The organism is Phormidesmis sp. 146-20 (assembly GCF_052939475.1).
In genome coordinates, this window is the sequence record NZ_JBJPHT010000009.1 from 1 (window position 1) to 57,671 (window position 57,671).

The following is a 57,671-nucleotide window of genomic DNA, read 5'->3' on the forward strand; positions in this document are numbered from 1 at the left end:
TTCTAAATCCTGGAATGAGGCTTGTCGGTTTCTATCCTAAGACGCTGAACTTGCCGTGTTATTGAGTGTTGATCGGCCCTAAACTTTAGCTACTGAAGACGAGGTGAGCTATCGCCATTACGGTAGAAAGGGGTGAAGATGCAAACGGTTCTTTGCGTCTAAGTCCATTTAGTTTTTGTTTCCAAGCGATCGTGACTGACATCCAAACTTTAATTCTTGCTGTTGATCAAGCCGATTCCTCAACTCGTCTGTTAGAGGCAGTGCAAAATCTGGCCAGTGCTGAAGCGATCGAAGCAATCCCAGTGTTGATCACGGCGCTTGGCTATAACAATCCTGGGGCAGCGGTTGCAGCGGTAGATGGGTTGATTCGACTTGGGGAAGCGTCTGTCGGTCCATTATTAGAACAGTTGGATGGCTACAATTATGGAGCGAGAGCCTGGGCGGTGCGTGCTTTAGCTGGTATCGGTGACCCTCGTGGTTTGGAGATCTTGCTTACTGCGGCCCAGAATGATTTTGCAATGAGTGTGCGACGGGCTGCCACGAGAGGATTGGGCACGATCAACTGGGAAAAGTTAGACTCCACTCACAGACAATCGGCACAACTTCAGGCTCTCCAGGCTCTGCTGAAGGTTTCTCACGATCATGAATGGGTCGTTCGATATGCAGCTATTTTGGCACTACAATTCTTAGCGATCGCCGTGGTCAAAACGTATCCTGATTGGTTTGCTCAAATTCAGGCTCATCTCCATCACCTTGCTCAAACAGATGAAAGTCTGGCGATTCGATCGCGCGTGCAGTTTGCCCAACAGCAGTTACAGAATGTTTAATTAGTGTTGGTTCGATGATGTCTTTCGCTTCGTTGTTGAGTGTTTCTGTCTCCTAATTCTGGAAGACTTTTGGACAAGCGTTGTCTGCAAGATTTATCGAGCTTACAGTTAATTAGGTCTTTTGACTGATTGACTTTTACAAACTACCGGAACTACGGTGAATTCTTTGTCCACTTGATGTTTAGATCGAGTATACACCCAGATATAGATTTTATCTAAACAGCCGAAATGCTTTAGCTACTAGAAAGACCTTTGGAGAAAGAGATGAGCGGGGTAAACGCAAAGATATACCTTGTTATTCTCCAATAGTTCTCACATGATTGAAATTGAAGGCTTCTAAAGGCAAAAAGTTCTAGTTACTAGAAATGCAGATTTGAGTGTCTACAGTCTAGTAGTTAGATGGGCTTATGGTTGTGCTTTTCATATCAATTTCTTCCATTAGCGATACAGGATTGGTAAAAATCAAAGACCAAAGACTAACAACCTGTATTCAAAGTCTAAAGTCTAAGGTCTAACGACTGAAGCTTGATCGCCTTCTCAACCAAAATTTCAGATTTATCATATTGGAGTTCAATGAACCATGCTTCAAGGGTGGTTTCAAATTGCATTGACGCTGCTCATTGTAGTAGCAATGACTCCCTTCTTGGGGGGGTATATGGCCCGCGTTTATCAAGAACAAAGAACCCTGCTCGACCCCATTCTGAATCCGATCGAGCGCTTACTTTACGCTTTGTCGGGTGTTCAAGCCAGAGAAAACATGACGGGTTGGCAATATGCACGAGCGATCATATACAGCAACTTTGTCATGGCTCTGCTGCTCTTTTTGATCATTCTCAGCCAAGGTTGGTTACCGTTTAATCCAACGGGAGTTGGTGCCCCAACTTGGGACACTGCGCTGCATACCACGATTTCGTTTATCACTAACACCAACCAGCAGCACTACTCTGGCGAAACCTACTTGAGCTATGGCACTCAGATGTTGGGATTGGGCTATCACATGTTTACTTCGGCAGCGACGGGGTTAGCCGTGGGGATTGCCTTTATTCGCGGATTGACGGGTCGGCCCTTGGGCAACTTTTATGTAGATTTGATTCGATCAATTACCCGCATTTTGTTGCCAATCAGCATTGTGGGGGCGGCTGTTCTCATTGCATCTGGTGTTCCCGAAACGTTCGCAGGGCCAGCAGTGGTGGCGACACTAGAAGATCCGGCTGTGAGTCAAGCGATCGCTCGCGGGCCGGTGGCGCACTACGAAATTATCAAGCAATTGGGAGAAAACGGCGGCGGTTTCTTTGCCATTAACTCAGCTCATCCGTTTGAGAATCCAAATCCATTTACCAATCTGATTCAAATTGTGGGAATGGTGTGTATTCCAACGTCCTTTATCTACACCTATGGCGTGTTTGCTAACAATCGAAAACAAGCCTGGTTAGTGTATGGGATGGTGTTCTCAATTTATGTTGGCTTCATCATCACCAACGCAATTGGAGAATACAACGGTAACCCCGCAGTCAATGCGCTGCTAGGAGGTCAGGCTCCTAATCTAGAAGGAAAAGAAGTCCGGTTTGGCTGGGCCCAGTCTGCCCTGTTTGCGACGACGACGACGGGGACGATGTGTGGTGCAGTCAACAGTTTGCACGATTCGTTTATGCCCAATGGTGGCTTTATCACTTTGTCGAATATGTTTCTGCAAATCATCTGGGGCGGACAGGGTACTGGGACGGCGTATCTATTCGCTTACTTGATCCTCGCAGTATTCGTCACAGGATTAATGGTCGGTAGAACTCCGGAGTTTTTGGGGCGCAAAATTGAGAAGCGAGAAGTGGTTTTAGCCAGCTTTCTGATTCTATTAGTTCACCCAATCGCAATTCTAATTCCCGGAGCGATCGCGCTGGCATTTCCTGATCAGTTAGCGGGTATTAGTAATCCTGGTTTTCATGGATTAGCTCAAGTGATGTATGAATATGCGTCAGCCGCTGCAAACAATGGTTCTGGATTTGAAGGATTGGGCGATTCTCAGCCGTCGCCGTTTGCGATAGCGGGAGGCGCAACCCCAACCGCAACCGCTCTCTGGTGGAATCTCAGCACTTGTTTTAGTTTGTTAATCGGACGCTTTGTTCCGATCACGGCCCTTCTGCTGCTGGCAGATAGCATGTCGCGCAAACAGCCTGTTCCGCTCACCACCGGAACGCTGCGTACTGACACGGGGTTATTTACCGGAGTGACGGCGGGCGTAATTTTGATTTTGGGTGCACTGACGTTCTTTCCAGTTTTGGCATTGGGGCCGATCGCCGAAGCTTTCCAAATTGCTAAAGGAATTGGGTAGCTAAATTCTCACCTTCAAAATTGAGCCTGATTGTTACTCCTCACTTCCGACAAATTCTGAACTTATGGACACTCCACAGGATACGACTCCGATCGCTTCTCAGCCAATCAACACTCGCGACGCTGGCAGACGCACGCCTAAAGTAAACATGAGTGGGCTTTATCAGAGAGCAATTCGGGAGTCATTTACCAAGCTCGATCCGCGCAATCAGGTCAAAAATCCTGTCATGTTTGTGGTCTGGATTGGCACGATCGTCACGCTGCTCGTTACCCTTGATCCCAATCTGTTTGGCACTGTCCAGGGCGATCCGGGTCAAGAACGGGTGCTCAACGGACTGATTACACTGATTTTGTTCTTCACCATTGTCTTTGCCAATTTTGCGGAAGCGGTTGCCGAAGGAAGAGGGAAGGCACAGGCGGATTCGCTGCGATCGACTCGATCTGATACGATCGCTCGCAAACTACTGCCAGACGGCTCCATTCAAGAAGTGAGTTCGACCGCACTGCGAAAAGGCGATCAGGTGAAAGTCGTCGCAGGCGATATGATTCCCTCTGATGGTGAAGTGATCAAGGGGGTCGCATCGGTTGATGAATCTGCAATCACAGGCGAATCGGCTCCCGTTCTCAAACAGCCCGGTACAGATATCATGAGTTCGGTAACGGGGGGAACACGCATTCTGTCTGATGAATTGATTCTTAGAGTCACGTCTGATCCTGGTCAAGGCTTTATCGATCGCATGATTTCGCTAGTCGAAGGGGCATCTCGCAGCAAAACGCCCAACGAAATCGCTTTGACAGTGTTGCTCTCGGTGCTGACGCTCGTCTTTTTGATTGTGGTAGCCACGGTATCACCACTTGCCAACTATGTGCAGTCACCGACCACGATCGCCATTCTGATCTCGCTGCTAGTTGCGCTAATTCCGACGACGATTGGGGGCTTGTTGAGTGCGATCGGTATTGCTGGAATGGATCGCGTCGCTCAGTTTAATGTCATCGCCACATCGGGTCGAGCCGTCGAAGCTTGTGGAGACATCAACACGCTGGTACTCGACAAAACAGGCACCATCACATTGGGCAATCGGTTGGCGGCTGAGTTCATCCCCGTCAATGGTCACAGTGTTGAAGAAGTGTCTCAAGTCGCCCTCGCCGCTAGTGTATTTGACGAAACGCCAGAAGGAAAATCGATCGTTCGGTTAGCCGAGCAAAATGGCGCGACTGTCAGCTTCGATACTGACAATGCCTCTGGGGTAGAATTCTCCGCCAGAACTCGAATGAGCGGCACTGACCTACCCAACGGGCGCGAAGTTCGTAAAGGGGCAGTCGATGCGATTCGGGGATTTGTGCGATCGCGCGGGGGTACTGTCCCTTCTCAACTAGACGAAGCCTATGAGCGCGTCTCTCGACTAGGAGGAACACCCCTCGCCGTCTGTCAAGATAGCGAAATCTACGGCGTGATCTACCTCAAAGACATTGTAAAACCAGGTCTGAGAGAACGCTTTGATCAACTCCGCCGCATGGGAGTCAAAACAATCATGCTCACGGGTGACAACCAAATTACCGCCTCGGTGATCGCTCAAGAAGCAGGCGTAGACGACTTTATCGCCGAAGCCACTCCCGAAGACAAAATCGATGTCATCCGTCGAGAACAATCTCAGGGCAAGCTGGTCGCCATGACGGGAGACGGCACCAATGATGCGCCTGCTCTCGCTCAAGCCAACGTCGGTGTGGCGATGAATTCGGGAACCCAGGCTGCCAAAGAAGCGGCCAACATGGTGGACTTAGATTCTGACCCGACTAAGCTGATTGATCTGGTGACGATCGGCAAGCAGCTTCTCATCACTCGTGGGGCCCTGACGACCTTCTCGATCGCCAACGACATTGCCAAGTATTTTGCGATCATCCCGACAATCTTTGCGGCGGCTGGCATTGGGGCATTGAATGTCATGCAGCTAAAAAGTCCCCAGTCTGCCATCATTTCAGCCTTAATTTACAATGCGTTGATTATTCCTGCTTTGATTCCGTTGGCGTTAAAGGGCGTGCAGTTTCGGCCATTGACGGCTGATCAATTGCTGCGTCGTAATATTTTGCTTTATGGCGTTGGCGGTGTCATTGCTCCTTTTATTGCCATCAAAATCATCGATGTGCTGATTCCTTTTTCTTAGAACCAATCATCGCTATGAAACCAACTCGTTCATCATTTTCTCAAACTTCTGTTCAGATTGTCGAAACTGCGATCGACCTCTTTGCTGAGTGGCGTAGACAAAAACTACCGCTCTACCTGTTTCTAGGACTGTGTTTCAATCTGGTCTTAGCGCCTGCGGTCTTTGCGGCTACGGGGGGCGATCTGTCTCGGAGCCAAACCTATTGGTTGTCAGCGCTCGGACTGGTTGTGGTCGCCCTGGGCATCTATTTATTCTTTGTCATGTTTGTACCGGAGAGATTCTAATGAGTTTTGCGCGTGAGGCAGGTAGAGCCGTCAGATCTACCCTGGTGCTTTGGGTGTTGACCGCAGTGATGTATCCCTTGGTCATGATTGCGTTTGGGCAGATTGTTTTTCCGTTTCAGGCCAATGGCAGTCTGATTAAAAATGCTCAAGGTCAAGACGTTGGATCGGCGCTGATTGGTCAGCCGTTTACCTCAGACAGATATTTCAACAGTCGCCCCAGCACCACCAGCTACAGTACTGCTGATCCCCAAAAGGACGAAGCGGGTGTTCTCAAAACGGGCGTATCAGGGGCGAGCAATCTAGCTCCTAGCAATCCCGCCTTGTTGGATCGAATCAGAGGTAAGAGTGATCCTGACCCAGCCAACGCGATCGAAGGTGACATTCCTCGTCTCCAAAAAGCAGGCGTAAAACCGACGGCTGATCTCGTTTATACCTCTGGTTCTAGCCTTGACCCGCACATTACGCCAGAGTCGGCCACTGCTCAAGTCGATCGCGTCTCCAAAGCCAGAGGAGTACAGCCCAATCAGGTCGAAATTCTGATCTCACAAAATACGGATGGTCGCTTTTTGGGCATTTTTGGCGAACCTGGCGTAAATGTCTTGAAGCTCAACCTTGCTTTAGATAAACTCAAGCCAGCCGCCTAGAGTTTCCAGGATGTAGTCAGATGTGAATTCGGTGAAATGCTTTGCTGCACGCGCTTCGAGATCCCGCTAGTGAGAGTCATTCAGAGGGAAGCGGAGGGCAAAAGCTTCAGGGAACAGCGCGAAAGAATTTCAGCGAATTCACATCACCCTAAACATCTCACCTTAAACATCTCACCTCAAGCACTTCACCTCTGAAACTTAATCGTTTGTTTGAATCCCCTTTAATTTTAAAGGAAGCGATCGTCTCACGAAAGATTAATCATTCAAATCCAGTGCAATCACAAGTATATTGGGCATTGCCTCAAAAATTGAGACAGTCAAAGCGATTTTGCACAAGTCACTTCAAATCTAGTTAATCGTCAAAGGAAAGGTTTAAAGGTGTGTTCCTTAGCTCCGAGGTTTAATTGCACTCATGAACGTCTGCCCCGTCGCGGTAAACACAAAATTTTTATTGGCATGGCTCCCGGTGTCGGCAAAACCTACAGAATGCTAGATGAAGCCCATCGTCTTAGACAAAGTGGGGTCGATGTGGTAATTGGTTTTTTGGACACCCACGATCGCCAGGAAACCACCGACAAATCGATTGGATTAGAAGTTATTCCGTCCAAAACCACCCTGAGAGAGGGACTCGTCTTGAGGGAACTCGATACGAATGCAGTGATTGAGCGCCATCCAAAATTAGTTTTAATTGACGAACTTGCTCACTCAAACTGCCACGATCGTTGTCAAGATATTGAAGCAATTTTGGCAGCGGGCATTGATATTTACTCCACCGTCAACATTCAACACATTAGCCATTTGAGTCGTCGGGTAGCACAAATCACAGGAACGATCGCAAGTAGCAGTCTTCCAGATTCTCTACTCGACAACGCTGAAGTAATTGTGGTCGATGCCACTCCAGAAACCTTGGAACAACGCTTGCTCAACGGAAAAATTTATCCGCCTGAGCAGATTGACGAGGCTTTGCAGGGCTTTTTTCAGCGTCGCAACCTGGTAGCTCTACGCGAACTAGCCCTTCGAGAAGTTGCTGATCAAATCGAAGGCACTCGCGCAGCCATTCAACGCCGCGAAGATGACTGCAATCTATCAACTAATTTTTGTCAGATTCACGAGCGTGTTTTAGTTTGTATTTCGACTGCTCCCAACTCTTTGCGATTGGTACAACGCGGCGCAAAACTTGCAGACTACATGAATGCTCCTCTTTATGTTTTGTTTGTTCAAAGAACTGAGCGATCGCCCACTAAATCTGAAGCCCGTTTTCTAGAAAGGTGTGAGCGAATTTGTCAAAAGTTTGATGCACAATTTATTCAAGCCACAGGAGAGCCTCTTGGGAAAGAAATCATTAAAGCTGCCCAATCTCATCGGATTACTCAAGTTGTTTTGGGCCAATCTGATCAGTCTTGCTGGCAAGTCTTTTGGCGCGAATCATTGATCAATCAGCTTGTCCGATCGCTCAAACAAACAGATGTTCACATCATCTCAAACAGCCAGTAAGTCTGAACGTTAGACCTTTACTCTACTCACTTGCTAAAAACTATCCTTACTCTCGTGCCTAGCTGAAACATTCTTCAAAGATTACTCAACTTAGGACAAGGTGTAGCTATGGAACAAGAAAGAATTCTCCTCTCAACAAGACCCGTCCAGCCAAGTTTGTTTGCAGTCAAAATTGAGTTCAATAGTAGCTATTGTGGAAGTCAGTTAGCCGATCTTCAGATTCCTGAGAAATGCTTAATTTTAGGGTGCTTGAGACAAGATCGAGTCATTCCCTTGAGCGAGAACCCTACTGTTCGTCTGGGAGATCACATTCTGGCAATGGCGTTTCATCCCATGATGGTTTCAGAGCTTGAGTTTGTTCTCAAAAAAACTTGTCCAGTTTATTATTCACTTCAGACTTGTTCTTTAGAATAAGTCTGAAGTGAATAAAAACATCTGACCGCAAATCCTCAAAAACTTTTATCGGTTACGCTGCTGTCCATATCATCATCTGTGCACGATGAAAAATTTGCCCAATCCCTCTCCTGATATCTCTTACATGCGGGCTGGTCGTCGTGGTAAGCACAAAGCCTTTATTGGCATGTCTCCCGGTGTGGGCAAAACTTACAAAATGCTGGAAGAAGGGCACCGTCTCAAAAAAGAAGGCACTGATGTGGTCATTGGTTTATTAGAAACCCACAATCGCCAGGAAACGATCGCCAAAGCCATCGGTTTAGAACTGGTGCCTCGACAACAGATTACCTGGTCAGGAGTGACGCTGACTGAGATGGATACCGATGCTATTTTGACTCGTCATCCTCAGTTAGTTTTAGTCGATGAGCTGGCTCACACCAACGTCCCTGGCTCTCAACGAGAAAAACGCTATCAGGATGTTGAGGTGATTTTGGCGGCTGGAATCGATGTGTTTTCCACGGTCAACATTCAGCATTTAGAAAGCCTCAATGATCTGGTTGCGCGCATTACAGGCGTGGTTGTGAGAGAACGGATTCCCGATCGCCTGCTCGATGAAGCGGATGAAGTCGTCGTCGTCGATGTCACGCCAGAAACGTTAGAAGAGCGCCTCAAAGACGGCAAAATCTACGCTCCCGAAAAGATCGATCAGTCTCTACAAAACTTCTTTCAACGACGCAATCTGATCGCCCTTCGAGAACTGGCCTTACGAGAACTGGCCGACAACGTAGAAGAAGACGCGATCGGAGTCGAAAACTCAACTCACAAAGCCCCTTATTGCAATGTCCGCGAACGAGTTTTGGTTTGTGTCTCAACTTATCCCAATGCTCTCCAACTGGTTCGACGTGGCTCCCGAATTGCTGGCTATATGCACGCGCCCTTCTATTGTTTGTTTGTTGATGATCCCGATCGCTTTCTCAACAAAGTAGAGAGCCTGCATATTGAAACTTGTGAGCGCCTCTGCCGAGAGTTTGAAGGAGAATTCATTCGGGTTGCAGGACACAACAAAGCAAAAGCGATCGCAGACATCGCTAGAGACTATCGAATCACCCAAATTGTCATTGGCGAAAGTCAGCGATCGTGGTGGAAAAATCTATTACATGGTTCATTAACTCAACAGCTTCTCAAATCTCTTAAAAACATAGACGTACATATCATTTCAGGTGAGAAAGATTGAAGGGATGAGGAATGAGGAAGAACTTGGTTCCGCTGCGTGAGGAGAAATGTCTAAAGTCTTGATCTGATAGTCCTTGATAAAAAATTTAAGCTGCTTCAATAATTCTAACGATTGAGATGAGCCGCCGCAGATGACTCCTAATTCTCACAGATAACGTCTTGGCGGTCGGCTCCATCGAATTGTGTACGCCGCGATCGCCAACGCTATGGCTCATCAGCGTCAAACGGAGGCAAATCCTGTGGATGAATGATTGTAATACTTGACGTACCTGCAAAATCGCTTGGATTCAAGGTCAAGAGATGTGTAATCCCATTTGCAAGCATGGCTGCAATGATACGAGCATCATGAGTGCGTTTACCCATCACTTTGTTAGTTGTGACTAAGTTCAGCCAATTTGGAAAAATCTGCGGAGATTCCTCCAAGAACGGAAAACGATCAAGAAGTTGATCTATTGTGCTTCTGGTTTGTTCTACAGTCCAGCCCAAGCCATTGGTTTGAGTTGGTCTTGTGGCAACAACCCAAAACTCAATAATTACTTGCGTCACAAGTAAACATTCATCTGATTGCACGAGCAGACGAGAGATTGCATTCGTTGCAAGCTCATGCTGCACATCGGAAGGATTGCAGAATCGCATAACAACATTAGTGTCAAGCAAATATCTCGTCATTATTCGTAAATACTGTCGCGGCTAAAGGCTTCGTCTCGTAGACTCGGACTACCTTGGGGAAGTTGTAAAACCCATTCACGAAATTCCCTAGCCCTATTTGAAGGTGTTGCTCTTTGCCAAGATGGAACAGACGATGCAACTTGTCTAGACTGAAACTCAATGAAGGCTATGAAATCAGCAATTTTTTTAAGTTGCTCATCATTTAGCTTGTCTAATTCTTTTTTAAGATCTTCTCGCAGCATAGGTCGATTTTGAGAGAATAAACATTCTCTATAGTAACCTATAGGCTCCTACCCGTCTGGTTCAGCTCCCTGCTGATACGCTACAATCCGCTCTAGGTAATTGCTCTGGTTACGTTAGACTCAAGTTGGGTTCTTAGAGAGTCCATTGGGCGACATCTAGTTTACCTTGATTGGCGATACATCTAGATTAGGAAGTTCTTCATGGGTGAAGCTTGGAACAAAGTGCAGAAGCGCAGGCAAGCAAAAATTAAACTGTCTGAGCTAATGAGCAAGTCTGATCAGGTAATCGTTATCCATTATTCTTGTGAAAGTTTTTATGATCGACCCGATGGCTCATCTCCAAGGATTACCTCTATTGCTGTCCGTAATCTGGATTCCGGTCAAACCACTTCTTTCTCAATCCATCAAATTGCAGAGAGGAAAGGGCACTCTGCAACCGCACTGGAACAGCATTACAATGAACTTGAAAAGCTCATGCTAGAAGAGTTTTACAATTTTGTGGGTCGCCATAGCTCGCATATTTGGTTGCATTGGAATATGAGAGACATCAACTATGGTTTCCCAGCAATAGCCCACCGCTTCAAAGTTCTTCAGGGCACACCTGAAGACGTAGGTGAGTCCAAATTAGTCGATTTGTCTCGCTTACTGATTGCCATTTACGGTATTGGTTATATCCAGCACCCTCGTCTACCAAGTTTAGTGGAAAAGAATCAGATAACACACAGAGATTTTTTAGCGGGAAAGGCTGAAGCAGATGCCTTCACCAACCAACAATATGTCAAACTTCACCAGTCAACTTTGAGGAAAGTAGATGTCCTTGCAAATATAGTTGAACGTGCTGCTGATGGTTCACTCAAAACGAATTCAACTTGGAAGGATATTTATGGAGGATACCCAGCAGCAGTCATTGAAATTATCAAAGAAAATCCCATCATCAGCGGATTGGTAGGTTTAATAGGCTTTGTAAGTGCCGTTGTAGGTATCATCGCTTTGTTTATCAAATAGCAAAATTGTTCTCAATTAAACAAGTGCTGCAAGAACCGTCCCTACCGAGAACTGAGCGGCATAACAATTGTGTTAGCTTTTCTCTTGTTTGAAGACTTTTGATTTGTCGGAAATTAAAGAATTCACGGTTGAGGCTCCTGTACGTTGATCGTAATTTGCCAAATTAGATAAGTTTGTTGATTGGCACCGAGGCTGAAAGATCGTGATCTGGGCTGTGCTGATTGGCGTGAGAACGATTCATACTGAGATTGAGCAATACCATAACTTTTTCATCCCTCATCCTTCATCCCTCATCCCTCCTTCATCCCTTTCCATGTCAAGATCAGAGATAGCCGCAGCCCTTCCTTAGAGTCCTATGTCAGATCTTCCTGGATCGATCGCTCAACACTACCACGAGCGCACAAAATACAATCCTGAGACGATTAAAGTCAAAAGTAAGCCCCTCGATTGGAGCCAGCAGCCCGTTCCTTTTAAGGATTACAAACTGGGCACCCCTCTAGACCTCAAGCCTTTTTTGAGCCAAGACCCCAATGCGTTTGCTCAAGATGCCGTCAAAACCTGGTGGCGCAGACTGTCACATCTGCTGTTTTGTAGCTATGGCATCACGGGCATGATTCCCACGGGGGGCGACCCTCACTATTTGCGATCGTCTCCTTCGGCTGGAGGACTCTACCCCGCAGAAATTTACCTCCTCTCTCGTGGGACTCCGCTGCTCCCGGCTGGGCTGTATCACTATCAGGCAAACACTCATTCTCTCCTGCGATTTTGGGAAAGTGATATTTGGACGACGCTTCAATCTGCCTGCTTTTGGAATCCGACCCTCGAAGGGACACAGTTGGCGATCGTGGTGACAGCCGTGTTTTTTCGATCGGCATGGCGCTATCAGGATCGGGCCTATCGTCGAATTTTCTTGGACTCTGGCCACCTTTTGGGCAATTTAGAACTCGCCAGCGCCCTAAATGATTTTCGCCCCCATTTGATTGGCGGATTTGCAGATGAGGCGGTCAATCAATTGCTGTATCTGGATGCGGATCAGGAAGGTGCGATCGCCGTCATGCCTTTAGCCGATTTGCGAGAAGTTAACCAAAATTTGCCCCTGACGCGGACTGCGCTTCCTGCGACAACTCAGCGAGACTATCCCAAAATTGCCGATGGTGAACTGCTGCACTATCTGCATCACGTCACCCAGATTCCTTCTGACCCTGCTGCCAAAGTTAACTGGAAGCTGCCCCCCACAGTTGGCGAACGATCGGATAAGTACAACTTCCCGTTTTGTCTAAAAGTCTCTACCGCGTCACCCGCGATCGCCTGGGGCAGCCAGCTAGAAAATTTAGAACAAGCAATCTTAAAGCGACGATCGACCCGTGGCTACAGTGGGCAATCCCTAACCTTAGAAGAGTTAAATGCGCTGCTTGACTTCACGTATCAACCCCAACACTACATTGACCAGGATTTAGATGGATCGCCCGACTACTTTGATCTAAGTTTGGTCGAAACCTTTATTGCAGTCTCTTCGGTCGATGGGCTAGAAGAAGGCTGTTATTACTACGCTCCGAGAGCGCAAGAGCTGCGTCAGATTCGATTTAAAAACTTTCGCCGAGAGCTACATTATCTCTGTCTGAGCCAGGATTTGGGACGCGATGCTGGGGCGGTTTTGTTTCACACAGCCGATTTGCAAAGGGCGATCGAACAATATGGCGATCGGGCTTACCGTTACCTGCATATGGATGCCGGACACCTGGGACAACGGCTCAATTTGGGTGCAATCCAACTCGGTTTGGGAGTCAGTGGCATTGCTGGCTTTTTTGATGACCAGGTAAATGAGGTATTGGGCATTCCTCCAGATGAAGCTGTTTTGTACATTACAACTTTGGGACGATCGCGCCTGCAATAAATGATGAAAATGAAGGATGAAGGCTCTACTCTTCTAAACCAATGACCATGAGTAATTGTTCTTGAGCCAGTGATATTCACTCACCATCATCAATTGAATCAACTCGTTTCTCGATCACAGATCATTCAAAATAATCATGCAAATATCTTTAGCCCCTTGAATAAGGAGATCTGTTAGAGTACGAATGGTTGTTGATACCAATTCTTCATGAAGCTGGCTGTCTTTTGATCCCTCCTAACCCCTCTTAAAAGCTGCCGTGTACACACAAGTCTATCGATCGGTCATTGCTGAGATCCTTTGCCCCCTAAATCCCCCAAAAATGGGGGACTTTGAGCCGTCATCATGGCTTTGAACTTTGGAAATCTTTCCTTGGTCAAAGTCCCCCAGCATGGGGGATTTAGGGGGCTGAAGCCGCTTGAAACGAAGCGACAAGGACTTGTGTGTACACAGCAGCCTTAAAAGAGGAGAAAATAAAAGTCTGGTTCCCTTTTTAACGGAGCTAGGGGAATCTGATCTGTGCAAAGTTCTCCAAAGAAGTTCTCTAAAGAGTTGCTGACGATCGAAGTCGGGTGTCACAATCCAGGTTCAAACTTTATTCAACAAATTCCTTTGTCTCTTCAATCTCTCAAAGTCGTGACGATCGGCGGCGGTGCGGCTGGTTTCTTTGGTGCAATCTGCGCGGCTCAAAAGCACCCTCACGCTCAAGTCACTCTACTCGAAGCGGGTCGTCAACCTCTGGCCAAAGTGCGGATTTCGGGGGGCGGACGCTGTAATGTGACTCATGCTTGTTTTGATCCGGCAATTCTAGTTCAGCATTATCCTAGAGGCGGCAAGGCTTTGCGGGGAGCGTTTAGCCAGTTTCAAGCCAAGGATACGGTGGAGTGGTTTACAGATCGCCAGGTCAAACTCAAAACCGAACCTGATGGACGCATGTTTCCAACGACGGACAATTCAGAAACGATCGCCAATTGTTTAATCGAGCAAGCTCACGATGCCGGGGTAAATCTCTGCGTCGGTGCAGGCGTGAAGTCGGTTGAGAAGAAAGACGACGGCTTTAAGATTGAACTGCGATCAGGGGAAGTGTTGACCGCCGATCGAGTGATTTTGGCAACAGGCAGCAGTCCTCAAGGCTACGAATTCGCGCGATCGCTGGGACATACTATTGAATCTCCCGTTCCCTCACTGTTTACGTTCAACGTTGAGGACGATCGACTACAAGAATTGCCCGGAATTGCGGTCGATCCGGTACGGTTGCGTTTACAAGTGGGTGACAGCAAGTTAGAACAGACGGGCGCATTGTTGGTGACGCACTGGGGCTTAAGTGGGCCCGCCGTTTTGAAGCTATCTGCCTGGGGTGCAAGAGCCTTACATGAAGATCACTATCAAGCGACGCTGACGATCAATTGGCTCCCCCAACAAAATCCTGAAGCACTTCGACAACAGCTATTAGCGGTAAAATCACAACTGCCCCAACGAGCGATCGCTTCTAGTTGTCCTGTCATTTTGCCGCGTCGTCTCTGGGAGCGTCTGACCAATTCTGTCGGCATCCAAAAGCAAACTCGCTGGGCAGAACTTTCTAACAAAACGCTAAATCTGTTGATCCAGGAACTCACTCAAGGACAGTATAAAGTCAACGGCAAAGGCGTTTTTAAGGAGGAATTCGTGACCTGTGGCGGCGTAAATCTCAAAGAAGTTAACTTCAAAACAATGGAAAGTCGCTGTTGCCCTGGTCTTTATTTGGCGGGTGAAATTCTAGACATTGACGGCGTGACGGGAGGCTTTAACTTTCAGAGCGCTTGGACGACGGCTTGGATTGCGGGACAAGCGATCGGTCAGGATGAATAGCACTGTAGATTCAACGTCAAGCTAGGTTTTGATCACAATGCAGTCTTGAGCATTCCAGGAGAGGGTTTGTCCAGATTGGTCGCCCCGCCCGTTACAGAGTTGAGTCACCGTGAGTGAACCGATCGCCGTTTCCATCTGAGATTGCAGCAGTTGACCGATATAAGTAACCGTCTGAATTTTGCCCGCTATCTGGTTGTCCGCTGTACCTAAATGATTGACTTGCAGCCGTTCTGGACGAATCATCAGCGTCACTTTATCCCCGATTTGAACGGGATTGTTGGGCGAAATCGCCTTGATTGTTACGCCATTCACACTCACACTGCAACCGTCATTCGTAACTTCGAGAACGCGACCTTGAAGAAAATTAGCCTTGCCGATAAACTGCGCGACGAATAGAGAATTGGGTCGATCGTAGATTTCTTTGGGTGTACCAAGTTGTTGAATTTGACCCTTGTGCATGACGGCAATGCGATCGGACAGTGCCAGCGCTTCTTCCTGATCGTGGGTGACGTAGATGAATGTGAGGTTAGTTTGACGCTGCAATTCTCGCAGTTCTTGGCGCACCTCTTCCCGAATTTTGGCATCCAGTGCAGACAATGGCTCATCGAGTAAAAGCACTTTTGGCTGACTGATCAGGGCACGCGCCAGCGCAACTCGCTGCTGTTGACCGCCCGAAAGTTGAGCAGGACGACGATCGCCCAATTCGTCAATCCGAAATCGTTTCAGCGATTCTTGAATCCGAGGCGCAATGTCACTTTTAGAAACGTTGGCGATCGTCAGTGGATATGCAATATTCTCAGCCACCGTCAGATGCGGAAAGAGCGCATAGCTTTGAAAAACCGTGTGAACATCCCGGCGATAGGGCGGCCGCGTCGTCACCTCTTCTCCCCCGACAAACACGCGCCCATATTCAGGAATATCGAATCCCCCAATCAAGCGCAGTGTCGTTGTTTTGCCCGATCCACTCGACCCCAACAGCGAAAAAAACTCCCCCGCCCGCACGTCGATCGTCACATCCTGAACCGCATACACCTCCCCCTTCGCCGTCGGATAAACCTTACTCACTGACTCCAAATAAACCACACTATCTTTCATGTTTCATCCCTCATCCTTCATCCCTCATCCTTCATCCCTCCCAGCCTCTGACTCATCAACACCAGCATTGTACTGGCCAGCAAAATCAGAGTGGCGATCGCTGCAATTTCTGGCGTGATATTCGTTCGCAGTCGTCCCCAAATTTCCATTGGCAACGTGTTTTCGCGTCCGGTCAGAAATATGGTAACGATCACTTCATCAAATGAGAGCGTGAACGCTAATAAAGCACCTGCGATCAAAGCGCTACGAATATAAGGAAGAATGACTCCAGTAAAGACCTGTGCTGGCTTTGCGCCTAAATCGTAAGCGGCTTCTTCGAGACTGCGGGGAAACTGACTCAGGCGGGTAAAAATCGAGCCAAGGGCGACAGGTAAACCAAACACCGCATGACCCAAAATCACCGTCCAGAGCGAAAGTTCAAATCCCAAATCAGAAAGATACGCCAGCATCGCTACCCCAGTCACCACTCCAGGCAGCAAGATCGGTAAATTAATCGCAATCCGAAAGGCATTTTTACCAAAAAATTGATAGCGATAAATTGCAAATGCAGCTAATAATCCTAACGTTGTGGCGATCGCCGTCGCCATTGTCGCCACTTTGAGAGAATTGATCAGCGCCAGTTGGAGAGCCGTGTCATGATAAGCGCGATCGTACCAGTCCAGCGTGAATCCTCGAAACGGCAGAGACAGAATTTTGGAGTCGTTGAAACTCATGAGAATCAGAACCGCGATCGGCAGATACAAAAAGGCAAAAACCAATATTGTCCAGATTCCTAAAAACCACGGTCTGCGATGAGTTCTCGGTGTTAGATTCAATTTTCTAGCGCTCCTTGTTTGAGAACGATCACCAATCCGCTAAACACAATCAACATCACCATCAAAGCAAACGCTGCACCCAAAGGAAAATTGTAAGCAACGCCAAACTGAGACGCAATAATGTTTCCTAACATGATGCCGCTAGAACTGCCAACTAAACTCGGTGTAATAAAGTCTCCCATCGTCAGAGAGAATACGTTGATAGAGCCTGCTAGAACCCCAGGCGCAACCAGCGGAAGAATCACTCGACGAAAAGTAGTGAACGGAGGTGCATTCAGATCGGCAGACGCTTCGAGTAGGTCGTTGGGTAACCGCTCAAATGCTGTGATGATTGGCAAAATCATAAAGGGTAACCAAACCTGCACAAACGTTAAAATCGTCGAAAACTGATTGTATAGAAAAAGTTGACTGGGTTCTTTGAGCAGTCCGATCGACAACAGCGCCGTATTGAGAATGCCGTTGTAGCCGAGGATAATTTTCCAGGCGAAGACTCGGACGAGATAGCTTGACCACAATGGTAGAATGACCAGGATCGTGAGCAGACTTCGATAGCGATCGCTATACTTCGCCACAAAGTAACCCAACGGCAGGGCGATTACAATATCGATCAGGGTGACACTCAAGGCAGTCCAGACGGTACGAATGATCACCGATCGATAAGAAGGATTGCTAAAAATCGCCTGAAAGTTTGCAAAACTGAATTCTTTCACCACATCATAAGCCTCCAATCTCCAAATGCTGTAAGAGATAAGGAGTGCGATCGGAATGAAATACAACAGTGACATCCAAAGTAACGGCGGAATTAACGTTGCATACAATCCTAACGATTGAGATTGACGACGCTTTTGTAATGGATTATTGATTGCTGTCATTTAGATGCTAAAAGAACAAAGTGCATCTTCGCACACTAACGAGGTGATTCTAACAGCTAGTCCACGGAGGTGGACTTCGGTCTGATAGCCGCGAATTGATTCGCCAGGTCTATTTGATTCACAATCCTTAGCTGCGAATTTCATTCCAGAGTTGTACCCAGCGATCGTAGTTGGGGACGTTTTGCCACATCTTAATTTGCTGGTGTAGAGACAAGTCATCCATAAACAATTCTTTGGCTCGTTTTGCGCCCACGGCTTTGACTCCTAATTCAGTTGCACCCGAATAGCCTGTGACATCCATTACGCCTTTTTGGCCGTCTTCGCTCAGGATAAAGTCAACCCACTGATAAGCTGCGTCTGAGTTGCGAGAATTTTTGGAAATCATCCACGAATCTGTCCATCCGGTGAGCTTGCCTTTGGGCGTGACAGAAGCGATCGGGAATCCTTCAGATTTGAGTTGTGTGTAGGTCAACGGCCAGGCATGAGCTAGGACAATTTCACCCGATTGAAATAGGTTTGCCAATTCGCCAGCCGTTGTCCAAAATTTGCGGACATTGGGCCGTAGTTCCAACAGTTTTGCTTTCACGTCTGCCAGATCTGCGTCGGTGAGATTGTAGGGATCGTCTTTGCCCAACCATAATGCAACGTCAGCGATCGTCATCGGGTTGTCGGGCAGTGAGATTTTTCCGGCATACTTGGGATCAAACAGCACATCCCAGGATTGAGGTGCAGACTTGACTTTCTCAGTGTTGTAAAGCAGAACATTCGGCCCCCAGGCAAAGGTTACACCATAAGGTTTTCCGTCAAAGGTATTCCACTTTCCACCTTGAAATGAGTCAAATACAGTGCTGTAGTTTTGCAATTTAGTAGGGTCAATCGCTTGCACCAAACCCGCTTTGTACAACCGTTGAGTAATGTCTCCCGAAGCCGAAATTAGATCATAGGTACGTCCTTTTCCAGCGCGAAATTTGGCAAACATTTCATCGCTCGACCCGGCATAGGTGGCTTTGATCGTGCAGCCTGTTTTTTCTGCAAATTCTTTAGTAAATGATGAATCGGTGTAGCCTTCCCAGACGATCGCAGACAACTCACAAGTCGCCGCCTGCGCAGGTTTCATCGGTAAAAGAATTGAGAATAAGCTCACTAAGCCAGCGAATAAGACAATGCTCAAACGGTGCCACATAGTTGTTTCCCCTTGATCCAGATAACAGTAATGATCAACGAAGTCGATCGCTCAGTCGATAAACTTGAAAAAATGTAATATCGATCGCGCTTCTGAGCCACGACCGCAACAACATTGTTTTGACACGATCGCTGATAATAGAAGTCAACATAGAAATCAACCCGTTGCCAGGAAACGTCTTATGAATCTGACAGCGCAACAACTAGAGGCTCTGATGCCTGACGCAACTCAACTGTTGAGCGATGAGCCAGAGATGGAAAGTTCTTTGCACTATACGCAGCTTGCTCTGTTGGTGGCTTGTCTAGAGTTTTTGTGGCGCGATCGTAGTGACTTTTTTATCGGTGCCAATCTCACGATTTATTTCAGTCGTCAGCAGTTGAGAAACCGGGACTTTCGCGGGCCAGACTTCTTTCTGGTCAAGCAAACTGCCAAAGTGCCGCGCAATTCCTGGGTCACCTGGGAAGAAGATGGCAAATATCCCAACTTGATTATCGAGTTGTTGTCTATTTCTACTGCTGATACCGATCGCAATCTCAAGAAGACGCTTTACCAAGATCGCTTTCGGACTCCAGAGTACTTTTGGTTTTCACCAGAGAGCTTGGAGTTTGCCGGATTTCGGTTAGTGGGACACCAGTATCAACCCATTGCACCCAGTCAGAATAATTGGCTTTGGAGCCAAGAGTTAGACCTCTTTTTAGGAATCGAGAACCGCCAACTTCGCTACTTTACCGCAGACGGAAATCTAGTGCCGACTCCCGATGAAGCTGCAATTCAAGAACGTCAACGAGCAGAACAACTGGCTGAACAAGTTGCTCAAGCGGATGACCGTTCAAATCGACTGACTGAATACTTACGATCGCTTGGCATTGACCCCGACACGATTAGCTAACTTCTGATTTGTCGCCTGTGAGTTCTCTTTGCTGTTGATATTGTTGTTTAAAGTGGCGTTGTTGTTGGTTGTGATCGACGATCGGCGCGGGATAGTTGCAGCGATTGCGATCGTATTCCGAAATCGTTCCAGAAATGAGATCTTTCGTATCCACACTGCGAAGTTCTGGTAACCATTTGCGAATGTATTCTGCATTGGGGTCAAATTTCTTGGCTTGACTCGCAGGGTTAAAAATCCGCAATGGTTTAGGGTCCATGCCGCTGGATGCACTCCATTGCCAGCCACCATTATTGGCAGACAGATCCCCATCGTAAAGCCTTTCCATAAAGTACTTTTCACCCAATCGAAAATCAACCAGCAAATCCTTCGTCAAAAAGCTGGCTACGATCATTCGGCAACGGTTGTGCATCCAAGCGGTTTCATTCAGTTGACGCATCGCAGCATCGACGATCGGATACCCCGTCATCCCCTCACACCACGCCTGAAAATAATCCTCATTGTTCTCCCAGGGAAAGGTCTTTAGCACCTTGCGATAGGCACCCTCCGCCAACTCTGGGAAGTGATACATGACATCCTGATAAAACTCTCTCCAAGCGATCTCTTGCCGCCAGGTTTGAATGCTGGCTTGCGTTTCATCACTGCGGCTTTGCTCCATTGCGTTGATCGTTGCCGCCCAGACCGATCGCACCCCAATTACCCCAAACTTCAATGCAGCACTCAGGATCGAAGTCCCTGGATTAGCCGGAAAGTTGCGCTGTTCTTGATATTCGTTAATCGCCGATCGCGTAAATTCTTCTAATCGATCTTTGGCGGACTGTTCTCCGGGTTGCAGCATGAGCGGATTGTCCCACACAAAACCGAGATCCTTGGCGCTTGGAAGGGCGATCGTTCCGGCTTGTTTTGCAACCTCGATTTCTGGCTCCGTCAGACCTTCTACGTTTGCGAGATCAGGGGCGGGGGCTGCTTTGGGTTTGCTGTTCCAGTTTCGCCAAAATGGACTGTAAACAGTATAAGGCTCTCCCGATCCCGATTTGATGTCTTCGGGCGAGTGGAGGAGTTGATCCCAAAATGTTTTGACTTCGATGCTGGTCTGATTGAGGGCCTGAATGACGGTGCGGTCGCGATCGCGGGCATAGGGTTCTACATCGTAGTTAAAGAAGACAGCTTTGGCGTTGAGCGTCGTCGCCAGTCGGGGCAAGCCTTTTCGAGGGTCATCCTGCAAGATCAGAAGTTGGCTGCCTGCTTCGGCATACCGTTGTTGAAGTGACTGCAAACTGCCGATCAGATAAGTGACTCGCGCAGGCGCAACATCGATCAACAGGCTGGGATCAAGACAAAAAACGCCTACCACTTTGGTACTCTGTTGACGCGCAGTAGCCAACCCAATATTGTCAGAAGTTCGCAGATCCCGACGGTGCCAAAACAAGATTAGATCAGACATAAAGGAGACTTTAGACGTTGGACTGGGGACGTTGGACGGCAGACGGGAAGATGGTGGAGGGAAAATGTTTAGACTTTAAATTTTAGACTTTTCGATGAAGTTGATTAATCCTCTCAAAGTCTTAGTTGTGGAATCGTGTAGTGCTGAAAGGGGTTGGACGTGACTGCTGCTCAGGTAGCCTATTCTCTCAGAGAAGCCAATGTAATAGCCAACTTCTGCGAGAGATCCGAGCGCAATGTATAGGAATTGCAGGTACTCCTTCGTATGCTGGCGGGCTGCCCCTTCTACAATGTTTGCGGGAACTGAGACAGCCGATCGCCTAATCTGAGAGGTCAAACCGTAGGCTTCCGCTTTTGGAAAGTCACTGGTCGCTTTATAGAGAGCGATCGCCAAATCATCCGCCAACTGCCAAGCCCTAATTTTCCGATAATCCCGCATCATCTAGATCAAAGTCACAAACTCCTATCCAGAATTCACAAATCCCCACCAAAATCCCCACTCCAACGTCTTCCGTCCAGCGTCTCTTCCGTCTTCCGTCCAACGTCTTCGCCTAAACCCCTTCTAGAAAAGGTCGGGCCAGCATCAAGCTACAGATCGATCTTGCGTCTGAGATTGTGCCTTCCTGGATTGCTTTTTCGACTTCTTGAAGTGTCATCAAAACGGTTTCAATGTCTTCGTCGTCGTCTTGGTTGGGTGGATTTTCTAGCAATTCTAAATCGGTTGCCAAAAATGCGTAGATCACTTCATCTGAGTAGCCAGGTGCGAGAAAAAATTCGCCTAGCTTCTTCCACTGGCTTGCTTTGTAGCCGATTTCTTCCTGGATTTCGCGCTCGATCGTCTCTAGCGGATCTTCTCCTGGCTCAACGGTTCCCGCTGGAAATTCTAACAAACGACCCTGTACAGTAAAGCGATACTGCCGGGTCAAAACTAGCTTACCGTCAGGCGTAATGGGCACTGCAAGCGCGCCTCCCGGATGACGAATACATTCCCAGTCACCCTCTGCACGATTGGGTAACCGGAGCCGATTCACTTCAAAATTGAACTTGCGACCCTTATAGGAAAGGCGCTGTTTCAGGAGTTGAGGAGGTTCTGAACCCAGGGGCATGTGGTAAGGGGGGTGAGGGGTTTAAGGAAGGGAGGAGGGAGGAGGGAGGAAAAAAGAATGGGTTAGGTGAGTTTTTTAAGGTCGGAGGGGTCTAACATTTGGGCGAGTTGGGCGATCGCTCTTCCAGACACAGGTTCGATCCAGTCGGGGGCAATTTCGGCTAAGGGAACCAGCACAAAGGCGCGATCGGACATTCTGGGATGCGGGATTTTTAGATGAGCCGTGTTCAGGATTACATCATTAAACAGGAGCAGGTCTAAGTCAAGTGTCCGAGGCCCCCATTGTTCTTGGCGGATGCGTCCAAATTGAGTTTCGATACTGAGCAGGGTTTGTAGCAGTTGATCGGGGGTGAGCGTAGTTTTCAGCAGGGCGCAGCCGTTGAGGTAGTCGGGCTGAGGGGGACTGTCTGGCAGAGTGACGGCTTTGGTCTGATACCAATGCGATCGCGTTTCGACTTTGATCCCCATGCTGCGATCGAGCCTTTCTAGCGCAGCGTCTAAAATCAGTTGAGAGTCGCCTAAATTACTACCAAGGGCGATCGCGCAATCTACAAATTCCATTAATTTTTCATTAGACAAGAGACCTTAGACGTTGGACGAGAGACAAAAGTTTAACGTCTAAGGCCCACGCTAGACTAGAAGACTGATTTAGGAGACGATCGTGACCAGTTCCCTGACTAAGAAGACTTGGGCAAAGGCAATTTTACACACGGCAACCGGATTTGAGCCGACTCCTTTGGCGATTTTGTCTGGGGCCATTCCATCGGGCTTACGAGGATCACTTTATCGCAATGGGCCGGGGCGGTTAGAGCGGGGCGGACAGCCTGTAGGACATTGGTTTGATGGCGATGGGGCGGTGTTGGGCGTTCATTTTAGGGCGGCGGGTGCGACGGGCGTTTATCGCTATGTGCAGAGTGTAGAATTTCAGGAAGAAGAACGGGCGGGACGGTTTATCTATGGTGGCTATGGCATGATGCCGCCGGGGGCGATTTGGGAGCGGTTTAAGGCTACTAAGAATGCTGGAAATACGTCTGTGTTGGCGCTGCCCGATCGCCTCCTCGCTCTCTGGGAAGGTGGACACCCCTACAGCTTGGATCTAGAGACTCTGGAAACTCGTGGCTTTGATGATCTGGGAGGTTTGCCCAAATCGCTGCCGTTTTCTGCCCATCCCAAACGCGACCCTCAAACAGGGGACATCTACAATTTTGGCGTGAGTTTTGGCAAAACAGCAACGCTAAATCTCTATCGCATCAGTGCAAACGGAACGCTAAAACAAAGAAGCAGTACCGCTCTAGAGGGATATCCTTTACTGCATGATTTTGTGATGGCTGGGAAGTATCTCATCTTTTTTGTGCCGCCAACTCGCCTAAATCCTCTGCCCGTATTGGCTCGATTAAAAAGCTTTAGTGATGCGTTTTCGTGGCAGCCAGAGCGGGGAACTCAGATCCTTGTGGTCGATCGCGACACGCTAAAAGTCGTCAGTCAAGGTGAAACAGCCCCGTGGTACCAATGGCACTTTGGCAACGGTTATTTGGATACAGATGGAAACGCTGTTGTGAGCGTGGTGAAGTATGCTGACTTTAATACAAATCAGTATCTAAAAGAGATTGCTACAGGTGAGATTCAAACAATCGCAAAACCAACACTCTGGCAAATCCGAATTGATCCACACTCTGCAACAGTGCTGGAGATCACTGAACTGCTCGATCGTCCCTGCGAATTCCCCATTGTCAAGCCTCAAGAAGTCGGTCAGCCTGCACGATACACCTACTTATCGATTCATCGGTTGGGGGCGGATTTGGGGCAAGAAGTGTTTGGAGCGATCGCTCGTTTCGAGCAATCCACGGGAGCGTTAGTCGAAGCCAATTTGGGAGACAATCACTATCCAACGGAGCCAATTTACGCCCCCGATTCTGAAGATCTCGATCGCGGCTGGATTCTCACCATTGTCTATGATGGAGATCGCGATCGCAGTGAGGTTTGGATCTTTGATAGCGATCGCCTGGATGATTCTCCCGTCTGTCGTTTAGCATTGCCAGAAGTGATTCCTCTCGGATTCCACGGCACCTGGAAACCTGCTGTTTGATTAGAGAGAACGCAATCAATTTAGAATGCCTGTTCTTTTTCTCCCTAGAAGAGGTTAGAGAAGTGGCAACTGAGAATTGTTGCAGAAGTCCGATAAACTGAAGATGATTCGTTCCGTAGCCTGTCGTTTGGGCTGCGTAGTCACCAGGCATCAGACGCTTAAAGGAAGGGACTGCTATGACCAATCCACCTATTGAACCTCCCGCAAATGCCAGTGTTGCCGAAGAGAGTCGGGGCAAGATTCTTCAGCGCGGGGGCGAAGAGTTGGTGATCGAAAAGGTGAACGATCGCTTTGCAGTCCAGGCCAAATCTCAGCAACAGGTCGAAGATTTAGCCAAAAACATTTCCGCTGAAATCGATCCCCAAGCCGGGCCGCCACAGTTGACGGAGTTTGTGGTCAATCCTACGCAAAAAGATCAGGTGTTAAAAGAGGTGCGCGGATCGGATGCGGTCGATTATGCCAGCAATATTTATCAAATTAAAGACAATCCCGGTTCGCGTATTTACCTGACGAATGAGATCACGATTCAATTTGCGCCCTCTGTGAAAGCGGAAACGATGGCAGCGATCGCGACCGAGTTAGGACTGCAACAAGGGAAAACGATCGCTGGAATTCCCAATACGTTTGTCTTTCAACTGACTGCAAATGCGACCGAAAATCCGGTCAAGATTGCCAATCGATTAATCGCCAAAACAGAAGTTCTCACCGCAGAGCCGAATGTGATTGTGCAAAGTCAGGCGCACTATCGTCCCAAAGATCCGCTCTACCCCAAACAATGGCATCTCAATCACACAGGCGGTCAGGATTTAGCCGCCAATTCTCATGTGTTTGCCGAACAAGCCTGGGAAACCACGCGGGGAAGCCGTTCGATCGTCGTTGCGATCATGGACGATGGCGTTGATCTAAACCATCCTGACTTTCAAGGAGTCGGCAAAATCGTCGCGCCCAGAAACTTTAAGGAAGACACCTTCCTCCCGCTCCCTGACGAAACAGATGAAAATCACGGGACTTCTTGTGCAGGGGTTGCGGTTGCCGAAGAAAACGGATTTGGCACAGTGGGGGCGGCTCCCGGTTGTGCGCTAATGCCCATCAAAACCACAGGCTTTTTGGATGATGAAACGATCGAGGCGCTGTTTGATTGGGCGGTCACCAAAGGCGCATCGGTAATTTCTTGTAGCTGGGGGCCGAGTGCCGTCTATTACCCGCTTTCACTGCGACAACGAGCCGCGATTACACGCGCTGCCACCGAAGGACGGAATGGGAAAGGGTGCGTGATCTTATTCGCTGCGGGGAATGCAAACCGACCAACCAGCGGAACGATCAATGAATCAGGTTGGCAAAACAATGCACTCACTGGAAATACAAAATGGTTAGGCGGATTTACCGTTCATCCTGATGTGATTACCGTGTCTGCTTCGACAAGTTTGGGCAAGAAAGCAGCCTACAGCAATTGGGGGCCAGATGTTTCTATCTGCGGGCCCAGCAACAATGCGCCGCCGGGAGTTGGCTTGCCTGATTTGGGCTATGTCTACACGCCACCAGAGATCAGAAGTTCGCTGCGAGGATTGGGAGTGTTTACGACCGATCGCACCAACGCAGACGGCTACGATCAAACCAATTTCACCTCTGATTTTGGCGGGACTTCGAGCGCTTGTCCGTTGGTAGCTGGAGTGGCAGCCCTGGTGCTGTCGGCAAATTCTGATCTGACGGCTCAAGAAGTGCGGCAGATCCTTCAGCAGACGGCGGATAAAATTGTCGATGCTGACCCCGATCCGCAGTTTGGGTTACGCAAAGGGACTTATGAGGCGGGAGGACGTTCTGATTGGTTTGGGTATGGCAAGGTGAATGCTGCAAAAGCGGTGCAGGCTGCGACTCAGAGACGATCGATGTTGACGGCTTCGACGCGATCGCTTCAGCTTCAAAATACAACCAGCGTCGTGATTCCTGATAACAATGCTCAAGGAATTGTGAGTGTGATTCAAGTCAGTGATACGGCAGCTTTACGAGAAATACAGGTTGCGGTAGACATTGATCACACGTATTTGGGAGATATTTCGGTCACTCTAATCTCACCTGTGGGAACGTCAGTCACACTACAAGGGAGAACGCTGGGACGCAGAACAAAACTACAAACGATCTACACAATGCAAACCACGTCAACGCTGAGAAAGTTTTTAGGACAACAGACTCAGGGACGCTGGCAGCTAAAGATTGTAGATGCAATTCCGAATGATGGCGGAACGCTGAACTGGTGGAAATTGACGATCGGCGTGTAAAAGCAGGGAGTTTGGAGGGATGAGAATCAATCCGACACATTCCTTGCAAGATTAGAGAGCGTGATGAAGATCACCTGAATGGGGTTAGTTCAATCACTAGCTCTTAGATTTTTGTAACTAAAAATAAACTGGTAAGATAGTTTCCGTAAGATTACTGAGTTGAACAATCCGTTCTTCCAATAACTCGTGTAGAATCCCTGAGCTTTTACATCAACTTCAATGGTGCTTTTACTAAGTGACGATTACCCATGAAACCGATATTACACAATCCAGGCGCAAAGACAGTCTCCGCTTCAGAACCAGCAAGGCTCAACGTAAACCCCTTCCCACGCTCTCAGTTTTCACCCTCTAGCTGCAATCTGCGGGTGTCAGACCAGTAAAGCAGAACTCAGAAAAAAGCGCTTACGTGTGTACGTCCAACGATGAGAGGGATATGTGCAATCTGGAACCTGGCGGAGACTACGCGGGCCAAAACTGGCAACAGTATGATTTTCGGGGTGCTGATTTGAGAGAAGTCAACTTAAGTCGAGCCAATTTAAGAGGAGCCAACCTATGTGAGGCAAATCTGAGTCGAGCCAACCTGAGAGAAGCAGACTTGACCGGAGCCGACTTAACGGGTGCAACGCTAGTTCAAGCTAGTTTGCGTCGTGCTGATCTGGAGGACGCTACCCTAGACCACGCAAATTTAGAAGGAGCGGACTTGGGGGGAGCTAAACTTTATCGGGCAACCCTGCGAGAAGCGAACCTCAGCAGCACTCAAATGAAAGGTGTCAACTTGTACCGTGCCAACCTGTTTGAAGCGAATCTCAAGGGAGCAAACTTTCAAGGAGCCAAACTCGAAGCAGCCATTCTGACGGGCGCTGACCTAAGTGGGGCCCAACTCACTCGCACCAATCTGATTGAGGCTCACTTAGAAAAGGTTAATTTGACTCATGCAACCATGAACAATGCGGTGATGAATGGGGCTTGCCTTGATCGCGCCAATTTTCAAGAAGCCCAAGCACGCTGCGTCAAACTGTCAGGAGCTAAGTTGCGTCAGGCCAACCTTCGGGGTGCAAGCCTGAGACGCACTAATCTGACTCAGGCGGATCTCGACGGAGCGATTTTAAGCGGGACTGACCTCTCGAATGCGTTCCTCAAAGATGCCAATCTCACAGGCGCACGTTTGGAACGATCCGACCTCAGCGAAGCAAAGCTCAATCGGGCGAAGCTAGCGGGAGCGAACCTATTTGATGCGAAACTGACAGGGGCAAATTTGGAGGCGGCAAATTTAAGCGGTGCCAATCTCAGCTTTGCGATTTTGCATGGAGCATACTTGAGCCGCGCGGATTTGAGCAATGCCAACCTGAGTCACGCAAAACTTCGCCGCGCTCAACTTAAGGGAGCCAATCTCAGGGACGCAAACCTCGAAAACGCTGAACTACGAGGAACTGCCCTGGGATTTGCCACACTCCACCGCGCTAACTTGAATGGCGCTTTGCTCGAAGGAGCCGATTTAGCAGGAGCCGATCTGAGCTTTGCCATGCTTCGCGGAGCTTGTCTCAATCGGGCAAATTTAATGGCTGCCAACCTCGAAGAAGCTGATTTGAGTGGAAAAGGAACAAGGCTCAATGGGGCCGATCTCAGCGATGCCAACTTGCGGGGTGTCAATCTTTGTCAGGCCCGGTTGAGTGGAGTAGAGTTTACGTCTGTCAATTTGGAGAATGCAAATCTCAGCCAGGCATTTTTGCGACGGGCTGATCTCAGTGATGCCAATTTGACGGGTGCCAATCTGAGAAAAGCTGATCTGAGTCGAGCTTATCTAAGCGGCACAAATTTGACGGGAGCCGTGATGCATGAAGTGCGTTTGAGAGCCGCAAATTTGCTCAATGCAGTGCTGAAAGGAGCCGATTTGACGGATGCTTCTTTAAGCCGCGCCTATCTTAGCTATGCCGATTTTAGTGACGCAAATCTGACTCGATCGAATCTACGATCGACCAATCTAACTGAGGCGATCTGGACAAATACCCAAATGACCGATGCCACGATCGGAGAAAACCAAGGCCTATCCATTGCTCAAGAACAGCGATTTTTGAAGGCTGGGGCACGTTGTGAGCAGTCAGAATCGATCCGTCATTTAGAAGAAACCAAGAGCGACTTAGAAGATCGATTAGACAACCTTGAAACCGCCTTTGATTGCTCTCAAGAATTTCTCGATCGCCTTCTCAAACCCACCCTTAAAAAGCTTTGCGATCGCGGTCAAGAACCGCTTTTTCACTCTATTAATCACAACGTTGAAGCATTTGAACGTACCTTCAGAACTAAAGAAGCAGAGATTGAAAAGTACCAAACTCAAATCGATCAACTCAGCGAAGAGGATCTACAAATTGGATCGACTCGAATCAGAAAACTACTCAAAAAAATGCACGATCGCATTGTAGAACTCCGACGATACAAATTGATTTTTGAAGAGATGTGGATGAGTTCCGCTACGGAAGACGATCATGAACCGTCGAGAGAAACTATCATCATTGACGAAGGTTACTTTCGAGAAAAAGGCATTCCAGAAATTCATATTGAGGAGGGTTCAGAGATCGAAGCCATTGATGAAAGTGAAGATTAACTCTAATCCTCACCATCCTCTTCTTCTTTTGATTTTGTGTTGGATGATTTTGTGTTGGAGGATTGACCCTTCGGAAATAAATCGCGGGTAACCACGTAATAAAGTCCTGCAACGTCTGATACTAACCCAGCCAAAAGACCTGCCTGCATCGCTTCTGAGTAAGGCTTTAGGCCAAAAGCAGGCAAAGAAAGTAATGCCATGAGCCAAAAGGGAGCGATCGACATCGGGGCAACCAGAGATCCCAATATGATCATTCTTGCAGTCAAGCGATGCCTGAGTTCAAAACTTCTAGCCTGGTCGGCCGTCAAGGCATCTTTGCCGACACCATGTTCTTTAAGAAACTCATCGGTCGTCTGAGTCTTTTTGAGATCAGATGATATGATTTTGAACGAATTTTGGTCAATTCCAGCCAATCTGAGAAACTCTTCAGTTGTTATTTTTTCCGCCGCCATAGCCCCCCCTTATTTACAAAAAACCCCAGGAAAGCCACTCCTCACCTAACACTCAAGTCGAAGAAAATAGTAGCTTGGGAAATAGAATATTTACAAACAAATACTCTACAAGTAGTTTCCCAGCAATTAACTTAAGGTTGTTAAAGAAGACTAGCCCTCCTGGAATTTAAGGGGTTGAAAATAGGGGCAGTAAATCAAACTTGAGCGAGTTTTATTAGGGAATGACGATTTCCTTAATCACTCGATCGTCTTCTACCACTCCAAGACTGCGACCTTTCTTTTTTTCTTCATGGGCAATGCCATAAAGCGCCAGTCCAGTCCGCAAAACCTCCGCCATATTCTTTCCAGAATCGGTTGCCAACTCCTGAAGCAAATCGTAAGCTTCTGGAGCCAGGTCGAGGTTTAGCCGCTTTCTTTTCGTGAGCACTTTCTCAGCCATATACGTCCTTCTCTTGTTTCTACTGCGCGTACCCGTCAGAGCGTCACCAAGCATGACAAACACAAACTGGGAGAGGTTCTATCTTTCTGCGTTGCCCACACCCTGATTTAAGGGTAGGATTCCCAGAAAGATAATCTAAACTACAAGTCCTGAGTGTATTTTCAATAACGGACACACAAAACTTATACAAATATTCTATCCTGTGTTGCTTCTATGAAGAGAACAGCCTGCATCGGCAAATTCAAATCCTGGATGACCAATGCAGACTGAAGACATTCGACGGGTTACCTGCCTGAGTCGTCACACTCTGATGATTCGGCTAATCCGTCTTGTTTAGGCAGAGGGGCGACCCCGTGCAGGTCACTTGAAGAGATAGCGATTTGAGCCGTGTGGCTCTGAGGCTGGCAGCGTGGCGATCGGCGAACAGAAGCTGGATTTCTCAACTGATTGCGCTGATACCTGGGAAATGGATGCTTGCTCCATCTGTAGGGAAGGGCAGGATTGAGGGGATGACATTTGAGTCTGTATGAGCATTTGAGGTGCATATTGCCTCCACTTAAGCAGCATTGATGGATGGGTTGGCCCGTGAATTGCTGGGAGCGAGCGGTTCCACAATCAGAATAATGTTGATGCGATCGAGGACACGAATGGGGGTTCCGGGTAATAGGACAACATTGTATGGACAAGCTGCAAACCACCACGAGGCTTGATAACTGACTCTTCCAAGTTGATTGGGATAGATGGTCTCAGTCACAATTCCTTGTTCTTCGAGGTAGTTGAAACGTTGTACACCGATTGGCTGTTGTATACCTATTGATTGAGATGAGGAACCTTTGACCAGTCGTTGTACTCTCAGCGAAAACAAAGACCTCAAAAAGTTCAGTAGGGGATGGCTTTTCATTCCTGACTCCTTGCGATGAATCGCTTTTTTCAATGAACTCGTTGGCAACAGATATCGGGAGATTTACGCTAAAACCCTTATGAATTAAGGTGATTTTCAGCTTTTTTAGCACTCGCTCACCCGTCTTTTGTCTTCTCCCTGTGCTGCTGCGAGAGAATTCTTATGATGTCTTATTCAGCTCTTTTTACTGAATATATCAACATTAAATACATAAATTTACCTCATGTCAACCCTCTCATCCGAATTGTCCTGCACTCGCTCCTTGATCACCCCACAGCAGTAGGATCAAGAACGATGAACGCAGGAATGAGCTTATGTCAGACGCTGGATTAACTCGGAATGAGACGGATAGTATGGGGTCGATCGCTGTGCCAAACGATCGCTATTGGGGAGCACAGACGCAGCGTTCTTTGATGTATTTTGCGATCGGTCAGGATGTCATGCCGAGGGAGTTGATTCGGGCGTTTGGCATTCTCAAAAAGGCGGCGGCGATCGTGAATCATGATTTAGACAAACTGACTCAAGAGCAGGTCGATTTGATCGCGCAAGCAGCCGACGAAGTGATCGCAGGGAAATTGGACGATCATTTTCCGTTGAGCATTTGGCAGACGGGCAGCGGCACTCAGACAAATATGAACGCCAATGAGGTGATTTCTAATCGAGCGATCGAGCTTGCTGATGGTGAACTGGGTAGTAAAAAACCGATTCATCCCAATGATCACGTTAATATGTCTCAATCTTCTAACGATACGTTCCCCACAGCGATGCATATTGCGGCAGTGGAGACCATCACTCAGCGATTAATTCCGGTGATCGTCAAATTGCGAGATGCGTTGTTAGAGAAATCACAGGCGTATGATGACATTGTTAAAATTGGGCGAACTCACTTAATGGATGCCGTTCCGTTGACATTGGGGCAGGAATTTTCTGGATATGTGGCGCAGTTAAATCAAGCAATTCGACGTATCGAAGCAAACTTGCCTGAACTGTATGAACTGGCGATCGGAGGCACCGCCGTCGGCACTGGGTTGAATACTCATCCTGAGTTTGCAGCGCGATCGGCAGCAGAAATCGCGAAACTCACCCACTTACCCTTTGTTAGCGCCCCCAATAAGTTTGCGGTCTTAGCGGGACATGATGCGATCGTATCCACCAGTGGCACACTCAAAACGTTAGCCTGTGCCTTGATGAAGATCGCCAACGACTTGCGCTGGATGGGGTCTGGGCCGCGCTGTGGACTGGGCGAATTGATTCTCCCTGCGAACGAACCCGGTTCCTCAATTATGCCGGGAAAGGTGAATCCGACACAGTGCGAAGCGATGACGATGGTGTGTGTGCAAGTGTTAGGAAATGATGCCACCATTGGATTCGCAGGCAGTCAAGGCAATTTTGAGCTAAATGTATTTAAGCCTGTCTTAATTCATAACCTTTTACATTCCGTTCGCATTCTTTCTGATGCTTGTTCTTCGTTCACCGATCACATGATTGTGGGTATCGAACCGAATCGCGATCGCATTGCTCAGTTTCTCAATGACTCATTAATGCTAGTGACTGCGTTGAATCCCAAAATTGGCTACGACAAAGCGGCCCAAGTCGCCAAAAAAGCCTATCAAGAGAATTCTACGTTGCGCGAAGCTTGTATTGCACTAGAGTTTTTGACGGGTGAGGAGTTCGATCGCTTTGTGCGCCCCGAAGAGATGACCCACCCGTCGTAAAACAATGTGAATTTGATGAAACCTTTCGCTGCGGTTGTTAATCTAGACAGCCCCCTAAATCCCCCACGAGTGAGGGACTTTGACTTTCAGAACTCTCATTGGAGACAGATGAGAAAACTATTCATCCCTCATCCCTCATCCCTCATCCTTCTCTTTGACAACACACTCATCACCTCTTGCGAATTGGGAATCGGTAAAGGACGACTCCAAGTAGCCGCTTCTGCAAATCCCCTAGCGTGTAAGTTGCGAATCGTGTCGCTCAAGCCGTCGGGAGAACTAATTAACAACATCAAAACGCGCTCCCAGGCAGGGTCGTAGGGATTGGGACAAATCAAAGCAGCCCGATTAAGCAGTGATTCTTCGTTCATTGCAATAGTTCTAATTGTTGAAATTGTGGTTGGAATGACAATTGGAAATCGGGCGATCGCTCCCAGAATTTCTCCTAGACGATCGCCCAGACCCAAGACTTGATCGCCCCGCACACATTACAAATCAGGGCAACTTGAGGAGTGGTAAAATACTCCGTTAGCCGCCAGACTGGGTAAATCAGTTTGGGAGGTTAGCTGTCCGGGATTGTTGCTCGCAGTCTCGGATAGCGTCAGCGACTAGAATTTGGATCAGTTAGGGCTACTAAATCTCTTCAGAAAAGTAACCTTAATTTGTGAGAATACACGGATTGATTGCTGTCGTCAAGCATCCAATTTCGATTCATCACAGAACAATGAACGATAATGAGAATGCTCCAACTTATTAAATTGCTGAGGTGAAACGATGCCTCTAACGATCGCCGATTTGCAGGCATTTCAGAGCCAGTATCCCGACTATCAACTGGAACTGGTCGAAGGAAAAATTGTTGTAATGAGTCCATCTGACTTTATTTCTGAGGAAATTATCGCTCGGTTAGTCACTTTTCTAAATATCTGAGTGCTACCGCGAAAGCTGGGACGAGTGACGGGTTCTGGGGCTGGTTTTATTATGCCGAATTTAGATCTACGGGCACCGGATGTTTCATTTGTGCGGGCAGATCGGCTGCGGCGGAGTCCCCGATCGTTTGTCGACCTGGTGCCCGATTTGGTGGTTGAAGTGCGCTCTGCCAGTGACACTATGAAACCGCTCAGAGAGAAGATTCAAAAGTTTCTAGAACTCGGCGCACAGGTTGGAATTTTTGTTAACCCAGATAAACACGAAGTTGAAATTTATCGCCCCAATTCTGATGTTGTTGAAATGTTGCGAGATGGCGATACGTTAACAATTCCAGAGTTGCTACCAGGTTGGGAAGTTGCAATCACAGAATTGTGGTCGCCTGTGTATGAAGAAAATGGGCAATGAATACTCGTCAGGTAGCCTTTTAGAAAATAAGTTGAAGGAGCAGCCTTGATGTCTCATACCAAATCCACTAGTTACTGATACAGATCCTCGCCCCCTAAATCCCCCATTTTGGGGGACTTTGAAACGGCTTCCCTGATAGGTTCTTTTCAAATCTAAGAGATAGAAATCGGTTAATTAACTGATTTTTTATGAGTATCATCTGTTGGTTGATTTGGTATCAAGCACTAGATTGGCGAGAATATATTCATTCCAACTCCAAGATTCTTCTGGGCAAACCTGTCGTTAAAGGAACACGGCTATCTGTGGAGTTTATTTTAGGTTTGTTTGCGGCTGGGTGGACTGAGCAGCAGGTTTTAGAAAATTATCCGACTCTGACTGCTGAGGCGATTCGGGCTGTGTTTTCGTTTTCGGCTGAGGGCAAACCGATTCCTGAACCGAAATATCGCCCTGCCATTTACCAAGCAGCTTCTTAACCACAATGATCGAGCCTTCCTGAGCGATCGCCCTTCAGATTTGCGGCGATAATTGTGGAGAGCGATCGACGGTCATAAACGCTGTAGAACTGATTGGTAGGAGCATCTTTAACAGCACACTGTTAGACTACAAGTAAAATTCAGGAGTGGGGTCATGAAGTCGATCGAAGAACTCACCGAAGAACTCTTATCTCTACCCAGTGCATCCAGAGCGCTTTTGGCTGAGAAGCTGGTAGAAAGCTTAGAATTTGACACTGATTTGGCAATTCAAACCGCGTGGATTTTGGAGGCAAAGCGGCGACGGAATGAAGTCAGAAATGGAAGCGTTCAAACCATTGCGGGAGAAGATGCTTTGGCGCAGGTAAGGCAAGATCATGAACGTCAGTTACACTTTACACAAGATTCAATTTGAATGGGACAGCAATAAAGCATCGTCAAACTTCATCAAACATAGGGTCAATTTTGAGACAGCTTGCGAAACATTTTTTGATCCGTTTTTACAAGTCGAAGACGCTGGCTACATTGATGGTGAGGAGCGAGAAGCTGTCATAGGAGTCACTGTAGATTGGCGCTTGCTTTATGTGGTGTATGTCCTTCGAGAAGATATAATTCGGCTCATTTCTGCACGGTTGGCAACTAACTCAGAGAGAATTCGCTATGAAGATCAATGATTTGAAGCAGCGATTGAGAAAGGATCGCCCAATGATGACGATTCAGTTGAGTGTTCCAGAGGATGTTGTGGAAGATTTACAGCGCATTGCACCTCAGCTTGGCTTTTCTGGCTATGAACCTCTGATTCGAGCTTACATTGGGCAGGGTTTACGGGCGGATCTTGAGCGTTTTGATCAAGATTTTGAGCTATCGAATTTGGTTGAGAGTTTGCGGCGGCATGGCGTGAGCGATGAGGTGATTGCTACGGCTGTTGCTGAAGCAAAGGGCAAGATAGACGCAGCTTAAAGTCTCGATCGTGACAACGCCTCCTCACAGCGATCGCCCTTCAGGTTTGCGGTGATAATTGGGGAGAGCGATCGTCTCAAAATTTACACCCTCCCTCCTCCTCAAGATGACTAGCCAGGAACCTGTAGAGTACGAGACTCCTCATAGCATTTTGGAAAAGATCCAGGAAGCAAAGGACGAACAACTTAAAGAATTAAACTTAGCAGGTGTTTGGAATGACGAAAGTCAGAAGCTATCTCAGATTCCGGTTGAAGTTTTTGAATTAAAGCAATTAGAGGTATTGAATCTATCCGGGCATAAAATCACAGTCATTCCTGATGCAATTACCCACCTTGAAAACTTAATAAAACTGGATTTATCAGACAATGAAATCGCGGTGGTTCCGGCTACGATTGCTCAACTTAAAAATTTAGCAAGACTTAATTTATTCAATAATCGGATCACAGTGATTCCGGATGCGATCACTCAACTTCAAAACTTAACAGAACTGTATTTAGCTTACAATCAAATCACGGTAATCCCAGGTGTAATCTCTCAACTTCAAAGCCTAGTAGAGTTAGATTTGTGCGGGAACAAAATTACGGTTGCCCCTAATACAATCACGCAACTCCAAAATTTGACAGAACTAGATTTAGCTGAGAATCCTCTTGAGTATCCACCTCTAGAAATCGCAGATTTGGGAATCGAGGCAATTAGAGAGTATTTTCGGCAACAGGAAGAAGAAGGAATCGATCGCCTCTACGAAGCCAAACTTCTAATCATTGGCGAAGGCGGAGCAGGAAAAACATCTCTTGCTAAAAAGATTGAGAATTCCAGCTATCAGCTTGTTTCTAGAGAGCCATCGACCGAAGGAATTGAAGTGATTCAATGGCGCTTTCCGATGGAGAACGGTAAAGATTTTCGCGTCAATATTTGGGACTTTGGTGGACAAGAAATCTATCATTCAACACACCAATTTTTTCTCACCAAACGATCGCTCTATCTTTTAGTTAGCGACGATCGTAAAGAAGACACCGATTTCCATTATTGGCTCAACATTGTCGAACTTCTCAGTGAAAACAGTCCTCTGCTGATCATCAAAAATGAGAAGCACGATCGACACCGCGAAATCAACGAGTCTGCCCTTCGAGGACAGTTTACCAATCTCGAAAAAACCTTAGCGACCAATCTCGCGACCAATCGAGGTCTGGATGACATTCTCAAGGAAATCAAACATCAGATCGCTCATTTACCGCACATCGGAACCGCACTGCCCAAAACCTGGGTGAGAGTTCGGGAGGCGTTGGAGAGAGACGATCGTGCCCACATCAGCCTCGACGAATATCTCAAAATTTGCACAGAAAACGGCTTCAAAAAGCGCGAAGATGCCCTACAACTCAGTGGCTATCTGCATGATTTGGGGGTCTGTCTCCACTTTCAAGACGACGATCTGTTAACCGAAACCGTCATTCTCAAACCCAAGTGGGGCACCGATGCCGTTTACAAAGTTCTGGATAGCGAGATTGTGATGGGGAAACTGGGGAGGTTCGATCGCGCCGATCTCTCAACCATCTGGCACGAACCCACCTACGCCCACATGCGCGGCAAGCTGCTGCAAGTCATGATCAAGTTTCGGCTATGCTATCAGATTCCCAACCGCAACGAATATATTGCACCGCAGTTACTCACGATCAATCAGCCCGACTATCACTGGGATGAATCCAACAATCTAATTCTGAGATACACCTACGAATTCATGCCTAAAGGCATTCTTACACAGTTCATCGTGTCAATGCACCAATGGATTGACGAACAGAAATATGTCTGGCGCAGTGGCGTGATTCTTCAGCAAGACAATGCTAAAGCAGAAGTCATCGAAAATTATGGCAAACGCGAAATTAAGATTCGAGTGATTGGCAAAGACAAAAAGCGATTAATGGATATTGTCACTTATGAAATCGATAAAATTCACGCAACTTACAAACGGTTAAAATACCAAAAACTCATTCCTTGCAACTGTGCGGGATGCAAAAATCAACAAGATCTCTATTTTTATCCATTAGAAACGCTACGCCGATTTATCGACAATCAGCAGCGCGAAATCCAGTGTCAGAAGAACTTCGACATGGTGAACGTTCTCGGTTTGATCGACGACATCATGGATCGCACTAAACTTTCAAGAGATCCCAGAGACATCGGCTACAAAACGCCTCCCAAAATTGAACCCACAAAAGAAGTCTTTATTTCCTACGCCTGGGGTGAAGAAGGCGAAGAACGAGAAGAAATTGTCAACCAGTTGTGCAAAGCATTCCAAGAAAAAGGAGTGCAAATTGTCCGAGATAAAGCGACACTGAGCTTCAAAGGACAAATTAGCGAATTTATGAAGCAGATCGGTCGCGGGAAATGCGTGATTGCAGTCATCAGTGACAAATATTTGAAATCCAAAAACTGCATGTTTGAATTGGTGCAGACTGCAAAGAAAGGAGAATTTTACGATCGCATTTTCCCCATCGTCTTACCAGATGCCAAAATTTACGATCCGATAGATTGTGCCGATTACCTGATCCATTGGCAAGAGAAATGTGATCAGCTACAAGCCAAGCTCGATCAAATGAAATCTTCTGCAAATCTACCCAGGCTGCATCGAGAAAGAGATCTGTTTGAAGAAATTAGAGCGACGATCGACGGACTCGTGGATATTCTTCAAGATATGCAAATTCCACCCGCCAGAATTCAGAAAGAATCGGGATTTGAGGAACTGTTTGAGGCGGTCGATCGTAAGTTAAACGAGTGAACATCCCCCTAACTCAGTCGTTAAAATAGCTCAAACGGCCTGTTGCTTACAGTAGTCTGATAAAGCACTGCGATCGCCGCATCTCACCCCTCAAAAACTCACTATGGCACCTCGCAACCAACCTGTCCGGGAGCGCTTCAACATTTCGCGGTGGGCAATTTCTGCTCCGTGGTTGACGCTGGGCTTCTGGATTGCCGTCACCGTCGCCGGAATTTTGGCCTTCAGTTCGCTCAAATATGCGCTGTTTCCAGACATTGCCTTCCCTGTCGTGGTGGTGAATGCAACTGCCCCTCTGTCTACGGCGGTTGAAACCGAACGCCAACTGACTGAGCCGATCGAAGCCGCTCTACAATCCCTTAAAGGTTTAAATCAGGTCAACGCTTCAACCTATGCCAGTCGATCGGTGGTCAGCGTTTCGTTTCAGGTGGGCACCAGTTTAGAAGACTCGACTCGGCTGGTCAAAGAAGCCGTTGAAAAGGTGAGCTTGCCTAAAGATGGGAAGTTTGAAGCGATCGCGCTCAATCTCAACGAATCAGCCGCCGTCAGCTACGCCATTGAGAGTCAGTCTCGCAGTCTCGATGACTTAAAAAAATTAGCCAATGATCAGATTCTTCCTCCGATTCAGAAGATTCCTGGCGTTCTCAAAGTTTCACTACTGGGGCAAGGAAACGCAGCGATCGGAGGATCTCCCATTCCTCAAACGGCGGGAACATTGGCCCGATTTAATGGACAAAATGTGTTGGCATTCCAGGTGATCAAAAGTGGATTGGCGAATACTCTAGAAGTCGTGGATGCCGTCGAAACAGAAGTGGCGCGACTTCAGTCCGACTTATCAGATGTGAAACTGGTTTTGGCCGCCACTCAAGCCGACTACATTCGCAAAGCCAATCGATCGACGATCGACGCCCTGATCGAAGCGATCGTTCTGGCTGTGATCGTCATTTTCCCCTTTCTCAAAAGCTGGAAGGCGACGCTGATTTCTGCGCTGGCGATTCCCATTTCGCTACTGGGGACGTTTATCGTCATGGCGATTTTTGGCTTTAATCTGGAGACGATTACCCTGCTGGCGTTGGCGTTGGTGATTGGAAGTGTCGTCGATGATGCGATCGTCGATGTCGAAAATATCAGCCGTCACATTGATGCTGGAGCATCGCCCAGACAAGCCGCCTTATCAGCCACGAGCGAAATTGGTTTACCTGTAACGGCGGCCACCTTGACAGCAGTGGCAGTCTTTTTGCCGATCGGACTGATGGGCGGTGTGATTGGTCAATTTTTTAAGCCGTTTGGGATCACGGTCACCGCCGCCATGCTCATCTCCATGCTGGTTGCCCGCACGCTGACCCCAGTTCTCTCGCTCTATCTGCTCAGAGCCAACCCCAACCGATCGCCCGAACACACCAGCGGACTCTGGATCAGATTTGCGGCAGCCTATCGACGCTTACTAAATTGGTCACTGCGGCATCGAGCGGTCGTCGTGGGCATTGCGATTCTCAGTCTGGTGGCGGGTGTGGCGCTGATTCCACTGATTCCCCAGGGGTTTATTCCTAAGCTCGATCGTGGTGAATTCAATATTCGCTATGTGTCTCCATTGCCGACCTTGCCGCCAGGAGCAGCGCAGCAGAGCCAATCCACACAGCCTTCACAAGCCAATCTTCAAGATCCTCAGAATCCTCAAGATCTTCAAAATCCCCAAAACCCTCAAAACCCTGCGGCTCTGATTCCGCGTGCATTTGATCCCCTGCAAGATTCGTTAAAAGTAGCAACCCAGCTTGAAGAGGTCGTGAGAAAATCGCCAGAAGTGGATACCGTACTGACGATCGTCGGCTCGCGTGAAGGAGAACCCAACAAGGGCATTCTGCAAGTTAAATTAAAGCCCAATCACCCCACACCAACTGCCAAACTTCAGGATCAGTTTCGGGCGACATTGCCCAAATTGGAAGGCGTAACCACCAGTGTCGAAGACATTCCCTTTGTCGAGGCGGGCAATCAAAAACCGTTGCAGTTAGCGATTCGAGGCGACGATGTGAAAGTGTTGTCTCAAGTGGCAACCGACATTAAAGCCAAAGTCCAGACTTTACCAGGATTTGCAGATGTCACCGTCTCAGGCAGTCGCCAGGAAAAAGAGACGATCGCGGTTATCGATCGCAAAAATGGTCAGCGCGTCGCCTATATCAGTGCCAACTTGGGCAAAGATTTGTCTCTAGGAGATGCCACTGAGCGACTGGTCGCTGAAGCAAAACCACTCCTTCCGGCTGGGGTGACATTGGCGCTGGGCGGAGATTCGGCTACGAGTAGTGAAATCTTTCAGAGTTTTGGGACGACCCTGGCCTTGTCTGCGTTGTGTATTGTCGTCGTGCTGGTGGTGCTGTTTCGCAGTTGGCTCGATCCGCTTGTGGTGGGCTTTTCGCTGCCGTTGGCGCTGGTGGGTGCGATGCTGGCGTTGTTGTTCACGCAGAGCGACTTTGGCATGATTTCGCTAATTGGCTTCGTCTTTCTGTTGGGCTTGACCAATAAAAACGCCATTCTGATCGTCGATTACATCAATCAACTTCGACAAGAAGGACTGGAGCGGACAGAGGCCATTCTCAAAGCGGGCCCGATTCGCCTCAGACCGATTCTCATGACGACGGCCGCGACGATTTTGGGCATGGTGCCGATCGCCCTGGGTTTGGGGGCTGGATCAGAATTGCGCTCTCCGATGGCAGTGGCGATCGCGGGTGGGCTTGTCACGTCAACGCTACTGAGCTTGATTGTGGTGCCTGTGCTGTATGCCTTATTTGACGACTTAAAGTTTAGAAGAAAGAAAAGCTAGTCGTTTATCAAGACTCTTTTTGTAACCCTTGGTAGGCAATATCGATCGCGGGTTCTATTTTGCGTTCTGAACGTCCTTCCAGGTTTCACCTAAATGGGCGGCACAGCGATCGCGATCGTCCTTCAGGTCTGGGCTGTAGAGCAGATAGTTTTTGAGGCGTTGGCAGGCGCGGCGCAGGAGGCTGTCGAGTTCAACGATTAGCGGCATAATTGAGTGACCCGTTGAATCTTTGAGGAAAGTGGTTATGACCGCGGCAGAAAGAATCTATGAGTTAGTCAAAAGGATGCCGGATCAACAGGTGCGCGAGGTTCTGGCATGGGTTGAGACTTTAAGCGTGAATCATGATTTGCAGACTCAGCCGCGATCTGCTTCAGCAGATATTACTTCGAGAACGAAGCACATTTCAATCGGAACGTTAACGGGGTTGCGGGGAATGGCAAAGCCGCGTGAGCGTACTCCAACCGACGAAGAAGTGCGCGAGGAATATACAGACTATTTGGTGAACAAGTATCAGTGATGAGGATTTTGATTGATACGAATATTGTTTTGGATGTGTTGCTCGATCGCGCTCCGTTTGTGGAAGAGGGAGTTACTTTGTTTGAGATGGTTGAGCGACAGCAAGTTCAGGGATATATTGCTGCAACAACCGTGACGAATGTGTTTTACATTGTTAGGAAAGCGCAGGGTCAAAATACTGCGTTGGATGCAGTGCATCGAATTTTGACAGCGTTGGAGCTTTGCTCAGTAGACCGTGCAGTGATCGAGCAAGCGATCGAGAGTGGACTGAAAGATTTTGAGGATGGGGTTCAGTTTGCTTGCGCCCAACTCAATCAGATGGATGCTATCGTCACTCGCGGTTGCTTTGCAGTTGCGCTTTGCGCTAATCGCAATGATTTCTCAGGTGTAGCCTTGCCAATTTGGTCGATCGCTGAGTTAAGAGTGCGTCTGTAGTTCTTACCACAATTCACAATCACTTCTGGGTTCGCTCTCCTTCCCAATCGCCTAAATGGGCGGCACAGCGATCGCGATCGTCCTTCAGGTCTGGGCTGTAGAGCAGATAGTTTTTGAGGCGTTGGCAGGCGCGGCGCAGGAGGCTATCGAGATCGAGGTCGAGGTCAATGCGATAGAGACGGACAACTTGGGTATCAGAACCGAGGGGCGTTTCAGTGATGGCGATCGTTTTCCAATCAGGACTCAATGTTGATGGGTAGCCTCCCTCAAATTGCGCGATTTGCCTGCCGTCTTGATGCCATAACTGCGTTGTGCCACCGCTGCTAACGGTCGCAATCAGCTTGCCATCGGGACTAAACGCCACGCGATTGACACTGCCCTGACTACCAGGAAACTCACCAATTTGTTTACCGTCCTGATTCCACAGCTTTGTGTTGCCATCGTTGCCTCCCGTCGCAATCAGCTTGCCATCAGGACTAAACGTGACACTTTTGACAATGCCTTGCTGACAGGGAAACTCACCGACCTGTTTACCATCCTGATTCCATAGCTTGACCTGACCATCATCACCGACCGATGCAATCAGCTTGCCATCAGGACTAAGCGCAACACCCCAGACAATCCCCTGGTTATTTTTCCACGCACTGATCAGTTTGCCGCTGTCTCGATCCCATAGTTTCGTTGTGCTGTCGCCGCCTCCAGTGATAATCAGCTTGCTGTCTTGACTAAACGCAGCACTTCTGACGTAGCCTTGCTCACCTTTCAACTCCCCGATCGACTTGCCTTCTCTGTCCCACAGGTTGGTTGTACCCCGATCGCCGCCTATTGCAATCTGCTGACCATCAGGACTAAACGCCACAGTGAAAACCTTCTCCTGGTCATTTTTCCAGGCTTTGATCAGCTTGCCGTCTCGACTCCAGAGTTCTGTGATGCTTGGGCCATGACTGATAGTTTTATCCACACTGATGGCGACCTGCTGACCATCTAGGCTGAAGACTACATTAGAAATACCGCTTCGCTTCTCGGTCAACTTGCCGATCGGACTGCTGTCTCGATCCCAGAGACTCGCGTTGCCATTATTGCCGCCTGTGACAATCTGCTGACTGTTTGGGCTAAAGGCAATGCTCCAGATAATGCCTTGATTACCTTTGAACTCGTCGATCGAATTGCCGTTTCGATCCCAGAGTTGTATATTGCCATTGTGACCGCCCGCCGCAATCAGCTTTCCGTCTGGACTCAATGCCACACTCTGAACAATGCCCTGTCGCCCTTTCAACTCTCGGATTTCTTTGCCGTCTCGGTTCCACAGTCGGACAGTGCCATCCTCACCGCCTGTGACAATCTGCTGCCCATCTGGGCTAAACTTCACGCTATTGACTTTAACGTGGTTGGTTTCTAGAGTCTCCTGAATCGGATTGCCGTCTCTATCCCAGAGTTGAAGAGTGCCATCGCTACAGCCGATCGCCATTCGCTGACTATCGGGGCTAAAGGCCACACTGTAGACCTCGGACTGGCGACATCCCACTTCTGGCATTGGTTTACCCGCTCGGTCTTGCAAAATTTGCTTGCCGTCTGGATTCCACAGTTTTAGGGTGCCATCAGTGCCGCCTGTAGCTATCAGCGTACTATCGGGGCTGAAGGTCACACTCAAAACGAGTGTTTGCTTCCCTTCTAACTCTTTCACCTGCTTACCGTTGCGATCCCACAGCCTTGTGTTGCCTTCCTTGCTGCCGCCTGTGGCTATTAGTTTGCTATCAGGACTAAATGCCACACTCCAGATGACTTCTTGATCGCTGTTCACTTCCGCAGCCAGCTTGCCGTCTGGATTCCACAGTTTTAAGGTGCCATCGTTTCCGCCCGTTGCGATCAGGGTGCCATCGGGACTATACGCCACACCCCAAATGAGATCTTGACGACCGGGCAGTAGAGTTTCGCGAATCTTGACCAGGCTTGATTGGAGTGCCCAAATCGGGCTGGCAGGATAGGTTCCCAAAGATTTTTCACGAATTAAGGACTGTAGCTCAAAGCCCGATCGCATTGCCGAGAGCAGCCCATCCGTTTGGTTTGAGTCAAATCGTCTCATTGCCGACACGCTCGATCGCTCCAGTCGCGTTTCTGATCGCGCATCACTCCGTTCCTTAACTGCCCAACTTCCTGCGATTCCTGCGCCAACTAGTGCCACCCCAAGCACGGTTAGCGCGATCGCCGCTCGTCTTCTGGCACTCCGCACTAGCTTTTCTGCCTCTTGTCCTGCCTCGATCAAAATCTGCGTCGCTTCTTCGATCGTCCGGCTGGCACGAATGTATTCTCGCTGTAGCTCAGTCGGTACAGGCGTTTTTTGCTCACCATTGGCTAACCACTGTTCTACAAACTTGAGGTCATCCCCTCTAAGAACAAAACTCTCATTGCGCTGCTTGCCGTTCCATTCGACCGCTCGTTCTGTCAAGCGGGTATGCGATCGCACATACTCTAAATCCGTTTCGATCGCTTGAACCAAGGAAGCAAAGCCACGATCGAACTCATCCGTCTCGCGAAAAAACAGCCAATTGTGTCTCGACAACATCGGATGAACGGCTGACAAGTCAAAACCTTCGCGATGAACGATCGGCACCAATCGCTTATTGTGCTTGACTGCGTGATCGATCTCCTGACGACAAACATCCGACACCACCGAATCAGGACTGATCACAAACACAAAGGTATTGGTGCCTTCGATGCCTCGCTCGATCTCTTGCCACCAGTCAGCCGTCAGAGGAATCGCCTGCCAATCCACCCAGATTTCTCGCTGTTGTGCTCTCAGTGAGTCATGCAGCGTTTGCACAAAAGCTTTATCTTTCCGAGAATAAGAGAGAAAAACGTCAGTCATGCAAACAGATCCAGGATTTCATCCGATGCACATAAAATAGCAATCGAATGATTCAGTCTCCGTAAAACTAAGGAAGTCTTATGAATCGAGTGTGAAGTGCCTCTGTGTGATCGCGCCTCTTCAACTCACCCAAAAATTCCAAAATCTGTCAAATATAAACTTCCGCGCAAAATGCTTGACGACACTGGAGTCACAATCATGGTGGACAATTTTGTTTCCCAAAAAATTGAGCCTACTTGTTGTTAGACCAGATGGGCAACTGATTGACTTTTTGTAGCGTCAGATCGACGTAGGTCGTCCGATCGTGGGCGATCGCTTGCCCAAAATAGCCCTGAGCGCCATCGTGCGTATGATTGCCGCTGTCCAAACTGGTAAAGCGTCCCTGTTGACGAGCTTGATTAAACGGAGACTGGATCGCCCACGGCCAGCGAGACGCAAACACCACACGAGGGATGTCATCCACCCAATCGCGATCGCCCTGTAAGTGATACACCCGCTGCGCCGACTCAAACCCCGCCTCACCATCAAACGCACCCCCCGCCGAAACCACCGCTAACTCAGGCTTAATCCACTCGTTTAAATAAGGCACCGCCCCCAGCGCCACCTGCACCCCACCACTCGTCCCAATCAAAACCACCCGAATCGGCTGACCAGACTGCGAAATCGGGTGAACGGCATTCATACGATCGACGATCGCCGCCGCAATTCCCTGGTTATAAACGGGAGCATAGCGATCGTCCGCAGAAATCGCAAAGCGCCACAAATTCCGAATCTTGATCAAAACATCAGCATTCTTAAACCAGCCTTCTCCTTTTTGGGCAGCTTGCCAGAAGGGAGCCAAAAACCTTTGCCCGGCCAGATCTTGATTTGCCGCAGAATAAGGAAACACATCGCGCACCGTCACACAATTAGGATGAGCCTTTTGCAAGCGATCGAGAAAATATTCCTCCCCCGCACTCAACTCATTGGCCGACGAATCTCCCACCCCCGGCAGATAGACGATGTAGCAGTTAACAATCTTCTGAGTTGCACGAGCAACCGTGGCAGGCAGCTTTTTGGTTTCACGCCTCAAGCCCAGACCTTCGACTCCTTGATTGAGCCACCAGACTAGCGTTCCGATCGGAGCCACCGTCCCCCAAATCAACAGCAACCCGCCTGCTAAGAAAAACAGCTTCAACGTTTCACCTCGGAGGCGCGATAAAATTCGTTCGATCAGCGACAGCATTTAGTCTCAATAAGGTATGGTTATTTTGGAATTGGCGCAGCAGTTTCGACATCTGTTGCATCAGATCATAGCTCGATCGACCTGTCATCTATCGCCAGTTGTAGGACTGTAACCCCTGTGAGCCGTCAGCCCGCTAGAGAAGGAGTTTGGACAACCTTAATCAAAGCGCTCTCACTGAACGCTGATTTTTATGAGAACGCTCACAACACGCCCAAAACTCATCGTTTAGCATTGACGATTGTATTACTCGCTGCGTTCTCTCACGTATTGGGGACGATGGTCATTTTAATCATCAACCGAGCGACTTTTCCTATATTACCAATTGCGCTTTTTTTAAGTGGTTTGAGTGTTGTAGCAGGCTATTATTTTTGGACATTCACCATTCTCAAAGTTGGTCAGTGGTTGAAACCGATCGACCCCACGTATGGCGATTTACTTGGCCCGATCGGGTTTGCTTATGCGCCTCAAGTGCTCAACTTTTTGACGCTGGTTCCGTTGTTGGGGCGACCGATCGAGTTTATTTTGGCCGTCTGGAGTTTGCTGGCGGTCATTGTGGCCGTGCGACAGGGGTTGGATATTAGAACTCGTCAGGCAGCCTTGATCAGTCTGGTGGGGTTTCCCTTAATCCAGGTGGCGATCGGTTTTGTGCAAGTTTTTACTCAAGAACTGGTCGAGTGGATGGCTTAGAAAAGACGGCTTAGAAAGACGATTTAGAAAGGATTAATTGTGCATAAACCCACGAAAGATGAGATTCGAGCGGCGATCGGTAAAACCGTTCCAGATATCATTGCGCCCGATTTGCAGATTCTCTTTTGTGGCATCAATCCCAGCCTTTACAGCGTTGTCGTCGGTCATCACTTTGCCCGTCCAGGAAACCGCTTCTGGAAAGCACTTCATTTAGCAGGCTTCACCGATCGCATTCTCTCGCCCTCTGAAGATCAAGACTTATTAAATTTGGGGTTGGGTATTACGAATATTGTCGATCGGGCCACCGCCAGAGCCGATGAATTAGACCCCTCAGAGTTACTACTTGGTCATCAAAACCTGTCCAAAAAGATCCAAACTTATCGCCCCAAATGTCTGGCCGTTTTGGGAATTAGCGCCTATCGAACGGCCTTCTCTCAACCCAAATCAAAAATTGGACGACAGGAAAATGGCTTTGAGAGTACGATTGTTTGGGTGTTGCCCAATCCCAGCGGCTTAAATGCTCACTACCAAATAGATGGATTGGCACGAGTCTATCGAGAATTGTGGTTTGCAATCAGGGAAGCAGGACTTTAGGCCGGAAACTTTAGAGCTTTAAACCAACGTGAATTCTATGAAATCTTTCGCTGTGGTTAATCCAGGCAGCCCTCTAAATCCCCCACGAGTGAGGGACTTTGAACCCAAAATCTTGTCTGAAAGTCTCCCAATTGGGGGGGGGGTGAGGAGCAGAAGCGCTGAAGAACGCAGCAAAAAAACTTCATCGAATTCACGTTAAACCGGAGACTTCACAGACCTACCCAATGTCCAATTTACTCAACCGTTGACCTTGATTTCCGAAGGGGCATTCTAGAGACTAAACGTTTTCCAGGTGTAGGAATAGTGTCACACCCCCGTACACGAAAGTCCGTTCCGCTGCGTCTTATTTTAGTCGTTCCGTTGATTGTGCAAAACTTGACTGCGGTGGCGCTGACGGGCTACTTCTCAGTGCAAAACGGGCAAAAAGCTATCAATCAATTGGTCACAGACTTAGAGAGTGAGATTAGCGATCGCGTCGATCAACACCTGGATACTTACTTGACCAGCCCCAATCAAGTCAATCAGATGAATTTGCGAGCCATTGAACTCGGTCTGGTTGACTTAAAAAATCTTCCGCAAATGGGTCAATATTTTTGCGAACAAATGCAGGTTAACCCAAATTTTAGCTACATCAACTTCGCCAACCCGATCGGGGAATTTATAGGCATTGAGCGAACGACAACTGGCAATTTATTGCTAAATGAAACGCTAAAAAGTGATCTAAAAAAACTGGAAGTTTATGAAGTCGATCGTCAGGGAAATCGTACCAAACTTCAAAAAGTTTCTCGTGATCCGGCTGACCTTGAGGTTGAGGTCTGGTATAGTGACACTGCTAAAGCAAAGCGCCCAATCTGGAGCCAAATCTATCAGTGGGTTGACCAGCCAAACATTCTGTCAATCTCCTCAAGCTATCCTGTTTATGATGTCAGAAAAAGACTTTTAGGAGTCATTGGCATCGATTTGACACTCTCCCAAATTGATCAGTTTCTGCGTCAGTTGAGAATTGGTTCTTCGGGTCGTACCTTTATTTTGGAGCGCGATGGCAATCTGGTTGCAAGCTCTAGTCAACAACCCAGTTATAAAGTGGTTAAAGGTGAAGCTCAGAGGTTGTTTGCCTTTCAAAGTCAGGATCCGACTATTCGATCGACAACTCAAAGTTTGATTCAGCGTTTTGGTAGTTTGAAATCCATTCAAGGTGAAGAGCAGTTTAGTCTCGATATTAATGGACAAAAAACCTTTCTCAAAGTGAGAGTTTGGCAAGATGATTTGGGTTTAGATTGGCTGATTGTCGTCACTGTTCCAGAATCTGACTTTACAGAGCAAATTAATGAAAATACTCGAATTACTTTTTTGCTGTGTGTAGTAGCTTCAGCGATCGCCACCCTCTTAGGAGCCGGAACTTCGCACTGGATTGAGCGATCGATTCGTCACTTAAATCAAGCTTCTCAGTCCGTTTCTGATGGCCACTATGAACCGATCGCAGAGCCGGGAATCCGAGAATTGGGAACCTTGACGCGATCGTTTAACCGCATGACCGAGCAGCTAAAAACCTCGTTTGAAACCTTAGAAAAAACCAACGCCGAACTAGAAGATCGAGTCGATGAACGCACCGAGCGGCTGTCAAGCACCCTCTATAGCCTACAAAAAGCTCAGGCTCAAATGATCCAAACTGAAAAGATGTCTAGCCTGGGACAAATGGTGGCAGGAGTCGCCCACGAGATTAACAATCCAGTCTGTTTTATCTACGGCAATTTGACTTACGCCAATGAATATATTTATGAGTTATTAACGATTTTGCAGCTTTATCAAAAGCATTATCCAAACCCTAATAATGAGATTCAAGAACAGTTATTAGACAGCGATTTTGAATTCATTGTAGAAGACTTGAGACGACTGTTTAAGTCGATGCAAGATGGAGCCGATCGCATTCAAGCCATTGTTCTGAGTTTGCGAAATTTTTCACGACTTGACGAATCTCAAATCAAACTTGTTGACCTGCACGAAGGGCTAGAAAGTACCTTACTGCTACTTCAACATCGTCTCAAAACAACGGTTAGCCACAGCCAAATTAGCGTGGTCAAAACCTATGGCGATCTCCCCAAAGTCGAGTGTTATCCAGGGCACCTCAATCAAGTATTTATGAGTATTCTCAACAACGCGATCGATGCCCTAGAAGACCGTATGAAAGTAATACTCAAAGAAGCAAAAGAAATCGCATCGTTGGGAACTTCTGACACGTTTCTACCTACTATTTGGATCGAGACAAAAGTCGTCAACTCTAATTGGATCATGATTCGCATCTGGGACAACGCCAACGGCATGACTCCAGAAACCCTCTCCAAAATGTTTGACCCTTTCTTTACGACCAAAGCGATCGGCAAAGGCACAGGACTAGGCTTATCCATCAGTTACCAAATCGTCGTCACCCAACACAACGGCAACTTGAGCGGTCGATCTGAACTGGGAAAAGGCAGCGAATTTGCGATCGAAATCCCCATAAAACAAGTGCGCGTGTAGGCATCTTTTGAGATTTAAGGAGATTTCCTTTAATAAAACGTCAATAAAACGTCAGTTCGATGAACGCTTCGCTTGCAGATCCGAGAACGCCCCCTAAATCTCCCACGAGCAGGAGACTTTGAACCGGAATTCTTCTCTTAAAGTCCCCCAAAATTGGCAGCTTGGGGGGCAGAAGCCGTGAACAACGAAGCGAAAAAGTTTCATCGAATTCACGTTAAATTCACGTTAATAGATTTGCCCCGCTGTCTCCATTGAGAGTTCTGAAAGTCCCCCAGAATTGGCGGATTTAGGAGGCTTCCCAAGGTTGGTAACTTCTTTGCTAGAAATCTCCTAAGCGGGCATTTGGTAACGGTTTTTCGCTTCGCTATCCAATTACACATCGCTTGAGTAAAAGTAGCCCTGCAAGTTTTCGGGATCAAACCGTCTCAAAATCGTTGTGGCTTTGCGCGTCAGGGCATCCGACCCCTTAACGACGACCAGATATTTGCCTGCATTCAGCCGATTTCGATACGGTAAAGCATCTCCACCGCCAACAATCAGCCCCACGCCTCCACCGATAAATAGACTCCCCATTCCCCCGGCCAGCGCGCCCAAAACACCCCCGATCGCTTGATTGCCAAACTCACCCGCCCAGGGAAAGGTATCTAGCTTAGTGATCAAGTTAAAGCAAAATCCCGCCACAAACCCAAAAGGCATCAGCCACGCCGCCATCAACTTCGACTGTTTTCGCGCCTGCTCATTGGGATCGATCAAGCCATATTCATCAGCACTCTTATAGCCTCTGCCCAAAATCGACACACTCTCCATCGGCAGCCCGTCCCGCTCCAGAGCCGAGTATGCTTCTTCTGCCTGAATGCGATCGCCCAACACTGCCACTAGATAATTCATAAGTCCCCTGTCCTTTATGGATCGTCACCTGTAGAAATAGTATCCAACGAGTGATGACCCTGCCTGGAGAACAGTCGGTAGAATAAAGATTCTTTTGAAGTATTGTCTCTATGTTGCCAAGAGAAGATTTGCTCAAGGGTGTCGAAAATCGAGACTGTGTTGCACGGGTGATTGACCAGGCAGAACAAGCCGTCAAAACCTGGGAAGTCGTCATGACCGATTTTTTGTCACCTCCCGAACTGGCCGAAGTTCAGCAAGCTTTTGGGCGCTTGTCAGACGTGCAGATGGTGGCCTGGGGGGGCTATCCTCAAGCAGAACGGCAGCGTCTTGCGATCGCCCGCTCCGAATTGTCGCTAGACCCCTCCCAGGTCGAAGTCGCACCCCTGAGCATTGCGGGTAATTTTTTGTTTGACCCGGCCAGCCATCGAGACTTTTTGGGGGCGCTTTTAGGAACGGGGATCGTACGCGAAAAAGTCGGAGACATTCTCGTACTTGGAGAGCGAGGCGCTCAAGCGATCGTTGTCAAAGAGCTAGTCGATTTTTTGCAGGTCAGCCTGACTCAGGTGCGATCGGTGCCCGTCAAAACGCAGCCCATTCCTTTAGAAGAGCTAAAGATTCGGGAGCCAAAGAAAAAAGAACTGATGACAGTGGAGGCTTCGATGCGGCTGGATGCGGTCGCCTCAGCGGGTTTTGGCATGTCGCGCAGCAAAATGGCCGAGATGATTTCGGCGGGAGATGTGCGCGTCAACTGGAAAGAAACAACTTCAACGAGCTACACCGTCAAGCCTGGGGATCTGATCGCCATCCGGGGCAAGGGTCGAGTCGAAGTGGGCGAAGTCATGGTTACCAAAAAAGACCGCTACCGAGTGCAATTAACGCGATTTGTCTAGTTCAGAAACCTTTGTTACGGAGTCTTGCTATCTTGAGCGCCTCTGTGATTTTACAGATTTTTTTGGGCACTATATAAACAAGGGGCTACGTTTTGTCGGTTCAGTTCTGTTAAAACGGTGTTAAAACTACCAGGCGTTGTGTGGGAACTTGACCGAAGCATCAAGCGTTTGAGTTATAGGGCAGAAAAAAAGTAGCCTGTAGTTGGCTTACGTTCAATCAGGTTTGGCGATCGCTCAGTCGGGAATGCTCTACTTCGTTTTATCAACCGCTTCAGTCATAAAGAATACATTAGTTCCTGACGACTTCCGGATTTTTCTACACAGACTTGATTGATCTGGTAGGGCTTGGTGAGGACGAAGAGGTTACCCCAGGGAGCCAGGTTGTCGTCAAAAAGACGAAAGCGAAGACTCTGAAAGTTTGAGGAGACCAGCGTGAAAAAAAACGGACTCAAACAGTGGCTCGGACAAGTCAGCCTGGTGACGTTGTTAGCGACCTTCACGTTGCCGCTTGCGGTCGTCGTTCAACAATTGGTCGCCGAAATTGATGTCGGAATTCGCTTTACTCAAAACGAGAAACATGGGCTGGAATACAATAAAGCACTGAGGAAACTGTTAGAAAATGCCATCCAATATCGCAGGTTGGCTAATCTTTATCTATCGGGTAATGCCAGTGATGAAGAAGCATTATTAGCCAGTCAACGAGCGATCGCCGCTAACATTCAAGCGATTGATATCGTCGATCGTCGGTTAGGAAAAACGCTTAAAACGACTAGAAACTGGCAGGCGATTAGGCAAGATTGGGCATCTCTTAACGCAGAAGAGTTAACCGCTGAAAGAAGCTTTGCGCGTCATACGGCTCTGATCGAAAGCATTCTGGCTCAAATTACGCATGTAGGGGACACCTCTAACATGATTCTTGACCCTAATTTAGATGCTTATTATCTGCTAGATGCGCTGATTACCAAACTACCGTCTGCGATCGAAAAGACCGCCCAAGCAAAAGAATTTGGCACAGAAGTCGCAGCGCGTCAAAAAATTACCTTGAGTGAAGAAGCCCAAATGACGGTCTTTAATTACTCAATTAATACGCCCATGAGCGCGATCGCCAGAGGGACTCAAGTCATTTTTGAATACAACCCCCAAGTGCGAGCAGCTTTACAAACCTCAGTGCGAACTAGCCTCAGCAGCACCAACGATTTTCTACAACTTATTCACGAAGATACACTGCAAACAATTTCGTCGGAATCGATTGATTACTCAGGCGTTGGGAGTCAGGCGATCGCGGATCAGTTCAGGCTTTATGATGCGATGGTGCCCGCTACAGATCAGCTCTTACAAATCCGTCTAGATGACTATGTTTGGCGAAAATATCGAGCGATCGCGTTCACCTCGTTGGTGTTAGTTGCGGTGACTGTCATCTATGGGGCGCTCACTCGAAATTGGCAAAAAAGACAGCAAGTAGAGCAGCGATTGAGAGTGCAATATACGACGACAAAAGCAGTTTCAGAATCAGAAAATCTAGACGAAGCAACCTCCGAAATTTTGCAGACAATCTGTGAAAATCTTAACTGGGAACTGGGCGAACTCTGGACGATCGACCCGGCCAGCCAGATGATGCGCTTGGTGAAATGCTGGTGTCGATCGCAGACCAAAGTTGCCGATTTTGCGGCCCACAGTCAATCTAATAGCTTCGCGATGGGAGTGGGTTTGATTGGGCGAGTTTGGGCAGCGACAAAACCAATTTGGATTAGCGATCTCAATCAAGAACCTGGCTTCTTTTTACCCGGAGGGTTGGCTACAAAAGCAAATTTGCACAGTGCCTTCGGCTTCCCAATTTTGCAGGGCGATCGCTTCGAGGTACCCACAAAGGGTCGAGTTATTGCAGTCATGGTTTTTTTTAGTACAGAGTTTCGTCAATTAGATCCAGAAATGCTGCAAATGATTGCCACGGTCGGCACTCAAATCGGCCAGCTTATGCAGCGCAAACAAGTTGAAATTGCCGTACGCCATGCCGAAGAACAATATCGCAGCATTTTTGAAAACTCGACCGAAGGCATCTTTCAAACAACCCCCACTGGCGAATATCTGAGCGTCAACCCGGCTCTCGTTCGCATTTATGGCTATCAGTCACCAGAGGAGTTGATCAGCCATTTGTCTAACAGTAACCAGCGGTATGTAGACCCCGATCGCCACGCTGACTTTGTGCAACTCATCAATCGAGACGATCGCATTGCCGATTTTGAATCTCAAGTCTATCGACAAGACGGCAGCGTGGTCTGGATCAGCGAAAGTGCGGTTGCAGTCCGTGATCACGATGGCAGCCTCTTGTTTTATGTCGGAACCGTACAGGACATCGACGATCGTAAGCGCACCGCCCAAGAACTCTACAACGCCAAAGAAGCGGCCGAGACGGCCAGCCAGTCCAAGAGCCAGTTTTTAGCCAACATGAGCCACGAACTTCGCACCCCCTTGAATGCGATCATTGGCTACAGCGAGATGCTGCAAGAAGACGCGGCGGATCTGGGCGTGACAGAAATTTTGCCCGACTTAGATAAGATTCGCGGCGCAGGCAAACATCTATTGGACTTGATCAACGACATTCTCGACATCTCCAAAATCGAAGCAGGCAAAATGGATCTCTTTTTAGAGACCTTTGAAGTGTCCCTGCTGATTCGAGACATCGAAACCACGATCGAACCCCTGATCGCCAAACACAACAACACGCTACAAGTTTCCTGCCCTGACAACATCGGAAAAATGTATGCCGACGTAACCAAAGTTCGACAAGTCCTCTTCAACCTCCTCAGCAACGCCGCCAAATTCACCGAAAACGGCACTATCACCCTCACCATCGAGCAAAGCAGCCCAGTTCCCTCCTCCCTCCTCCCTCCTCCCTCCCTCCTCTTCCACGTCTCCGACACCGGAATTGGCATCACCCCAGAGCAAGCAAAACGGCTATTTCAGGCATTCACCCAGGCAGACACCTCCACCACGCGCAAATACGGCGGCACCGGGTTAGGACTGGCCCTCAGTCAGCGATTTTGTCAATTGATGGGCGGCGACATTACCGTGACCAGTGAGATTGGCAAAGGGTCGATCTTCACCGTGCAATTACCGATCGCTGTTCTCGATCGCAAAGTGGCTCCCCCTCCAGATTCCCTTGTGCCTTTTTTAGACCCCACGGGTGAGCCCCGTTTTAGCGTTTTGGTGATCGACGACGATGTAGCCACTCAGGAGTTAATGGTGCGCGCTCTGACCAAAGAAGGCTTTCGCGTAGAGACAGCCTCGACCGGAGAGGAAGGCGTGAGGCGAGCGATCGAGCTGCGTCCTGATGCGATTACGCTGGATGTGTTGATGCCCAAAATGGACGGCTGGGCCGTCTTGTCCGCCCTCAAAGCCAACCCAGACGTGGCAGATATTCCCGTTGTCGTCTTAACGATCGTCGATGACAAAAATTTAGGATTTGCGTTGGGCGCGTCTGACTATTTGACCAAGCCGATCGACTACAAACGACTGTTCGCCATTCTCAGCAAATATCGCCCTGCCGACCCCCACACCGGACAAGTCCTGATTGTCGAAGACGACCTCGCAACTCGCGAATTATTTCAGCGCACCCTCGCCAAAGCAGGCTGGACAGGCATCGTCGCCCCCAATGGCAAAGTCGCCCTCACCTGCCTGTCTCAACAAAAACCCGACCTGATCCTGCTGGATTTGATGATGCCAGAGATGAATGGCTTCGAGTTTATTACCAAACTGCGGCAGGTGTCCGAGTGGCGATCGATTCCTGTAATTGTCGTAACGGCCATGACGCTCACGCCAGCCGATCGGGCCCAACTCAGCGGCGATGTCGAACAAATTTTGCAGAAAGGAGCCTATACCCGTGACGATCTGCTGCAAGAAGTCCGAGAAACGTTAACCAGTCTGGACAAACGGCCGTAGCCCCAGCCCGCTTAAAATTGCTCTAATAAATCAGCCATGCCTAAAATTCTTTTAGTCGAAGATAACGAAATTAACCGCGATATGCTGTCCCGTCGTCTGTCTCGGCGCGGATTTGAAGTGGTCAGCGCGATCGATGGTGAGCAGGGAATTAAGGTTGCTCAGGCTGAGTTACCAGACTTGATTTTGATGGACATGAGTTTGCCCGTCTTAGACGGTTGGGAAGCGACTCGCCAGATCAAATCCGTGACGGCGACCCAGCAGATTCCGATTATTGCGCTGACGGCCCATGCGATGTCGGGCGATCGCGAAAAGTGTTTGGAGGCGGGATGCGACGACTACGACACCAAGCCTGTAGAACTGCCGCGACTGCTCGAAAAAATTCAGACCCTTCTCGGACAGACCGCATGATGAAACTAGGAAAGAGCAATTTTCTCACGCTGCGGAGAAGAACCTTACTGATTATTGGCGTGACGTTGGTCAGTCTGAATGCGGCGATCTATACGGTTGCCTCGACGCTGCTATTGGGCAGTTCTAATCGTGCCGAAGACCAAGACACGCGCCAGATGATGAAGGGCGTTTTGAATGTTTTTAACCAAAGTTTGGAGCAATTTAACGCGAATTTTGCTGATTGGTCGTCCTGGGATGATGCCGCCAAATTTATTCGCGATGGTAACTCAGAATTTATTCGCACTAATTTGATTGATCCGCAGTTATCCATGCTGCAAGTCAACATGATTTTGTTTATCGATCGCTCCGGCAAGATCGTGTTTGGCACTGGATTTGATTTACAAGAGGGGCAAAGAGTTCCCATTCCCCAGGGCGTAAAACAGCACATTGCAATCGGCGATCGTCTGCTCCAACATGCCACGTCTCAAAGTACGACCACGGGCATTCTTATGCTGCCAGAGGGGCCGATGATGGTGGCTTCTCGCCCGATCGTCAACAGCGCAGGTAAGGGGCCCATTTTGGGCAGTTTGATTGTCGGTCGCTATGTGCGAGAAGAAGACGTGAGTCAGTTGACCCGATCGCTGCAAGTGCCCCTGACCGTGCAGCCACTTTTGGATCGCAAAATGCCGATCGAATTTTTTAGCCCCGCTGCGGTGAGGATCGAGAACGCGATTGTTACGGTGCGCCCAATCAATGAGAAAACGATCGCAGGATCTGCGTTGCTTAGAGATATTTACGGCAAGCCCGCCATCATTTTACAGGTGCAAAATCCTAGAGAAATTTATCAGCAGGGCAAAGAAGCGATTCGATTTTTGAGTTTGCTGATTGTTGTCGTGGGCTTTGTGTTTGGGGGGGTGACGCTGCTGCTGTTAGAAAAGCTGGTTTTGTCAAGACTATCGCGCCTGAGTGACGAAGTGGCAGAAATTGGGGAAAGTGGCAATCTATCGCTGCGAGTTTCTGCCCCTGGCAAAGACGAGCTTTCTAATCTGGGCACCACGATCAACATTATGTTAGGCGTATTAGAGCAATACGAACAAGAACTCCAGAAATCAACCAGCGAGATTCAACAGGCCAAAGAAATTGCAGAGCAAGCAAACTGGGCCAAGAGTCAGTTTTTGGCTAACATGAGTCACGAGTTACGCACGCCGATGAATGCAATTCTGGGATACAGTGAAATGCTGCAAGAAGAAGCGATCGATTGCGGACAAGATAGTTTGGTTCCAGATCTACAAAAAATTAACAGCGCTGGCAGACATTTGTTGAGATTGATCAATGACATTCTCGATCTCTCTAAAATTGAAGCTGGAAAGATGGATTTATACCTCGAAAGTTTTGAAGTTCATCCTCTGATTCAAGAAGTATCTAGCACAATTCAGCCGCTCGTTGAGCAAAACGGCAATGTCTTGATTGTTCACTGTGCTGACAATGTGGGCTGT

51 protein-coding genes (1 of these 51 running past the window's edge) are annotated in these 57,671 nt (G+C 48.2%); 33 read left to right on the forward strand and 18 right to left on the reverse strand.

The window, feature by feature from the left end:
* Nucleotides 1-152: 152 nt before the first annotated feature.
* The 8 genes from ACKFKH_RS09865 (at nucleotide 153) to ACKFKH_RS09900 (ending at nucleotide 9,363) form a co-directional block, all read left to right on the forward strand.
* Complete coding sequence (locus ACKFKH_RS09865; RefSeq protein ID WP_446858105.1) at nucleotides 153-827, forward strand: HEAT repeat domain-containing protein; 675 nt, start codon at nucleotides 153-155, stop codon at nucleotides 825-827.
* 580 nt (nucleotides 828-1,407) lie between these two features.
* Entirely contained in the window at nucleotides 1,408-3,153 is a 1,746-nt protein-coding gene (gene kdpA, locus ACKFKH_RS09870) for a potassium-transporting ATPase subunit KdpA (RefSeq protein ID WP_446858106.1), read from the forward strand.
* A 64-nt stretch (nucleotides 3,154-3,217) separates the two neighbouring features.
* On the forward strand, nucleotides 3,218-5,314 hold the full coding sequence (gene kdpB / locus ACKFKH_RS09875) for a potassium-transporting ATPase subunit KdpB (protein WP_446858107.1): 2,097 nt from the start codon (nucleotides 3,218-3,220) through the stop codon (nucleotides 5,312-5,314).
* 14 nt (nucleotides 5,315-5,328) lie between these two features.
* On the forward strand, nucleotides 5,329-5,598 hold the full coding sequence (locus ACKFKH_RS09880; RefSeq protein WP_446858108.1) for a potassium-transporting ATPase subunit F: 270 nt from the start codon (nucleotides 5,329-5,331) through the stop codon (nucleotides 5,596-5,598).
* The gene (kdpC, locus tag ACKFKH_RS09885) at nucleotides 5,598-6,242 is read left to right on the forward strand and encodes a K(+)-transporting ATPase subunit C (protein WP_446858109.1); all 645 of its coding nucleotides are present in this window, start codon (nucleotides 5,598-5,600) and stop codon (nucleotides 6,240-6,242) included. Before ACKFKH_RS09880 ends, kdpC begins: the two co-directional genes overlap by 1 nt.
* A 378-nt stretch (nucleotides 6,243-6,620) precedes the next feature.
* Nucleotides 6,621-7,736: a sensor histidine kinase KdpD gene (locus ACKFKH_RS09890; RefSeq protein ID WP_446858110.1), complete on the forward strand. Its 1,116-nt coding sequence runs from the start codon at nucleotides 6,621-6,623 to the stop codon at nucleotides 7,734-7,736.
* Nucleotides 7,737-7,844: 108 nt separating this feature from the next.
* Nucleotides 7,845-8,150, forward strand: a complete 306-nt coding sequence (locus ACKFKH_RS09895; RefSeq protein WP_446858111.1) for a TrkA C-terminal domain-containing protein — start codon at nucleotides 7,845-7,847, stop codon at nucleotides 8,148-8,150.
* Between the two features lie 85 nt (nucleotides 8,151-8,235).
* Nucleotides 8,236-9,363 (forward strand): universal stress protein, encoded by a 1,128-nt coding sequence (locus tag ACKFKH_RS09900; protein WP_446858112.1) that lies wholly within the window; start codon nucleotides 8,236-8,238, stop codon nucleotides 9,361-9,363.
* Between the two features lie 203 nt (nucleotides 9,364-9,566).
* Here ACKFKH_RS09900 and ACKFKH_RS09905 read toward each other — a convergent pair whose 3' ends face one another.
* Complete coding sequence (locus tag ACKFKH_RS09905; protein ID WP_446858113.1) at nucleotides 9,567-10,019, reverse strand: type II toxin-antitoxin system VapC family toxin; 453 nt, start codon at nucleotides 10,017-10,019, stop codon at nucleotides 9,567-9,569.
* Between the two features lie 11 nt (nucleotides 10,020-10,030).
* Nucleotides 10,031-10,273 (reverse strand): hypothetical protein, encoded by a 243-nt coding sequence (locus tag ACKFKH_RS09910; protein WP_446858114.1) that lies wholly within the window; start codon nucleotides 10,271-10,273, stop codon nucleotides 10,031-10,033.
* A 201-nt stretch (nucleotides 10,274-10,474) separates the two neighbouring features.
* On the opposite strand from ACKFKH_RS09910, the gene ACKFKH_RS09915 reads away from it, so the two are divergent.
* The 3 genes from ACKFKH_RS09915 to ACKFKH_RS09925 all read left to right on the forward strand — a co-directional run bounded on the left by ACKFKH_RS09915 (nucleotide 10,475) and on the right by ACKFKH_RS09925 (nucleotide 15,017).
* Complete coding sequence (locus ACKFKH_RS09915; RefSeq protein ID WP_446858115.1) at nucleotides 10,475-11,278, forward strand: hypothetical protein; 804 nt, start codon at nucleotides 10,475-10,477, stop codon at nucleotides 11,276-11,278.
* 355 nt (nucleotides 11,279-11,633) lie between these two features.
* Nucleotides 11,634-13,172: a SagB/ThcOx family dehydrogenase gene (locus tag ACKFKH_RS09920; protein WP_446858116.1), complete on the forward strand. Its 1,539-nt coding sequence runs from the start codon at nucleotides 11,634-11,636 to the stop codon at nucleotides 13,170-13,172.
* A 516-nt stretch (nucleotides 13,173-13,688) separates the two neighbouring features.
* Nucleotides 13,689-15,017 (forward strand): NAD(P)/FAD-dependent oxidoreductase, encoded by a 1,329-nt coding sequence (locus ACKFKH_RS09925; protein ID WP_446858117.1) that lies wholly within the window; start codon nucleotides 13,689-13,691, stop codon nucleotides 15,015-15,017.
* Between the two features lie 21 nt (nucleotides 15,018-15,038).
* Here the strand turns inward: ACKFKH_RS09925 and ACKFKH_RS09930 are convergent, their stop codons facing one another.
* The 4 genes from ACKFKH_RS09930 to ACKFKH_RS09945 form a co-directional block, all read right to left on the reverse strand.
* On the reverse strand, nucleotides 15,039-16,112 hold the full coding sequence (locus ACKFKH_RS09930) for an ABC transporter ATP-binding protein (RefSeq protein ID WP_446858118.1): 1,074 nt from the start codon (nucleotides 16,110-16,112) through the stop codon (nucleotides 15,039-15,041).
* Nucleotides 16,113-16,129: 17 nt separating this feature from the next.
* Nucleotides 16,130-16,927, reverse strand: coding sequence for an ABC transporter permease (locus tag ACKFKH_RS09935; RefSeq protein WP_446858119.1), 798 nt, complete (start codon nucleotides 16,925-16,927; stop codon nucleotides 16,130-16,132).
* Entirely contained in the window at nucleotides 16,924-17,799 is an 876-nt protein-coding gene (locus ACKFKH_RS09940) for an ABC transporter permease (RefSeq protein ID WP_446858120.1), read from the reverse strand. The genes ACKFKH_RS09935 and ACKFKH_RS09940 overlap by 4 nt, the downstream gene beginning before the upstream one ends.
* A 127-nt stretch (nucleotides 17,800-17,926) precedes the next feature.
* Nucleotides 17,927-18,916, reverse strand: a complete 990-nt coding sequence (locus tag ACKFKH_RS09945) for an ABC transporter substrate-binding protein (protein ID WP_446858121.1) — start codon at nucleotides 18,914-18,916, stop codon at nucleotides 17,927-17,929.
* Nucleotides 18,917-19,163: 247 nt separating this feature from the next.
* On the opposite strand from ACKFKH_RS09945, the gene ACKFKH_RS09950 reads away from it, so the two are divergent.
* Nucleotides 19,164-19,871, forward strand: a complete 708-nt coding sequence (locus tag ACKFKH_RS09950) for a Uma2 family endonuclease (RefSeq protein WP_446858122.1) — start codon at nucleotides 19,164-19,166, stop codon at nucleotides 19,869-19,871.
* On the opposite strand, the gene ACKFKH_RS09955 is transcribed toward ACKFKH_RS09950, so the two are convergent.
* From ACKFKH_RS09955 to folK, 4 genes are all read right to left on the reverse strand, one after another.
* The gene (locus ACKFKH_RS09955) at nucleotides 19,864-21,312 is read right to left on the reverse strand and encodes an FAD-binding domain-containing protein (RefSeq protein WP_446858123.1); all 1,449 of its coding nucleotides are present in this window, start codon (nucleotides 21,310-21,312) and stop codon (nucleotides 19,864-19,866) included. The two genes, ACKFKH_RS09950 and ACKFKH_RS09955, sit on opposite strands and share 8 nt — an antisense overlap.
* 75 nt (nucleotides 21,313-21,387) lie before the next feature.
* Nucleotides 21,388-21,750 (reverse strand): four helix bundle protein, encoded by a 363-nt coding sequence (locus ACKFKH_RS09960; protein WP_446858124.1) that lies wholly within the window; start codon nucleotides 21,748-21,750, stop codon nucleotides 21,388-21,390.
* 112 nt (nucleotides 21,751-21,862) lie between these two features.
* Nucleotides 21,863-22,417 carry an NUDIX hydrolase gene (locus ACKFKH_RS09965; RefSeq protein ID WP_446858125.1) on the reverse strand — a complete coding sequence of 185 codons (555 nt, stop codon included), beginning with the start codon at nucleotides 22,415-22,417 and terminating at the stop codon, nucleotides 21,863-21,865.
* 62 nt (nucleotides 22,418-22,479) lie between these two features.
* Nucleotides 22,480-22,977, reverse strand: coding sequence for a 2-amino-4-hydroxy-6-hydroxymethyldihydropteridine diphosphokinase (gene folK / locus ACKFKH_RS09970; RefSeq protein ID WP_446858126.1), 498 nt, complete (start codon nucleotides 22,975-22,977; stop codon nucleotides 22,480-22,482).
* Nucleotides 22,978-23,077: 100 nt separating this feature from the next.
* Between folK and ACKFKH_RS09975 the strand changes: the two genes are divergently transcribed.
* From ACKFKH_RS09975 to ACKFKH_RS09985, 3 genes are all read left to right on the forward strand, one after another.
* A complete protein-coding gene (locus ACKFKH_RS09975; protein WP_446858127.1) occupies nucleotides 23,078-24,502 on the forward strand; it encodes a carotenoid oxygenase family protein in 1,425 nt (474 codons plus the stop codon).
* Between the two features lie 176 nt (nucleotides 24,503-24,678).
* Nucleotides 24,679-26,778, forward strand: coding sequence for a S8 family serine peptidase (locus ACKFKH_RS09980; RefSeq protein ID WP_446858128.1), 2,100 nt, complete (start codon nucleotides 24,679-24,681; stop codon nucleotides 26,776-26,778).
* A 433-nt stretch (nucleotides 26,779-27,211) separates the two neighbouring features.
* On the forward strand, nucleotides 27,212-29,380 hold the full coding sequence (locus tag ACKFKH_RS09985) for a pentapeptide repeat-containing protein (protein ID WP_446858129.1): 2,169 nt from the start codon (nucleotides 27,212-27,214) through the stop codon (nucleotides 29,378-29,380).
* 2 nt (nucleotides 29,381-29,382) lie between these two features.
* Here the strand turns inward: ACKFKH_RS09985 and ACKFKH_RS09990 are convergent, their stop codons facing one another.
* From ACKFKH_RS09990 to ACKFKH_RS10000, 3 genes are all read right to left on the reverse strand, one after another.
* Nucleotides 29,383-29,832: a hypothetical protein gene (locus ACKFKH_RS09990; protein ID WP_446858130.1), complete on the reverse strand. Its 450-nt coding sequence runs from the start codon at nucleotides 29,830-29,832 to the stop codon at nucleotides 29,383-29,385.
* A gap of 214 nt (nucleotides 29,833-30,046) precedes the next feature.
* Complete coding sequence (locus ACKFKH_RS09995; protein ID WP_446858131.1) at nucleotides 30,047-30,271, reverse strand: hypothetical protein; 225 nt, start codon at nucleotides 30,269-30,271, stop codon at nucleotides 30,047-30,049.
* Nucleotides 30,272-30,827: 556 nt separating this feature from the next.
* Nucleotides 30,828-31,172 carry an NfeD family protein gene (locus ACKFKH_RS10000; RefSeq protein ID WP_446858132.1) on the reverse strand — a complete coding sequence of 115 codons (345 nt, stop codon included), beginning with the start codon at nucleotides 31,170-31,172 and terminating at the stop codon, nucleotides 30,828-30,830.
* A gap of 314 nt (nucleotides 31,173-31,486) precedes the next feature.
* Here ACKFKH_RS10000 and fumC point away from each other — a divergent pair, with 314 nt between their 5' ends.
* The gene (fumC, locus tag ACKFKH_RS10005) at nucleotides 31,487-32,887 is read left to right on the forward strand and encodes a class II fumarate hydratase (protein WP_446858133.1); all 1,401 of its coding nucleotides are present in this window, start codon (nucleotides 31,487-31,489) and stop codon (nucleotides 32,885-32,887) included.
* Nucleotides 32,888-33,015: 128 nt separating this feature from the next.
* On the opposite strand, the gene ACKFKH_RS10010 is transcribed toward fumC, so the two are convergent.
* Entirely contained in the window at nucleotides 33,016-33,369 is a 354-nt protein-coding gene (locus ACKFKH_RS10010) for a hypothetical protein (protein WP_446858134.1), read from the reverse strand.
* Between the two features lie 289 nt (nucleotides 33,370-33,658).
* Between ACKFKH_RS10010 and ACKFKH_RS10015 the strand changes: the two genes are divergently transcribed.
* From ACKFKH_RS10015 to ACKFKH_RS10050, 8 genes are all read left to right on the forward strand, one after another.
* Nucleotides 33,659-33,811, forward strand: coding sequence for a hypothetical protein (locus ACKFKH_RS10015; RefSeq protein ID WP_446858135.1), 153 nt, complete (start codon nucleotides 33,659-33,661; stop codon nucleotides 33,809-33,811).
* Nucleotides 33,812-34,216, forward strand: a complete 405-nt coding sequence (locus tag ACKFKH_RS10020; protein WP_446858136.1) for a Uma2 family endonuclease — start codon at nucleotides 33,812-33,814, stop codon at nucleotides 34,214-34,216. It abuts the gene before it with no gap.
* Nucleotides 34,217-34,404: 188 nt separating this feature from the next.
* Nucleotides 34,405-34,689 carry a DUF433 domain-containing protein gene (locus ACKFKH_RS10025; protein ID WP_446858137.1) on the forward strand — a complete coding sequence of 95 codons (285 nt, stop codon included), beginning with the start codon at nucleotides 34,405-34,407 and terminating at the stop codon, nucleotides 34,687-34,689.
* A gap of 154 nt (nucleotides 34,690-34,843) precedes the next feature.
* Nucleotides 34,844-35,101 carry an addiction module protein gene (locus tag ACKFKH_RS10030; protein ID WP_446858138.1) on the forward strand — a complete coding sequence of 86 codons (258 nt, stop codon included), beginning with the start codon at nucleotides 34,844-34,846 and terminating at the stop codon, nucleotides 35,099-35,101.
* Complete coding sequence (locus tag ACKFKH_RS10035) at nucleotides 35,064-35,360, forward strand: BrnT family toxin (protein ID WP_446858139.1); 297 nt, start codon at nucleotides 35,064-35,066, stop codon at nucleotides 35,358-35,360. The genes ACKFKH_RS10030 and ACKFKH_RS10035 overlap by 38 nt, the downstream gene beginning before the upstream one ends.
* Nucleotides 35,347-35,646 carry a hypothetical protein gene (locus ACKFKH_RS10040; RefSeq protein WP_446858140.1) on the forward strand — a complete coding sequence of 100 codons (300 nt, stop codon included), beginning with the start codon at nucleotides 35,347-35,349 and terminating at the stop codon, nucleotides 35,644-35,646. Before ACKFKH_RS10035 ends, ACKFKH_RS10040 begins: the two co-directional genes overlap by 14 nt.
* A gap of 106 nt (nucleotides 35,647-35,752) precedes the next feature.
* Nucleotides 35,753-38,419 (forward strand): COR domain-containing protein, encoded by a 2,667-nt coding sequence (locus ACKFKH_RS10045; RefSeq protein WP_446858141.1) that lies wholly within the window; start codon nucleotides 35,753-35,755, stop codon nucleotides 38,417-38,419.
* Nucleotides 38,420-38,522: 103 nt separating this feature from the next.
* A complete protein-coding gene (locus ACKFKH_RS10050) occupies nucleotides 38,523-41,231 on the forward strand; it encodes an efflux RND transporter permease subunit (protein ID WP_446858142.1) in 2,709 nt (902 codons plus the stop codon).
* Between the two features lie 54 nt (nucleotides 41,232-41,285).
* Here the strand turns inward: ACKFKH_RS10050 and ACKFKH_RS10055 are convergent, their stop codons facing one another.
* Nucleotides 41,286-41,438 carry a hypothetical protein gene (locus ACKFKH_RS10055; protein WP_446858143.1) on the reverse strand — a complete coding sequence of 51 codons (153 nt, stop codon included), beginning with the start codon at nucleotides 41,436-41,438 and terminating at the stop codon, nucleotides 41,286-41,288.
* Nucleotides 41,439-41,475: 37 nt separating this feature from the next.
* On the opposite strand from ACKFKH_RS10055, the gene ACKFKH_RS10060 reads away from it, so the two are divergent.
* Together ACKFKH_RS10060 and ACKFKH_RS10065 are read left to right on the forward strand one after the other, a co-directional pair.
* Nucleotides 41,476-41,748 (forward strand): hypothetical protein, encoded by a 273-nt coding sequence (locus tag ACKFKH_RS10060; RefSeq protein ID WP_446858144.1) that lies wholly within the window; start codon nucleotides 41,476-41,478, stop codon nucleotides 41,746-41,748.
* Complete coding sequence (locus tag ACKFKH_RS10065) at nucleotides 41,748-42,182, forward strand: type II toxin-antitoxin system VapC family toxin (protein ID WP_446858145.1); 435 nt, start codon at nucleotides 41,748-41,750, stop codon at nucleotides 42,180-42,182. The genes ACKFKH_RS10060 and ACKFKH_RS10065 overlap by 1 nt, the downstream gene beginning before the upstream one ends.
* A 19-nt stretch (nucleotides 42,183-42,201) precedes the next feature.
* Here ACKFKH_RS10065 and ACKFKH_RS10070 read toward each other — a convergent pair whose 3' ends face one another.
* Nucleotides 42,202-45,048, reverse strand: coding sequence for a WD40 domain-containing protein (locus tag ACKFKH_RS10070; protein ID WP_446858146.1), 2,847 nt, complete (start codon nucleotides 45,046-45,048; stop codon nucleotides 42,202-42,204).
* A gap of 232 nt (nucleotides 45,049-45,280) precedes the next feature.
* Nucleotides 45,281-46,273 (reverse strand): hypothetical protein, encoded by a 993-nt coding sequence (locus ACKFKH_RS10075; protein WP_446858147.1) that lies wholly within the window; start codon nucleotides 46,271-46,273, stop codon nucleotides 45,281-45,283.
* 117 nt (nucleotides 46,274-46,390) lie between these two features.
* Between ACKFKH_RS10075 and ACKFKH_RS10080 the strand changes: the two genes are divergently transcribed.
* From ACKFKH_RS10080 to ACKFKH_RS10090, 3 genes are all read left to right on the forward strand, one after another.
* Nucleotides 46,391-46,960: a YIP1 family protein gene (locus ACKFKH_RS10080; RefSeq protein WP_446858148.1), complete on the forward strand. Its 570-nt coding sequence runs from the start codon at nucleotides 46,391-46,393 to the stop codon at nucleotides 46,958-46,960.
* Nucleotides 46,961-46,999: 39 nt separating this feature from the next.
* Nucleotides 47,000-47,554: a G/U mismatch-specific DNA glycosylase gene (mug, locus tag ACKFKH_RS10085; protein WP_446858149.1), complete on the forward strand. Its 555-nt coding sequence runs from the start codon at nucleotides 47,000-47,002 to the stop codon at nucleotides 47,552-47,554.
* Nucleotides 47,555-47,857: 303 nt separating this feature from the next.
* Entirely contained in the window at nucleotides 47,858-50,071 is a 2,214-nt protein-coding gene (locus ACKFKH_RS10090; protein ID WP_446858150.1) for a sensor histidine kinase, read from the forward strand.
* 372 nt (nucleotides 50,072-50,443) lie between these two features.
* On the opposite strand, the gene ACKFKH_RS10095 is transcribed toward ACKFKH_RS10090, so the two are convergent.
* Nucleotides 50,444-50,959: a hypothetical protein gene (locus ACKFKH_RS10095; RefSeq protein ID WP_446858151.1), complete on the reverse strand. Its 516-nt coding sequence runs from the start codon at nucleotides 50,957-50,959 to the stop codon at nucleotides 50,444-50,446.
* 110 nt (nucleotides 50,960-51,069) lie between these two features.
* Here ACKFKH_RS10095 and ACKFKH_RS10100 point away from each other — a divergent pair, with 110 nt between their 5' ends.
* The 4 genes from ACKFKH_RS10100 to ACKFKH_RS10115 all read left to right on the forward strand — a co-directional run.
* Entirely contained in the window at nucleotides 51,070-51,849 is a 780-nt protein-coding gene (locus ACKFKH_RS10100) for a photosystem II S4 domain protein (RefSeq protein WP_446858152.1), read from the forward strand.
* A gap of 432 nt (nucleotides 51,850-52,281) precedes the next feature.
* Entirely contained in the window at nucleotides 52,282-55,788 is a 3,507-nt protein-coding gene (locus tag ACKFKH_RS10105) for a response regulator (RefSeq protein ID WP_446858153.1), read from the forward strand.
* 36 nt (nucleotides 55,789-55,824) lie between these two features.
* Nucleotides 55,825-56,196 (forward strand): response regulator, encoded by a 372-nt coding sequence (locus tag ACKFKH_RS10110; protein ID WP_446858154.1) that lies wholly within the window; start codon nucleotides 55,825-55,827, stop codon nucleotides 56,194-56,196.
* On the forward strand, nucleotides 56,196-57,671 hold the 5' portion of the coding sequence (locus ACKFKH_RS10115; protein ID WP_446858155.1) for a sensor histidine kinase. Its footprint extends 450 nt past the window's final position; 1,476 of the gene's 1,926 nt are visible here — the first part of the coding sequence; its start codon is at nucleotides 56,196-56,198; the stop codon falls past the right edge of the window. The genes ACKFKH_RS10110 and ACKFKH_RS10115 overlap by 1 nt, the downstream gene beginning before the upstream one ends.

Bases quoted from the DNA above. Each gene is read 5' to 3' on its own strand.
- kdpA (WP_446858106.1), top strand. From the start codon at position 1,408: ATGCTTCAAGGGTGGTTTCAAATTGCATTGACGCTGCTCATTGTAGTA.
- kdpB (WP_446858107.1), top strand. From the start codon at position 3,218: ATGGACACTCCACAGGATACGACTCCGATCGCTTCTCAGCCAATCAAC.
- ACKFKH_RS09880 (WP_446858108.1), top strand. From the start codon at position 5,329: ATGAAACCAACTCGTTCATCATTTTCTCAAACTTCTGTTCAGATTGTC.
- kdpC (WP_446858109.1), top strand. From the start codon at position 5,598: ATGAGTTTTGCGCGTGAGGCAGGTAGAGCCGTCAGATCTACCCTGGTG.
- ACKFKH_RS09895 (WP_446858111.1), top strand. From the start codon at position 7,845: ATGGAACAAGAAAGAATTCTCCTCTCAACAAGACCCGTCCAGCCAAGT.
- ACKFKH_RS09900 (WP_446858112.1), top strand. From the start codon at position 8,236: ATGAAAAATTTGCCCAATCCCTCTCCTGATATCTCTTACATGCGGGCT.
- ACKFKH_RS09910 (WP_446858114.1), bottom strand. From the start codon at position 10,273: ATGCTGCGAGAAGATCTTAAAAAAGAATTAGACAAGCTAAATGATGAG.
- ACKFKH_RS09915 (WP_446858115.1), top strand. From the start codon at position 10,475: ATGGGTGAAGCTTGGAACAAAGTGCAGAAGCGCAGGCAAGCAAAAATT.
- ACKFKH_RS09920 (WP_446858116.1), top strand. From the start codon at position 11,634: ATGTCAGATCTTCCTGGATCGATCGCTCAACACTACCACGAGCGCACA.
- ACKFKH_RS09930 (WP_446858118.1), bottom strand. From the start codon at position 16,112: ATGAAAGATAGTGTGGTTTATTTGGAGTCAGTGAGTAAGGTTTATCCG.
- ACKFKH_RS09940 (WP_446858120.1), bottom strand. From the start codon at position 17,799: ATGACAGCAATCAATAATCCATTACAAAAGCGTCGTCAATCTCAATCG.
- ACKFKH_RS09945 (WP_446858121.1), bottom strand. From the start codon at position 18,916: ATGAAACCTGCGCAGGCGGCGACTTGTGAGTTGTCTGCGATCGTCTGG.
- ACKFKH_RS09950 (WP_446858122.1), top strand. From the start codon at position 19,164: ATGAATCTGACAGCGCAACAACTAGAGGCTCTGATGCCTGACGCAACT.
- ACKFKH_RS09955 (WP_446858123.1), bottom strand. From the start codon at position 21,312: ATGTCTGATCTAATCTTGTTTTGGCACCGTCGGGATCTGCGAACTTCT.
- ACKFKH_RS09960 (WP_446858124.1), bottom strand. From the start codon at position 21,750: ATGCGGGATTATCGGAAAATTAGGGCTTGGCAGTTGGCGGATGATTTG.
- ACKFKH_RS09965 (WP_446858125.1), bottom strand. From the start codon at position 22,417: ATGCCCCTGGGTTCAGAACCTCCTCAACTCCTGAAACAGCGCCTTTCC.
- folK (WP_446858126.1), bottom strand. From the start codon at position 22,977: ATGGAATTTGTAGATTGCGCGATCGCCCTTGGTAGTAATTTAGGCGAC.
- ACKFKH_RS09980 (WP_446858128.1), top strand. From the start codon at position 24,679: ATGACCAATCCACCTATTGAACCTCCCGCAAATGCCAGTGTTGCCGAA.
- ACKFKH_RS09985 (WP_446858129.1), top strand. From the start codon at position 27,212: ATGTGCAATCTGGAACCTGGCGGAGACTACGCGGGCCAAAACTGGCAA.
- ACKFKH_RS09990 (WP_446858130.1), bottom strand. From the start codon at position 29,832: ATGGCGGCGGAAAAAATAACAACTGAAGAGTTTCTCAGATTGGCTGGA.
- ACKFKH_RS09995 (WP_446858131.1), bottom strand. From the start codon at position 30,271: ATGGCTGAGAAAGTGCTCACGAAAAGAAAGCGGCTAAACCTCGACCTG.
- ACKFKH_RS10000 (WP_446858132.1), bottom strand. From the start codon at position 31,172: ATGAAAAGCCATCCCCTACTGAACTTTTTGAGGTCTTTGTTTTCGCTG.
- fumC (WP_446858133.1), top strand. From the start codon at position 31,487: ATGTCAGACGCTGGATTAACTCGGAATGAGACGGATAGTATGGGGTCG.
- ACKFKH_RS10015 (WP_446858135.1), top strand. From the start codon at position 33,659: ATGCCTCTAACGATCGCCGATTTGCAGGCATTTCAGAGCCAGTATCCC.
- ACKFKH_RS10025 (WP_446858137.1), top strand. From the start codon at position 34,405: ATGAGTATCATCTGTTGGTTGATTTGGTATCAAGCACTAGATTGGCGA.
- ACKFKH_RS10030 (WP_446858138.1), top strand. From the start codon at position 34,844: ATGAAGTCGATCGAAGAACTCACCGAAGAACTCTTATCTCTACCCAGT.
- ACKFKH_RS10035 (WP_446858139.1), top strand. From the start codon at position 35,064: ATGAACGTCAGTTACACTTTACACAAGATTCAATTTGAATGGGACAGC.
- ACKFKH_RS10040 (WP_446858140.1), top strand. From the start codon at position 35,347: ATGAAGATCAATGATTTGAAGCAGCGATTGAGAAAGGATCGCCCAATG.
- ACKFKH_RS10045 (WP_446858141.1), top strand. From the start codon at position 35,753: ATGACTAGCCAGGAACCTGTAGAGTACGAGACTCCTCATAGCATTTTG.
- ACKFKH_RS10050 (WP_446858142.1), top strand. From the start codon at position 38,523: ATGGCACCTCGCAACCAACCTGTCCGGGAGCGCTTCAACATTTCGCGG.
- ACKFKH_RS10055 (WP_446858143.1), bottom strand. From the start codon at position 41,438: ATGCCGCTAATCGTTGAACTCGACAGCCTCCTGCGCCGCGCCTGCCAA.
- ACKFKH_RS10060 (WP_446858144.1), top strand. From the start codon at position 41,476: ATGACCGCGGCAGAAAGAATCTATGAGTTAGTCAAAAGGATGCCGGAT.
- ACKFKH_RS10065 (WP_446858145.1), top strand. From the start codon at position 41,748: ATGAGGATTTTGATTGATACGAATATTGTTTTGGATGTGTTGCTCGAT.
- ACKFKH_RS10070 (WP_446858146.1), bottom strand. From the start codon at position 45,048: ATGACTGACGTTTTTCTCTCTTATTCTCGGAAAGATAAAGCTTTTGTG.
- ACKFKH_RS10075 (WP_446858147.1), bottom strand. From the start codon at position 46,273: ATGCTGTCGCTGATCGAACGAATTTTATCGCGCCTCCGAGGTGAAACG.
- ACKFKH_RS10095 (WP_446858151.1), bottom strand. From the start codon at position 50,959: ATGAATTATCTAGTGGCAGTGTTGGGCGATCGCATTCAGGCAGAAGAA.
- ACKFKH_RS10100 (WP_446858152.1), top strand. From the start codon at position 51,070: ATGTTGCCAAGAGAAGATTTGCTCAAGGGTGTCGAAAATCGAGACTGT.
- ACKFKH_RS10110 (WP_446858154.1), top strand. From the start codon at position 55,825: ATGCCTAAAATTCTTTTAGTCGAAGATAACGAAATTAACCGCGATATG.